The organism is Paenibacillus lacisoli (assembly GCF_030580655.1).
In the GTDB taxonomy this organism is placed as follows: domain Bacteria; phylum Bacillota; class Bacilli; order Paenibacillales; family Paenibacillaceae; genus Paenibacillus; species Paenibacillus lacisoli.
The window spans coordinates 230,686-288,356 of the sequence record NZ_JAUQTB010000002.1; the positions used below are offsets into that span (position 1 = coordinate 230,686).

Below are 57,671 nucleotides of genomic sequence, written 5' to 3' on the forward strand. Positions count from 1 at the left end.
CGCGGTCGGTGTGATCGACGGAGAACGCAGCTTCACTGACGGGACCCTGACAATCACACGCAGCGGAGAAAGCGCACAATATAATGCCGTGCAGCTGTCCGCTGATGAGCTGTACGCCTTTTATAAGCCGGAAATGCCGGGGATTTATGAACTGATCGGTCTGTATCTGTTCTTCCTGGTGATTACGATCTTTACTGAGTTCGGTAAAACGTATTGGCTGCAGTCCTCTGCTAATCGGGTTGTGCAGAAGCTTCGTCTCGATATTTATGCTCATATTCAGAGGCTTCCGGTTTATTTTTTCGACAATCTGCCTGCAGGTAAAGTCGTGTCCCGGATTACCAATGATACCGAAGCGGTCAAAGAGCTATTCGTAGCTGTTCTGGCCAACTTTACTTCAGGCATTATTACAATTACAGGTGTTTATGTCGCCCTGTTCCTCCTGGACGTAAGACTCGGTCTGATCTCCCTCTTTATCGTTCCAATGATCTTTGTATGGATTGTCCTCTACCGCAAAGTAGCGACCAAGTACAATACCATTATCCGTTCACGGCTTAGTGAAATTAATGCAATAATCAATGAATCTATCCAGGGAATGTCTATAATACGTGTATTCCGTCGTCAAAAGCAGACCGAAAAGGAGTTCGAGACTCTTAACGATGACTACATGAAGCATCAGAACAAGATGCTGAATCTGAACGCTTTTACCTCCCACAACCTGGTTAACGTTCTGCGTAACCTCGCATTCGCTGTGGTGCTGTGGTACTTCGGGGCTGGTGCTATCGTTGGGCCGTCCGCCGTATCTCTGGGTGTGCTGTACGCTTTCGTTGACGTGCTTGGACGCCTGTTCCAGCCGATCACCGGCATGGTCAATCAGCTGGCCTCCCTGGACTCTTCACTGGTCTCCGCTGGACGTGTATTCGAACTGATGGATGAGAAGGGGGAAGCTGTAACGGACGGCTCCATGCCGCGCTATAAGGGGAATGTGGAGTTTAAGGATGTTTCTTTTGCTTACAAAAAGGATTACGTTCTGAAAAACATCTCTTTCCAAGCCGAGCAGGGACAGACGGTTGCTCTGGTGGGGCATACCGGCTCAGGAAAAAGCTCAATTATCAACCTCCTCTTCCGGTTCTATGATCCGCAGAAAGGGACGATTACCATTGACGGCCAGGACGTGGCCCAACTGCCGAAGCAGTGGATCCGGGAGCATATGGGGATCGTGCTGCAGGATCCGTATCTTTTTACCGGCACGATAGCTTCAAATGTCAGTCTGGATAATTCGTCGATCACCCGTGCTCAGATTGAGAAAGCATTATGCGATGTCGGCGCCGACAAGCTGCTTGCCCATCTGCCTCAAGGTTTTGATGAGCCTGTGATTGAGAAAGGCAGCACTTTATCTGCTGGTCAACGTCAGCTGATCTCCTTCGCCCGTGCGCTTGCCTTCGATCCGGCGATCCTGATTCTGGATGAAGCTACTGCGAACATTGATACGGAGACCGAAGCACTGATTCAGTCCGCACTTGAGGTGCTGAAGAAAGGCCGGACAACGTTCATTATCGCCCACCGTCTCTCGACCATCCGCAGCGCCGATCTCATTCTTGTACTGCACCGCGGCGAAATTGTGGAACGCGGCAGTCACGATGAGCTAATGGCTGTTGGTGGACGCTACTTCCAGATGTATCAGCTGCAGCAGGGCTCAGCTGCAACGGCTAATGACGCGTCCACGGCGTCGAGGCAGGAATCAGCTCAGGAATTAACACCGGTTACGGCTTCACGGCTGGCCGGAGGGACAGCTTAACGGTTCCTGGCACATTAAAAAGAGCGCTCTGCCTTGAGGCAGAGCGCTCTTTTTTGCCAATTATAGAACATTAGCTTGAACGGATTTTATTTGGCAGATGACTTATCTGTTACTGGCGGTGTTCCGTCCACCGGTTTCAGGCTAACTTCATATTTGCTGTCAAGGTAAACGCTGGTCTGGGTATCCGTAATGACCTGCATGTTGATCTCGCCCGGGGCAGGCTTGAGCAATCGGTAATAGAGAACCGCCTGCTTGTCTCCCGTAAACTCGATACGGTCAACGGCGATGCCATAGCCCGGATTTGGTGCCTGCTTGCGAGTGATTGTAATTTTGTTGACCTGGTCTGTTACCTTCTCCGTGCTCAGCTCAATCCCAGGCTGTTCCGCAGGAGCGTCAGCCTGGTGTTGCTGACGGATAAACTCACGTGCATTAAACGCCATCTCCGCAGCCTCCATCCGGGTAATCTGCCGGTTCGGGTTAAACTTCTGCTCCTGGTCCAGGCTCGTAATTTTCGTCAGCAGCAAAAACTGAATACCTGCTCCTGCATCGGACGGGATTTGTGCCTGGTCCGCAATATTGATATACATTTTTACTGTCGGATAACTTCCTGTTGCATTAATGCCATGATAGAGCAGATTAGCAAACTGGACTCTTGTCAACCCACTGCCAGCCTGATCAGTCCCCTTGACTGGCAGTCCGTTCGCTTCGGCAATCTCATAAGCCTCGTCATACCATGCATCCTGCTTCGACAGCGAAGTTTTGTTATCCGGCAGCTTCAAACCCAGCGCCTTCACAATCAGCTGAATGCCCTGTGCCTGTGTAAGGGCCTGATTAGGTGCAAATTTGTCCTTCGTCACACCTTGAATAATACCTGCCGTCTGCAGCGAATCGATCACTTTTGCATCATGATCCCGAGTCACGTCCGAGAAGGCGGATGCAGATGCAGCGGCGACCAGTGATCCAGCCAATACGACGGCCAGAGCAGCCCCCTGTTTGTTTGTCCATTTTCTCATTAATAACACCTCCACCCTCTCAGACGCCGCTTCTTAACAAATTGTTTCAGTCAGGAATCTGCAGAGCGCTGTTTTTGGCTTCCTGGACCTGCACTGACAGTATCTTCTTCCTGGCCCAGTGCAATGTACATGTCCCTAGCATACCTCTGCAGTTTCTGCTCCAGTTCTTGAGCACGGTCTTTGAAATTGGAGAGTTCACGGATCATTCTGGATCTGCCCGCAGGGCTGAAGGTCTCCTGGATCCGTTTTTTGAAATAATCGTGCACGATGTAATTACGCTGCTTCCAAATTTCATTCAACTGAATAACTTCTTCATCGGTAAACTCAAAATTGTGCCTTATTTCATGAACAAGCTGACCAAGCGAGCTGCCCAGCTTGCGATGATATAGATCTTCGATTTCTGCTTCCGAGAGGTCCTTGCCATCCGCAAGCTTGGTGAGTACCAGCAGATTGACCAACTGCTGTTCGAGCGCCTGCGAATAGTAGACAGCAAGCCCAAAATAAGCGAATAGTTCTTTCGAATGCTCACTGTCCAATAGTCGGTGCTGAATCATGGCTGCTTCCCTCCGATCAGACATTTTACCGTCATTTTCCTACTCATCTTATAGGAAGAGAGCCTTTGTTTCAACCCGTGTGCTGACATCCTTTTGCAACAGGGTATAATTACCAGCTTCGTTACATTCGTTCCGGCGCTTGGACTCCTAGCAGGTGAAGGGTGACTGCCAGTCGCTCTCCGGTCAGACGGGCCAGCTCAAGGCGGACATCCCGCTGAACCTGCTGCTCAGTAAGAATTCTTTCCTTATTATAGAAGCGGTTGAATTTCTGAGCTGTCTCGATGGCATAACGGGCCATGACAGACGGCTCCAATGCAGAAGCTGCCCGCCCTAGATAAACCGGATAATCGGCAAGCTGCTTCAGAAGCTCCCAGCCGGCATCGCCTAACGGTTCCATGGCGGCGTATTCTTCCTGATCCGCGTTCTCCGAAGTTACCGGCCTGGATCCTTTCTCATAAGAGCGGCCTTTATCCAGGACACTTTGAATACGAGCATAGGTGTACTGGACATAAGGTCCGGTCTCGCCCTCAAATTGCAGGGCCTCCTCTAGAGAAAAATCCACTTCATTGATACGCGAGTTCTTGAGATCACCGAAAATAATAGCACCGATACCCACCTGCTCTGCCACCTGCTCCTTGTGCTCCAAATGAGGGCTTTTCTCTTCGATCACCGCGAGCGCTCTCGCTACCGCTTCGTTTAGCACTTCATCCAGCTGGATGACTTTGCCGCGGCGGGTTGACATCTTTTTTCCTTCAAACCGCATCAGACCAAAGGGTACATGGGTACAGGCCTCTGACCAGCTCTTGCCCATCCGCTTGAGCACTGAGAATACCTGTTGAAAATGCAGCTTCTGCTCGCCGCCCACCACATACAGCAGCCGGTCGGCTCCCATAACCTCTCTGCGGTAGATAGCCGTAGCCAGATCGCGGGTCGGATAGATACTGGTACCATCTTTTTTCAGAATGAGACATGGAGGCAGCTGCTCTTCTTCCAGACGGACCACGTAAGCTCCATCACTCTCTTCCAGCAGATTCAGCTGGCGAAGCTCCTCGATAACAGGCTGCATCTTATCGTTATAAAAGCTTTCCCCCAAAGTATAATCAAATTTGACGTTCAGCCGGGCATACATCCGGTCAAATTCACTTAGGCTAATCTTCACAAAATAAGCCCACAAGCGATTAGCCTCTTCATCGCCGTTCTCCAGCTTGCGGAACCACTCCCTTGCCTCGTCCTCCAGCTCAGGATGCTCTACAGCTTCTTCATGAAACCGGACATATAATTTTAGCGACTCACCGATCGGATCCTGTGCCAGAACTTCATCACTGCCCCAGTGCTTGTAAGCTGTGATCTGCTTGCCGAACTGGGTGCCCCAGTCTCCCAGGTGGTTCACACGGACCGGTGTGTATCCCGAAGCTCCCAATATATTGTAGATCGCCTGCCCAATGACCGTGGAACGAAGATGGCCGATGCCAAAGGGTTTGGCAATATTCGGTGATGACATATCAATGACAACCCGCTTCCCTTCACCTTCCTGCAGGGTTCCAAAATCGGGCGCAGCCAGACCAGCGAGGAGCTCGGGAGCATACTGTTCGCGATTAAACGTCAGATTTACATAAGGACCTGCGGCCACGGCACGAATGCCCTGATTTCTATCGTTAACTGCCTGGGCAAGCTCTATCGCAATCTGGGGCGGCGCCTTGCGCAGCATCCTGGCCAATGTAAAACATGGCAGCGCGAGGTCTCCCCAATCACTCTGTGGGGGAGTCTCCAAGAGCCGGATCCATTCCGTCTCCCCTCCCAGATTTTCAGACCCTTCCATACAGCCTGCCAGTACCTGTGCAGCCCATTGATTCAGCATATTTCTTCTCCCCTGTCTCCATGATCTGTAATTTAGCTTGAGAATGTCATTGTCCGCTGGCTACTCCCTAGGACTTGCCCTTAAACGTCAAAAGGCCCCCGTCTCTATAACAAGAGACGAGAGCCTGAAGTTCCCGCGGTACCACTCTTGGTTGAACTCCGGACGAATATCATCCTGCCAAGTTCCACCTCCACGACGCATAACGGACGCCAAGCCGGATCTGCCTACTGGTCAGGTGCCTGGCACCAGCCGCTCAACAGACCGTCTCCAAGGTGCGGTTCACTCTCCATCTCTGTCCCGGCTTCCACCTGACCCGGTTCGCTGTACAGCTGCTTGGAAAGCTACTCTCCTTATCACAGACGTTTAATTCCCATCATTATACATATTCCTCTGCGGTAATACAATGGGCATTTGTTATAAATGTTTCAATATCTGCTCAAACGGTTCGCATACCTACACAGAGCAAATGTAAATATTTCACAAATACAGGAGGAGGACATAGGTGAGAAGAATGAAGACTACCTTTCTTATGACTGCACTGTTGGTCATGATTTTGGCAATTACGGCCTGCACGCCTCAATCCAGAGGAGCGGGTAAGACTGCCGACGGCAAAACCGTCTTTGAATTCTGGACATTCTGGGGATCGGAAACCCGCCGTCCGGTGATTGAGAAGATTGTCAGTGACTTTAATGCATCCCAGGATAAAATTGAAGTCAAGCATGTCTACCTGCCTTGGGGAGACATCTGGACCAAAAACCTCGCACAAATTGCCGCCAAAAATCCGGGCGATGTCATCATCAATGATATTGCCAGCGTGAATCAGCGTGCCTCCAAGAAACAGAATACCGACCTCAGCGCGTATCTGGCCAAGGATAACATTGAGGACCGCTTCTTCCCGCAGCTGTGGAATAACGTCATGTATGATGGTAAAGCTTACGCCATCCCGTTCAATACCGACACCCGGATGCTGTATTACAACAAGCAGGCGTTTCGGGATGCTGGCCTTGACCCCGAGAAGCCGCCCCAAACATGGGATCAACTGGAGGAATATGCCAAGAAGCTGGACATTAAGAAAGGAAACACCTATGAACGTATCGGATTCCACCCGCTGTTTGGTGATTTCGGAACCGATAACTGGCTGTTTAATGCCGACGGCGGCGAAGGATACTTCGCTGAAGACGGCAGTCTGAAAATAAACACACCAGGTAAGGTAGAAGCTCTGAAATGGATCAAATCGTGGAATGACCGACTCGGTCAAAAAAACGTAGACGCCATGAAAGCAGAGTTTGGCAGCAAGCAGAGCGACCCTTTCATTTCAGGCAAGGTTGCTATGATTATGCAGCAGGGTACATTCGCAACCCAAATCCGTGACTACGGCAAGGATCTGGACGTGGGGGTTGCTCCCGTACCGGAGCGAACCACAGGGTCAGGACACTGGAGCGGCGGTGGCGGCTTCGTAGCTGAAATCCCGTATGGCTCCAAACATCCCGACGAAGCCTGGGAATTCATCAAATATCTGACGGATTACGACGCACAGAAGTACTGGGCGGTCAAAAACTTTGACAACGTGGCCAATGTTAAAGCATCCGATGATCCGGAGCTAAGCAAGAACGAAATCTACAAGGCTTCTGTAGACAATCTGAAGGTAACCCGGCAGTTCCAGGTGCCCCTGTCCGCACCGGATTACAAAAATCTGATCAATCCCCAACTGGATGCCGTTCTTCTGAATAACGCTGATCCGGCGCAGGCACTGCAAAAGGCTGAAAGTGATGTGTCCGCGCTGATGAAGCAAAATGGCGGCTGATATCCTGGCTGGGACAAGGAGGAGGGCTTCCCTCCTTTTTTCATTTTTATTTTTAATACCCTCTTTTGAAAGGAGCAACCTCCCATGGCTGCAACATTATCGAGCAGACCAAAGCGCGGACGGCTGGCACGAAGGGAATCATGGCAGGGATACCTGTTTATTTCCCCATGGCTGATCGGCTTGTTCGGCATTACGCTGCTTCCCATGCTGTTCTCCCTCTACGGGAGTTTTACAAACTATGATATTACTTCACGTATGGATTTTATCGGCGCTTCCAACTACAACCGCATGTTCACCCAGGATCCGCTGTTCTGGAAATCGCTCAGCAACACGCTGTTCTATGTACTCTGGATGGTGCCGCTGACGACGATCGGCTCCATTCTGCTTGCCCTGCTGCTGAACGAAAAACTGGCAGGTATGCGCTTCTTCCGTACGGTATTTTATCTGCCCTCGGTGCTCTCCGGTGTAGGTGTATACTTCCTCTGGATGCAGCTGCTGAATCCTTCAAGCGGTCTTGTTAATACGATGCTGCAGTGGGTGGGCATCAGCGGGCCAGCCTGGCTGACGGATCCGATGTGGACGAAACCAGCGGTCATTCTGATGAAAATGTGGAGTGTCGGCGGCGGAATGCTGCTGTATTTGGCAAGTCTCCAGTCCGTACCTTCCCAGCTGTATGAGGCCGCCAAGCTGGACGGGGCTTCTCCGCTGCGGCGGTTCTGGCATTTTACGCTGCCCATGATCTCACCGGTTATTTTCTTCGACGTGGTTACAAGCCTCATCGGCGGATTTCAGGTGTTCCAGGAAGGGTATGTCATGACGGAGAATGGGGACGGTGGACCGATGAGCTCACTGCTCTTCTATAACCTTCATATGTGGCATAAAGCGTTTACTGTGTTCGATATGGGTTACGCGATGGCTATGGCATGGGTGCTTTTCGCGATTGTATTAGTATTAACGATTCTTAATATGACCTTGTCCAAACGCTGGGTTCACTACGAAGGAGGTGAGTGATGATGCGCAGTTCTGTAACAGCCCGTGCTTCCGCAGCGCCTTCTTCTACGAGTGCCCGCCGCGGCCAGCTGGTGCGCCGTCCGTCTGTGCGGACTCTTTTCATTTACGCACTGCTGCTTGCAGGAACCGTCCTGTTCCTGCTGCCGCTCTGGTGGATGATCTCCACCTCACTGAAATCCATGCCGGAGATCGCCCAGTATCCGCCTACCTTTGTTCCGCAGCAGGTTCATTGGGATAACTACATCCGGACATGGCAGGCAGCCCCATTTACTCGTTACACGCTGAACACTTTGATGCTGACCTTCTTTGCTGTCACTGGTAATGTACTGGTTAACTCCTTCGTAGCTTACGGCTTTGCCAAAATCCGCTTCAGCGGCAAAAAAATATGGTTTGCCGTCCTGCTTGCAACGATGATGATTCCGGGATTTGTTACATTGATCCCCCAATACGTGCTGTTCTCGAAGCTGAATCTGGTCGGTACCTATTATCCTATTATTATTCCGCAGTTTCTTGGAAGTGCCTTTTATATTTTCATGCTGCGCCAGTTCTATCTGTCGATCCCGAACGAGCTGAGTGAAGCGGCTAAGATTGACGGTGCCAGCCACCTGAGAATTTGGCTGAGAGTCGTGCTTCCATTATCCAAACCGGCTCTGGCGGCTATAGCCATCTTCGCTTTTAACGGGGCTTGGAACGATTTTCTCGGGCCGCTGCTGTATGTCAGCGATGAATCACTCTACACCCTTCAGATCGGCCTGCAGACGTTCCGCGGGACGATGCAGACCCAGTGGAATTACCTGATGGAAGGATCTGTACTGGTGCTGGTGCCGGTCATCGTACTTTTCTTTATTTTTCAGAAATACTTTATTCAGGGAATGAATCTGACAGCAGGGACTAAAGGCTAATACTCGATCCTATTTAATAACATTTGATGAAGAGATTCTAAGGTTTGTACGCCGCAGCATGTACCCGTTCGACCTCTCGGTCACGGGTATTTTTTTTATATTCAGACACGAAAAAACCGGCTCATAGTGAGTTCACTATGAAACCGGTTGGATCATTCTGTACCTGTCAGCTGTTAAGCTGCCATGTGACGGCAAATGTCTGCACAGCGTCTGCATGCTTCCGCACATTGCTTGCAATGTTCATGCTCATGTTTGCCGCATTCTTCAGCACACGCCTCACAGGCCTTAGCGCACAGCTCACAGATTTCAGCTGCAAATTGAGTACCCCGGCTGAGTGCTTCAGCAGCAAATGAACAAATCTCTGCGCATTCACGATCAAGCCGGATACAATCGCGCAGCATGGCAAGGTCATATTCCTTCAGACTCGCTACATAACATCTGTTGCATGCGTTCATACACTCCAGACAAGCATCAATACACTCCTGCATGGAATTACTGGTCATATTCATTGTAATTACCTCCCGTAGGTTAAGCTGATCTGGTATTGTATTACCCATACGGAAGGGAAGTTGAAACATTTTAATATCCAATATATTACATATTAATGAACAGCGGTGTTAGTTATCCCTGGCCTCTTGCTCCAGCTCTAATAATTGTGCCCGGATCTGCTGCTGGTCAAAATGTTCACCGATAAATACAGCTACATCCGGAACCGGCTTCTGCGGATTGATCTTCATAAAGTCCGAAGCTCTGTAAGCGTATTGAAACAGATATCTTCCCGATGTGTCGCTGAACGTCAGCACCCCTTTGGCACGATATACATCACGGGGAAGACCGGCAATAAGGGCTTCAAACGCTTCGCTGTTGACAGGGACTTCAAAGTAGTGAGTATAAACCATCACATGACTGTGGGAGGCATTCAGCACCTTGAATGGGCTCGATGGAGGCTCCGCCTGCTCCTCTTCCTGATGTTTTTCAGAAGTTTCCCGAACCGGCCGCGCCCACGGTGTGCCGTTATCTCCGGAGCCATTTAGACTGTCCTCAAACCAAGCCATCACTTCCCTGGACTTACAGCGGACTGCCGGATACACGGCTGCATGCGGATTCCACCGATTCAGCAGCGCCCCCAGCTCCGTGAGCTCCTCCGAAGTCACCCGATCCTGTTTATTCAAAATCAGTATGGAGGCACAGCGGATCTGGTCCTGCATCAGGCGATATGTTTTGCCCTTCTGATCCCGGTATAACCCAAGCAGATGAGCAGCGTCCACGACCGTAACCAGCGGCTTCAGATCCATTCTCATAAATAACGAAGTTTCCGTTATTCCATCCAGAATCTCCATAGGATTGGCAGCGCCGGTAGCCTCAATAATAATGACATCAGGATGTTCGCTGTCAATCAGCTCAGCCAGCTGCATACCCAGATCCTCTCGTCCCGAGCAGCAGATACAGCCGCCCAGCACTTCTGTCATCGGAACATCTGCATCAACGGCCAGACCATCAAGGTTGACCTCCCCCAGTTCATTCATGATGATGGCAGGCTTAAGCCCTGCCTGCTTCAATGTGGTGATCCACTGCTCCAGCAGTGTCGTCTTTCCGCTCCCCAGAAAACCGGAGAGCACGTATACGGGTGTTGCTTTTTCCACGCTGTCGTTCCTCCTGTTTATTAAAACTCGAGATTTTAATACAATGAATAATATATATAGTGAACAAACAAACAGACAGCATCCTAAGTACAAGTACAAGCCACCAGGAGGTCATACATGATGAATAGTGTTGAGCAGCACCGGCAGGAGGCACCACAGCAGGTCAACTGTATGGTCGTTACGGTGTCCGATACCCGCACAGCCGAGAATGATAAAGGCGGACAGCTCATTCTGGAGCTGCTGCAGGAAGCCGGATACACCGTTGCGGATTACGTCATCGTCCGGGACGAGCCGGAGAGTATCAGTAATCTTATCCAGCATGCCGCTGAGCGGCCTGAAGTTGAAGCTGTCCTCCTGACTGGAGGCACAGGTATCGCTCCCAGAGATACGACTTATGAAGCGGTCGCCGGGCTGCTGGAGAAGGAAATGCCCGGATTCGGTGAGATCTTCCGTATGCTCAGCTTCACCGAAGATATCGGATCTGCAGCCATTCTAAGCCGGGCTATCGCGGGTACAATCGGCCGTACAGCTGTCTTCTCCATGCCTGGCTCAACTGGAGCCGTCCGTCTGGCTATGACCCGTTTGATCCTCCCTGAATTACGCCATGTCATGCGAGAGCTTTACAAAGACTAAAGTGAATCGTTCTGATCAATCGTTAATACGTACGACCGTTCTGCCTGCAGCCTGGCCTTGCAGAATAGCCGCCAGCACATCAGGCAGTTCGGAGAGTGTAACTTCCTGAATTCCGAGCTCCAATAATTTAACGGGCTTCCACGCCTCCGCCAGCTTGTTCCAGATTTCAGAACGAAGCGGCATCGGACAGTAGACAGAGTCAATCCCCTGCAAGCGGACACCGCGCAGAATGAACGGAAAGACCGTTGCATCAAAGCTTCCGCCGCCAGTCAAGCCGGACAGCGCAAGGATACCGCCATACTGCAGGCGTTTCAAATGCTCGGCGGTGGCAGGTCCTCCTACAGGATCTACAATACCGGCCCATTGTGTTTTAGCTAAGGCTCCCTTACTGACTGCCTGTGCTTCTTCGCGGGAAATAACATGGGCTGCCCCCAGCGATTTCAGCAGCGCTGTCTGAGTTTCGGCCTTTCCGGTGGAAGCTGTTACCTCAAATCCAAGCCGGCTCAGAATGGCGACGGCTGTGCTGCCGACACCGCCGGTCGCTCCCGTTACTAGAATAGGGCCGCTCTCCGGTGCAAGCCCCTGATCCAGCAGGCTGTGAACAGACAAGGCGGCTGTGAATCCCGCTGTGCCCACGGCCATTGCTACCTTGGCACTAAGTCCTTCAGGCAGGCGAACCAGCCAGTCCCCCTGAACCCGCGCGTACTGGCTGTAGCCTCCAAAGTGGGAGACACCCAGCTCATAACCGGTACAGAGAACCTGGTCACCAGGTGCATATCGGGCATCCCGGGATTCCACTACTTCACCCGCCAGATCAATCCCTGGAATAAATGGATATGAGCGAACTATTTTCCCGTCGGCTGTGCCGGCTAGTCCATCCTTATAATTTACACTGGAATACGTAACACGGACCAAGACATTACCTTCAGGAAGGAAGTCTGGCGTTACCTGCTCCAAGCCTGTCCGGAATCCCTGTTCATCATTTCGTACTATAAATGCTTCAAATGCTGCTGCAAATGCTTCAAATGCTGCTGCCATTTCGGTCATCCTCCTTTTAAGTGCCGCCTGTCAGCCTGCAATCCGTCCCGATCTGTCGAACGAATACGATTCCGATCAGCTCATGACGTTTTCTGCGCTTTCCCGAGAAATAATTACCCGTTTTCTTCCTTCATCATAACGGCAGCCGGGTTCATGAACTATGCAAAAAGGCACGGAAACGCCGGCTGCCCGTCTTTTCCGTGCCTTCCTTCTATTCCTCTGCAGGCATATATTCATCCAGCATCTTCTGCTTCAGTTCCCATGCCTTCTGACTGATGTTTACCCTGTAGATCTCCGGATTCAGCTTACGCTGGTACTCCGGCCAGAACTGGCCCAGCTGCTCAAGGTGATACGCCCGGATCTCATCCAGCGTCGGCAGCTGATAAACCTGCTTGCCCTCAACAAAGATAGGTTCAAGCATTGAGATCGCCTCGTAATTCTCTACATATCGCTTCAGGTAAGGATGGAGCGGGTTAAACAGCTTCAGCCGTTCTCCATTGCGTGGACGCTCCTCCTCAGGGAAGCATATATAGTCGGCGATGGACTTGTTCGTCTTCTTGTCGATAATCCGGTAGACATCCTTCTTGCCTGGTGTTGTTACCTTCTCAGGATTTCCCGAGATTTTGATCGTCGGCTTCATCTGTCCGTTGACCTCACGCTCGACGAGCTTGTAAACCCCGCCCAGCGAAGGCTGATCGGATGCGGTAATGAGCTGGGTGCCGACGCCCCAGACGTCGATGCGGGCTCCCTGAGCTTTGAGGTTGAAAATCGTATTCTCATCCAGATCATTCGATGCGACAATCTGCACATAATCCAGTCCGGCTTCATCCAGCATTTTGCGTGCCTGGATGGAGAGGTATGCAAGGTCACCGGAATCCAGACGGATGGCATTCATTCGCTTCCCTTGCTCTTCGAGCATTTTACCTGTACGGATTGCATGTGGAACACCGCTTCCCAACGTATCAAAGGTGTCAACAAGCAGGGTAACCTGATCAGGCAGAACTTTGGCATAGGCATCGAACGCTTCCTGTTCAGTCATAAAGCTCTGCACCCAGGAATGGGCATGTGTCCCTTTCGTAGGGATGCCAAAGCGTTCGCCTGCCAGCATATTGGACGTCGCATCAAAGCCGGCGACATATGCCGCTCTCGCCCCCCAGATGGCAGCATCCGCCTCCTGGGCGCGACGGGTACCAAACTCCAGCAGCGTGTCACCATCCGCCACCTGTTTGATGCGGGAAGCCTTCGTCGCAATGAGCGTCTGATAGTTCATGAAGTTAAGCAATGCCGTCTCAACCAGCTGGGTCTCAAAAATCGTTCCTTCCACGCGAACCAGCGGCTCGTTCGGGAACACGACAGCCCCTTCCTTCATGGAATGAATGGTCCCCCGGAATGTGAATTGGCGCAGCAGCTCCAGAAACTGAGGATCATACTGTTCTTCCTGTTCGGACAAATAGCGGATATCCTCTTCCGTGAAGCGGAGATTGGCGACATAGTCGACGATCCGCTCCAGACCTGCGAATACGGCGTAGCCGTTTCCGAAAGGCAGCTTGCGGAAATAAGCCTCGAATACTGCCTGATGGTCATGCGAGCCGTTAGCCCAGTGGGCGTACATCATGTTAATTTGGTATTTATCCGTATGTAAAGCCAGACTGGTTGTCTGCATCGTTATCAACCTCTCCTTCATTCATTGGCCATTGGCCGGGATGTCCCGCAGGCTGGCTGGATCTTAGGTGATCCTTTCAGCTCGTTTCTTGGGATGCCTTAAGAACATTAGCCCCCAGACTGCTCTTAAAATGACCCAGGGCCCATTCATGTCCTGCCTGATTGAAGCTGGCTACAGCATCTTCATAGACGGTAATGCCATAGCCTTTGTTATAAGCATCCACTGCGGTATGAAGCACACAGATATCCGTGCATACACCAACCAGCACCAGTTCCTGAATTCCGCGCTCACGAAGTTTCAGTTCGAGGTCCGTCCCGCAAAAAGCACTGTACCGCGTCTTATCCATCCAATAAATCCGGCTCTTGTTCTGCTCATATACCGTATCCAGCTTGCCGAAGAGACGTCGTCCTTCCGTACCCCGGATATTATGCGAAGGAAAAAGCTTCGTCTCCGGATGATAAGGATCATTCGCTTCATGCAGATCAACGGCCATGACGACCAGGTCACCGTTTTCAATAAAATTCTGGGTAAGCTCAGCGATGGTGTCCTGCAGCAAAACTGCAGGCTCTCCCACCGGAAGACTTCCATCCATGAAATCGTTGGTATAGTCAATAACTATCAATGCCTTCATGACAATCTCTCCCCTGCGATAGGATTCAGTCTCAGACAAATCAGGTATAGATGGATAATCTCGGCACCAGATCGGTAAACCGGTACAGCTGGGCAGGCCGCTGTGAATATTGATTGGAGCTGAGCGGCTTGCCGTTCTCATCGCGGACCTCTTCGATGATCCCCTGTCTGCTGCGGGTGGATGTGATCTTGCGGATAAAGTTAGGCTCCTCAAAGTCCGGCACCACGCTCTGAATAACCTGATACAGCTCACTTAACGTAAAATGGCGCGGAAGGAACTGTTTTGCAATCGTGGTCTCCAGCATCTGGTACTGAATGCGCTGGTAAGCATCTGCAATAATATCATGGTGGTCAAAAGCCAAATCCAGCTCTTCTAAGGCTTCCTTTACCGTGAATAAACCAACCTCGGAGGCATCATCGGCTGCCTGCCTATGCTCAAGCATCCACTCCTCCACCAGGGCGAAGAAGGCATGGGAGATAATCCAGCCCCGCGGATCGCGCCCCGGCTTGCTGTATACGCCCAGATATTCCAGATGTCCTCCGTCCACACCGGTCTCCTCCATCAGTTCACGCTTGGCTGCTCCGTACATGGATTCATTCACATTACAGAAACCGCCGGGAAGAGCCCATTTGCCTGCAAACGGCCAGCGTCTGCGCTTGATCAGCATCACCTTCAGTTCACGGATTGGAAGCGTCTTCGTGACGGTCTTGCGCTCTCGCTTCGTTAAGGTGAACATGACGATATCGGCAGGCGCGCCATCTGGTGTCCGGTATTTCTTGATATCATAAGCCGCTTTCTGCTTCTCTTCCTCATTCTCATTCTCTAAATAGCTCATCAGCATCACCATATTTAATATCGTATTGATAATCTCATTATGACGTATTAAATGAGTTTGTCAAGTTTTTCACGTAGTAGACGGCATAAATCTCTGTTTAGGATTGAGCCGGTGGTTTGATCACACGGAAAGATCCTGTCGCCATACAGCCAAGTGTACCCGCAGCATCATGAACAAAAGCTTCAGCTGTAAGGCTCCGTCCCGCCATATGCACGACCTTGGCGGTAACTGTCAATTCTCCTTTTCGCATAGGGGACAGGTAGTGAACATTGAGATTGGTGGTAACACAGGCGTCCACCTTCTTCGCTGCCGTCGCTACCATCCCCATCGCCTGATCCATCAGGGAAGACAGAACCCCGCCATGTACAATCCCCATAGAGTTCGTATGATGCTCATCCGCCGTCAATCCGATCTTGACCTCCTGTTCGGTTGCGCTAATCAGCCGGCAGCCCAAATATCCCCAGAAACGCTCTTGTCCTTCTTCGACCATGGTGTGCAAAATATCCATCCTTATGTTTCCCTCCGTCTATTCGTATAATGTACCCGAATCCCTAGTATTCGGAATCATGATGCTGAATTTGATGCAGCAAAAAGGTGCGGAAGATCTCTCCGCACCTGTTTCGGCTTAATCGCTGCAGCTGCTCGATGCAGAGCCGCTGCCGCTTTCTACATGAATCTTTTCCGAAACCGAATCCCGAATCGTGGACATCACGAGCTGAAGCAGATCATTGATTTCCTTCTGGCTCTGCTGATACGCCGTCACGAGCGGAATCCCGTCAATCTCGGCCTGCAGCGCTGCAATTTCAGCCTCAATTCTGTCGACCATACTTTTGTTCTTCAGGCTCTCGAATGCAACAATTTCTTTTTGCTTTTTCTTAATCGTTGCAATCAGCTGCTGAATACGCTGATGGTTGTTGATTTTTTCCTCCGCCTGCTGAAACTGCTGCACTTCCTCGCTTGAACCGAGAACCTGCGCCAGCTCCCTGGCTTTGTTTAATATATCATCACGAATGATAAGCTCCTGACTGCCTCCGGCATTCAAGCCTGCAGTATGCTCCTCTGCCATGGTCATCGCTCCATTCTATTCCTAGTTTATTGGTTAACCGCCAACGGTTCAGGAACGAGGTCCCCTTTAATGTACCACGTCAGCGCATCCGTAATCCTTACATGTACGAAACTTCCAATCAGATCCGTTGTCCCTTCAAAATGCACCAGCTTGTTCGTGCGCGTGCGTCCAGACAGCATCTGGGCATTATTCTTGCTCTCGCCCTCAACCAGAACCTCTACAATCTGCCCGCGCATATCTTCATTGCTCTGACGGCTCGATTCCTTGATGGCATTATTCAAACGAGCCAGTCGCTCCTTCTTCTTCTCCATCGGAACGTTGTCTTCCATCGTTGCCGCTGGCGTTCCTTCACGAGGTGAATAGATAAAGGTGAATGCGGAATCAAACCCGACTTCCCGAACCAGGGACAGCGTATCCTCGAATTGCTCATCGGTCTCTCCTGGGAAGCCTACAATGATATCTGTCGTCAGCACAGCGCCGGGTATGGCTGCCTTGATTTTGCCTACCAGCTCCAAGTAACGCTCCCGGCTGTACTTCCGGCTCATCCGCTTCAAGATCTCCGTACTGCCTGACTGCACCGGCAGATGAATATGCTCGACCAGATTACCGCCCCGGGCCAGTACTTCAATCAAGTGATCATCAAAATCACGCGGGTGGGACGTCGTAAAGCGGACTCGCGGAATATCAATCTGGCGGATATCGTCCATCAGATCACCGAACCGGTATTCCATATCGGTAAAATCCTTGCCATAGGCATTCACATTCTGCCCCAGCAGTGTGATTTCCTTAAAGCCTTGTCTTGCCAGATCGCGGACCTCTGCAATCACATCCTCGGGCCGGCGGCTGCGTTCCTTCCCGCGGGTAAATGGAACAATGCAGTAGGTGCAAAATTTATCGCAGCCGTACATAATGTTGACCCATGCCCGCATCCCTTCACGCTTCTTCGGTAGATGCTCGATAATGTCGCCTTCTTTGGACCAGACTTCAACGACCATTTCCTTACTGAACAAGGCTTCTTGGACCAGATGCGGCAGCCTGTGAATGTTGTGTGTACCAAAGATCATATCGACGAATCCATGCTTCTGCATAATCCGGTTTACGACCGCTTCCTCCTGGGACATACAGCCGCATACACCCAGCAGCAGATTCGGCTTCTCCGTCTTCAAGTGCTTCAGATGACCCAGTTCTCCAAAAACTTTGTCCTCCGCATTCTCACGGATCGCGCATGTATTCAGCAAAATGATATCAGCTTGTTTGCGGTCCTCGGTACTCCGGTAGCCCATCTGTTCGAGCAGCCCTTTCATCGTTTCCGTGTCATGCTCGTTCATCTGGCATCCATACGTATAAATCGTGTAATAGTGCTGCTTGTGACGGTTCATCTCACGGAAGGTCTCCAGCATTTCCTCATTGCGGGGATCCGTATAGCTCAGGACCTGGATCTCTTCTTTACCCCGGCGCTTGCCTTCCTTGAAGTCGGGCTGAGAGTTAATCTGGATATTACGTCCCTTGATCCTGTAAGTCGTCTTGCCGTCTTCCTCGGAAATCAGCTTCGCATCGCTGAAATCAAAATACTTGGAGTAATCCTTGTTCTTCGCAGATGTCAAGTCTGCCGCATTCTGATTCTCCTTGTTCATCGTGCTCACGTCCTTTATATCAAGCTATCTCTAGAGTAACTGTGTGCATAGGGTCATGCGATATTAAATTATATCATAAGACCCAGGCTATAACCATTGTCACTGCTGTTCGAGATACAAAGAAACAACCAGCCTGCCGCGGCAGACTGGTCGTATCGTGAGCCTTATGATAGTTATTGAATCGTCATGGCACCGTCAATGGATATAGCCGTGCCGTTCACGTAAGCTGACTCATCCGATGCCAGAAAGGCAACCAGATTTGCTACTTCCTCCGGCTCACCCAGACGGCCTGCCGGAATGCCTGCGGTAATCTGATCGTAGTACTGCTGCGGGTTTTCCGGGAACCATTTCACCGATGCATGCTTGATCATATCCGTATTAATAGGTCCCGGGCAGATCGCATTAATATGAATACCGTACTTGCTGTACTCAACCGCCGCATTTCGCGTCAGACCGACCACACCATGTTTACTTGCGACATAGGCTCCAAAATTCTCGGCCGCAATGACACCGCCGCTGGAAGCAGTATTGATGATCGCACCGCTCTTTTGTTCCTTCATCACGTTAATGACATGCTTAAGACCGAGGAATATACCTTTAAGATTAATATCTATGACCTTACTGAAAGCAGCGCTGTCATAATCACCCAATGGCGTGACTGGACCTTCAATTCCGGCATTATTGAACAAAGCATCAATGCGTCCGAATTTGTCCAGCGCAAGCTGCACATACTTCTGCACATCTGCTTCATCGGTCACATCGGCAGTAATTGTGTAGACTTCCGCATCCGGCTTGAATTTCTTGACTGCTTGAACCGTCTGTTCCAGGGCTTCACCGTTCAGATCCACCAGAATCAGCTTGGCACCTTCTTGAACAAATTTGATCGCTGCTGCTCGTCCCAGACCGCCGCCTGCTCCTGTAATAATACTCGCTTTATTCTGCAATCTCATGATCATCCCTCCAGACATGGTATAGTATTTTACTTAACCATGGCATCTCCCCCTATAACAAAGGACTTATAAAATTGCAGAAATTGTCATATATTCAGGCTTACTGTCGAACCCGAATTTCATTTCTTTATAAACAAAAAAAGCGGACCCGGCAGTACTGCCGGGTCCGCTCCTGATAATTCAGCTTAATCAATAATTTCCGCCTGGTCGCCGTTCTTCACACCAGCTGCATTTGCTTCATCGGTATCGATATGCATGTCCAGCGCAAAGTTGTCTGATACACGGGCAATCACATGCTCGAATACGACACCACGCTCGCCGCCTACACGTACCTTCAGCTCCTGCTTGTCTTGAATGCCCCACTTCTCGGCATCAGACGTATGGAAATGAATATGGCGGGCAGCCACGATTACGCCTTGCTCCAGCGTCACTTCTCCGGCAGGACCTTTAACGAGGATGCCAGGTGTGCCTTCAATGTTACCGGACTCACGGACCGGGGCCTTAACGCCCAGAGCGAAAGAGTCGGTACGGGAGATTTCCAGCTGGGAAGCAGGACGGGCAGGTCCTAGAATACGAACAGTGCCGAATTCTCCTTTAGAGCCGACTACAGCAACAGTTTCGTTTGCAGCGAACTGACCCGGCTGGGACAGCGGTTTAAATTCGGTCAGCTGGTAACCAGCACCGAACAGGGCTTCAATATGTTCTTGTGTCAAATGAATATGACGTCCGGAGACGCCTACAGGTACGGTTTTACTCATGATGAGTCACTCCTTGTTCAAATCTTTCTCGGTTCACCTATGCAATTATACCCTTTTTTCATGAAAAAGAAAAAGATCGCTCAAAATGTTTTCAATTTCGCCATTTCCAGGATCTCATCATGTTCTGATATCAGCAAAACCGTTCTATACTGACGGGCGCTCCGGCAGATGACTGGCCAGATAACTAAAGGCATTTCCAGAAGTCCAGCCTCGCACAATCGGTTCGGGGTAATGCTTGAGCAGGAGGTCAATCAGGGATGGATACTTCCCGGCATGCTCCAGTCCCTGAATATGCGTCTCAATCCCGTCGAAATCTGAACCAAACATAATATGCGAAGCCCCGCCCCTTGAGCAGATATGCTCCAAATGTTTCAGCAAATCGGTATTCGTCACCGGCACTGCGGCCTTCGTAAACTGGGGCACAAAGGTGATCCCGATCCTGCCTTCGCGGGCGACCAGCGCTGTGATCTGTTCATCCGTCAGGTTACGTGGATGGCTGCAGCAAGCTCGCGTATTAGAATGGGAGGCAATCGGCGGCTTGTCACTCAGTTCCATGAGCTCCCAGAAACCATGCTCTGACAGGTGAGAGACATCCAGCAGGAGGCCCAGTTCCCCGCACCTCTTGATAAAAGCTCTGCCCTTCGTACTGAATCCGCCGTTGCGCTGCTCCAGAATGCCGTCTGCGGCCCAATTGGCATAGTTCCACGTGATTCCCATAACCCGGACGCCGAGCAGGTAGCACAGGTCCACATACATCAACCTTCCCTCCAGACCGTCAACACCCTCGAGAGCCAGCAGAGCCCAGCTTTTGTCATGACCGGTGTATGAAGCCAGCCTTTCTGCCTGGTCCCTCCACTGTAAAGGCTGCAGAGTTCCTGAGCCGGATAATCCGGCAGCTACTTTGGAATAAAAAATAGAGATCTGCTCGGCAATATGCTCGAAGGTGGGCCGGCCAAGCTTCTCCGACAGATAGATGGCGAAGGTCTGCAGTAAGACCCTGCCTTCCTTCAGACGGGCTGCATGAACATCAAGGCGTTCATCCTCCTGGAAATTTAGCGTTGAATTCATTTGAAGCTTGCTTAATACGTCACAATGAAAATCGGCGACCCGGTATTCGTTCGACATCAGCACCGCTCCTTGAACGAAAATGATAAGGAATAGACAGACACTATGCTTCTACACAGATGATCTGTAATGATCATTACAATTTATGCAAGTTTTCCACGCAAAAAAACCTGCTTACACGATCGTAAACAGGTTCATCGTCTTGCATATATTATCGAGGTTCCACAATCAGCTTAATGGCCGTCCGGTCTTCTCCGTCAATGACAATATCGGTAAATGCAGGAATACAAATCAGGTCCACTCCACTTGGCGCTACAAATCCCCGGGCAATCGCAACAGCTTTAATCGCTTGGTTCAGTGCACCGGCTCCAATCGCCTGCAGCTCAGCTGCTCCACGCTCACGCAGTACCCCTGCAAGTGCGCCGGCAACGGAATTGGGATTGGATTTTGCTGATACTTTTAATACTTCCATGGTAAGTACCTCCCCTGGGAACGATTATAGTTTGAATTCCACTATAGATGTTATTCGCGGGTGGGCAAATAATTCCTTCTTCCTCAGGGGATTTCCTTGAAAATTAGACTTTCAGCTAATGAACAACGATTAATCCATCAACCATTCATCTTCCTGAATGCGAATCTTCTGTATTTTACGGGCTTTTCCCGTCTGATCATCCAGTTCTGCATATACGGCATGGAAATGCCATTTGCCGTTATCCACCTGGAACCGCACCGGCAGCTGGGTCAGAAACTTGCGTAGAACCGCATCTCGTTCCATACCAAGAATTCCGTCCCTTGGACCAACCATGCCCGTATCCGTTAGAAAAGCGGTTCCTTCCGGCAGAATTCGTTCATCATTACTCTGGACATGCGTATGGGTACCGACAACCATCGAGGCTCTGCCATCGAGATACCAGCCCATTGCAATTTTCTCTGATGTCGCTTCTGCATGGAAATCCACCAGAATATGCTTGTGCTTCTTGCGCAGAGAATCTACAATCTCATCGGCGGTACGGAATGGGCAGTCGATAGACGGCAGGAAAGTCCGGCCCTGCAGATTCACGATAGCAAGTTCCTTATTGTTAGCTTTGATCACGGTATATCCTTCGCCTGGTGTTCCTGGCGGGAAGTTGGCCGGACGAATCATACGCGGCTCATCGTCAATGACATCAAAAATGTCCTTGTTGTCCCAAGTATGGTTGCCCAGTGTAATGCCATGCACGCCCCAGTCGAAAAATTCGCGTGCAATGGCTCCGGTAATTCCGCGTCCGGAAGCGGCATTTTCTCCGTTGACGATAATAAAATGCGGGTTATATTTGTTCTTCAGATAAGGCAAAGTCGCTTTGAGCGCTTTGCGTCCAACACTGCCTACGATGTCTCCAATGAATAATACGTTGATGGTATTCCCTCCTGAACTTGTGCTGCTATTAGGATGTCCAAATGAAAAGTGGCCCCAGTAGGCGGCCACTTTATCATCATCCTATTTAGCGTATTCAACCGCCCGGGTCTCCCGAATAACGGTAACTTTGATATGTCCCGGATAATCCAGTTCATTCTCGATCGTCTTCGTAATATCACGAGCCAGTCGGAACGCTTCGGCGTCATCGATTTTCTCAGGCTGTACCATGACACGAACTTCACGGCCTGCCTGGATGGCGTATGATTTCTCAACCCCTTCGAAGGATTCAGAAATCGCCTCCAGCTTCTCAAGGCGGCGGATATACGTTTCCAGCGTCTCACGTCTAGCGCCTGGTCTTGCAGCGGACAATGCGTCAGCCGCGCCAACCAGCATGGCAATAACGGAGGTTGCTTCGCAATCACCATGGTGAGAAGCGATACTGTTGATAACAACCGGATGTTCTTTGTATTTCTTCGCAAGCTCCACACCAATCTCAACGTGAGAGCCTTCCACTTCATGATCCAGCGCCTTGCCGATATCATGCAGTAAGCCGGCACGTCTTGCCAAGATAACGTCCTCACCCAGCTCGCCGGCCATCAGACCCGCCAGATAAGCGACTTCCATGGAGTGCTTGAGAACGTTCTGTCCGTAACTTGTACGGAACTTGAGACGTCCCAGAATTTTGATCAGGTCAGGATGCAATCCATGCACACCAACCTCGAATGTGGCCTGCTCTCCGTATTCACGGATACGCTCGTCCACTTCTTTACGGGATTTTTCCACCATTTCTTCGATGCGTGCCGGGTGAATACGTCCGTCCGCAACCAGTTTTTCCAAGGCTGTACGTGCAATCTCACGGCGGATCGGATCAAAGCCTGACAGAATAACAGCTTCCGGCGTATCATCGATAATGAGGTCAATTCCCGTAAGCGTCTCGAGTGCACGGATATTACGGCCTTCTCGGCCGATGATCCGGCCTTTCATTTCTTCGTTAGGCAGTGTGACGACGGATACGGTTGTCTCCGCAACGTGATCGGCTGCACAACGCTGAATAGCAAGGGTAATAATCTCGCGTGACTTCTTGTCCGCTTCTTCTTTCGCCTGCTGTTCCAGTTCCTTGATCATTTGTGCCGTCTCGTGGCGTACCTCCTGCTCTACGTTGGACAAAATGATGCTTCTTGCATCTTCCATCGTGAGGTTGGAGATCCGTTCCAGCTCGGTCACCTGGTCCTTGTACATCTGTTCAATTTGCTGCTGGGTTTCATCGATTCGTTTCTCTTTGTTAGCCACTTGCTCTTCTTTACGTTCCAGCGATTCTAATTTTTTATCCAGCGACTCTTCTTTTTGCAAAAGTCTGCGTTCCTGCCGTTGAATTTCATTACGACGTTCACGAGTTTCTTTGTCAGCTTCAGCCCGGATGCGATGAACTTCATCTTTCGCTTCCAGAACTGTTTCTTTCTTCAGTGCTTCTGCCTCTTTTTTCGCGTTCTCCACGATTTGCGCGGCAGCTTGTTCCGCACTGGAGATTTTAGCCTCTGCAAGAGATTTGCGAATAAAATACCCAATCACGAACCCAAAGAATAATGCGGCAACAACGAGAACGATCCAGATCAATGCTGGCATACTGATCACCTCCTCGTTGGCTCCTCCAAGGTATTCCTTGGGACATTGCATTTTGTCACATTATTACAATTGATACTCGTGCAAAGCGGCGGTCTCTTGTCTCACCGTCACCTATTAACCATATGCTGACGCATATGCTACCCCGCTTGTCCAGCGGTACCCTCTTCATTTGTAACAATTCGGATCCTATCCATGAAGACGCTTTTTTGGAAGGAAAAAGATCTTCTATGTCTTTTATAGACCCAATTACATTTTATTATTTGGTAAAAGATATTGTCAAGGGACGCGGGCGCTTAACTTCCCTCAGTCCATGTCCGGCCACTCCGTATCATCCTCGTCCATTTCCGCTTCCTGACTCTCCGCTGCCAGACGCTGAATGACCCGGCGGGACAGTTCGCCTGTGAAACCTCGCCGCATCAGATAAGCCATCGTCTTGCGCTTCTGATCCAGCATTTCTCCTCGAACCTGTCTCCATTTCTTGCGTCCACATTGCAGAGCACTGTCCCATTCCTCTTCGTCGCTAACTTCCCCAAGAGCTTCCGCAATATTATCTTTGGATATTCCTTTTTGGCGCAGTTCCTGCCGGACCCACAGTTTTCCCTTACGCTGACTGCTAATGCGCTGCTGAGCCCACTGGCGGGCAAATACGGTATCATCAATCAGCTTCTCCCGCTCCAGACGATCCAGCGTCTCTTCTACAATCGCTGGCTGGATTTCCTTATCCGTGAGGCGTCTGGCCAGCTCTGTGCGGCTGCGCTGTTTTCGGCCCAGTATATACAGTGAATGGACATAAGCCTGCTGTCGTTCATCGGCAACGACGATTTCGGCCAGCTCTTCCTTTGTAAATACAGTTCCGGATGTCATCCTGTATTTGATCATGACATCTTCCAGCACGGACAGGCTGTATTCTCCAAAATGGATAAGGTACCGTCCCCGCTGCCGCCCCTGCTTACGTTCAACACGGGTAACCACCAGTTCCCTATGATCGGGAAAATGAGCGATGCCGCCTGGAACCTCCTGTTCCAGTTCCATATCAATCTCATCAAGATCTTTCACAGTTTTGCCTCCCCTCCACAAGTTCTCCTGTTAAAAAATAAAGGCGCCCATCGGGCGCCCTATTGCGGCGAACTCTGTATAGTTCAGCTGCATTGCTTTAAAAGAAGTTCAGCTGTTAATTAGCTTATTCAAGCTCAAGCAGTTCCTGTTCTTCCTTCGCTTCCTGCTCAAGCTCTTCCGCTGTTGGAGCAGCCACAGAAGTGATCAGATTGCTTGCAAGACGGATCTTATGTTCGATCGTTCCTGCCACCTGAGGGTTTTCCTTCAGGAACTGCTTCGCGTTCTCCCGTCCTTGACCCAGACGTTCGCCTTCATAGGAGTACCAAGCGCCACTCTTGTCCACGATATCATGTTCTGTACCGATATCAATGAGACTGCCTTCTTTGGAGATGCCTTCTCCGTACATAATATCCACTTCCGCTTGTTTGAACGGAGGTGCCACTTTGTTCTTTACGACCTTAATACGTGTGCGGTTACCCACGATGTCGTTACCGGACTTCAGGCTCTCAATACGGCGTACATCAAGACGAACCGTTGAATAGAACTTCAGAGCACGTCCACCTGGAGTAGTCTCAGGGTTACCGAACATCACGCCAACCTTTTCACGAAGCTGGTTGATAAAAATCGCAATCGTCTTGGATTTATTGATCGCACCTGACAGCTTACGAAGGGCCTGGGACATGAGTCGCGCCTGCAGACCAACGTGCGAGTCACCCATTTCACCTTCGATTTCCGCTTTCGGTACGAGAGCCGCTACGGAGTCAATAACGATGATGTCTACCGCACCGCTTCGAACCAGCGCCTCAGCGATTTCAAGTGCCTGCTCGCCTGTATCCGGCTGGGACAGCAGCAGCTCATCAATGTTGACACCCAGTTTGCTTGCATAAAGTGGATCCAAGGCATGCTCTGCATCGATGAAAGCAGCTTGTCCACCTGTCTTCTGTACCTCTGCGATTGCATGCAGGGCTACAGTTGTTTTACCGGAAGATTCCGGTCCATATATTTCAATAATCCGGCCTCTTGGAAAACCGCCGGTTCCTAGAGCAATGTCCAGAGCGATCGATCCGCTGGGAATTGTTTCCACTTGCATGTGAGTTGACTCACCAAGTTTCATTACGGAGCCTTTACCAAATTGCTTCTCTATTTGACGGAGCGCCATTTCAAGCGCAGCCTTACGATCTGACAATAAACTCACATCCTTCATCATTTATAATATAATAATACCTTGTTTTTACACGCTTGCCAAGCTTTTTTTCGAACATACATTCGTTTTTTTTGCGAGGAAGGGCGCCTCTTCCTCCGCCATCCATCCTCCAAAAATAAAAGAAGAACCGATTGCTCAGATCACTTCGCAGGCGGTTCTTCCGTCTCTATTATTATATCTTTTTCCAGTTCAAAAAGCAATCCTCGTCAAGCTTGTATCCCGCGGATCCTTATTCCGCCGAAGGGGTCTCCTGATCGACCAATCTGCGCCACAGCCGGTACATAATACTCTTGGCAGCACGCAAACGGACGGTTTCACGATTACCATTCAGCCGCAGCTCATGCACCTCCGTTTTACGGTCGCGTTCCGCAATTCCGATATACACGAGACCTGGCGGCTTGCCCTCTGCAAATCCAGGACCAGCCACACCGGTCACAGACAATCCGAAGTCCGAATCTGTAATCAGCCGGACATTCTCGGCAAGCGCCCGGGCTACTTCTTCGCTGACAGCTCCCGGACTGTTGTCCCCTTCCAGCAGGCTGGCAGGCACATGCAGCAGCTTCTTCTTGATCTCATTGGTATAGCATACCACACCGCCCAGAAGGACCGTGGCGCTGCCTGGAACGGAAGTCAGGCTCTCCATGAGGAGGCCTCCTGTGCAGCTCTCAGCCGCGCTGACAGTCAGCTGGCGGGCAACCATCATGTCCACGAGCTTTTTCTCCAGCGGAATATCCTCACTGGCATAAAGATGCTGCGGAAGACGCTGCTGGATCTGCAGCTCCATCGCATTCAGCTTGGTCATTGCTTCCGTCTGGCTGGATGCTTTGGTGGAAATACGGATTGTCACTTCGCCTTCCTTAGCATAAGGCGCGATTGTAGGATCAGACTGGCTCTCGATCAGATCCAGCAGCCGTGTCTCCAGAGCTGATTCACCAATGCCGGCAAATTTCAGCATTTTGGAGTAAATCGGCTGTTCATCCGTCAGGGCCTGCTGCAGCAGCCAAGGCTTGGCCTGATTGTGGAACATCGGTTTGAGCTCCTTGGGAGGGCCAGGAAGGACGACATAGAATTTGCCGTCCTGGGCGATTGCGTCCCCGACAGCAAGACCTGTCTCATTCTCAAGTGGAGTGGATCCCTTCAGGGACAATGCCTGCCGGCGGTTGTTCTCAGTCATCTCTGCACCGCGGCTGAGAAAGAACTGTTCGATTTTGTCCATCGCCATGCGGTCAATATGCAGTTCGGTACCAAGAACAGAGGCAAGCACCTCTTTCGTCAGGTCGTCCTGCGTCGGTCCCAGACCGCCAGAGAACAGGATGACATCAGCACGGCCCTGCGCAATCCGGATGGCTTCCTCAAGACGCGTTATATTGTCGCCAACCACGGTTTGAAAGTATACATCGATACCCAATGCAGCCAGTTCCTGTGACAGGAATTGAGCGTTCGTATTCACAATTTGTCCAAGCAGCAGTTCTGTTCCGACTGCAATAATTTCTGCTTTCATACCAAATGATCCTCCTATGTGTTAAGCATACAGCAAAATAATCAAAGATAGATGCACAGTACATAAAAATATGCTGTACATACTCTTTGGACCGTTACTCCTCAAATCAAACAAAAAGCCATAGGAAGATCCTATCGCTTTTCATTGTGTCCTTTTAGGCCTTAGAGGAATGCAGGAGGCCGCGGTTTTTGACAAAATAATCGATGCCCGAGTAGAGCGTGATCAGGGCAGCCAGCCACATTGCGACATCATCAAACTCAAACCCAATGAACGCAAACGGGAAATTGTTCAAAAGCATGGCTACAATCGCAATGATCTGGACAACCGTCTTGATCTTGCCCCATTTACCAGCGGCTACGACCGTTCCATCCAGCAAAGCAATCTGACGCAGACCAGTCACAGCAAACTCCCGGCTGATAATGACAACAGCAACCCATGCATCCACCTTGTCCATCTGCACGAGGGAAATCAGCACAGCTGCCACCAGCAGCTTGTCCGCGAGCGGATCGAGCAGCTTGCCCAGATTGGTCACCATATTATTCTTCCGGGCCAGATAACCATCGATTCCATCGGTAGAGGCTGCAATAATAAACACCAACGCTGCCATCAGCTGATTGAACGCAAGGCTGAAATTGCCAATATGTATAGGTGACGGAAAGAAATCAAAATCAACCAGCAAAAATATCATCATTAAAGGAATGAGACAAATACGTGCCAGCGTTATTTTGTTGGGTAAATTCACAGTACAGTACACTCTCCCCTGACAAGTTCTCCTTAAATGATTGCACAGGCAGGAATCGCGGTCTTTATCTCTTCGCAGCTAAGCTGCAACGGCCGGCGTTCCTGCAAAACCTGATTGCTCCTATAACGTTTCAAGTATAATATACGGCAATTGCAGTGTCAAAACAGAATAAAAAGCCTCCGGCAGTCCGCACAGGCGGACAGCGGAAGGCTGACTTATTTCATGTTGGTGAACTGCAGTTCAAGCGGAAGATCCGCCTTGCGCAAAAGCTGGATTACAGCCTGCAGGTCGTCCCTGCTTTTTGCTGTTACACGGATCTGGTCGCCTTGGATCTGGCTTTTGACCTTGAGTTTGGAGTCCTTAATCAGAACATTAATTTTTTTGGCATTCGCCTGATCAATTCCCTGCTTGAACGACAGCCGCTGACGCACCGAACCCATGGAAGCCGGTTCAATTTTGCCGTAATCCACGTTTTTTAGAGAAATGCCGCGCTTGGCCATCTTGCCCTTAAGAATATCAATAACTGCATTCAGCTTAAATTCATCGTCTGATGCAATGACCAGGGCCTCCTTCTCCAAAGTGAGGCTGCTCTTGCTCCCCTTAAAGTCAAAACGGGTCTCCAGCTCGCGCTCGGTCTGGTGAACCGCATTCGTCAGCTCCTGCATATCCAGCTTGGATACGATATCAAATGAACTTTCTGAAGCCATATGTAACCCTCACTTTCCTTCAATGCTGTATTCACGAACTTTATTATAGTGAACAATTCCCTGCAAGTCCAACCCGGCGGCAGAAAAAAGACGTTTCCGCCAGCCTCCTGTGCGAAAACGCCCTGTTCACGATCATTAATACTTGCTGCGCGCTGGCTGTCTGAACATATCCAGAATACCCAGAACGATGTGCGCAAGGCCAAACCCCAAAATACCGTAGCCCCATGCATTTGGCGTCAAGTAATATCCGAGGAGACTGACGATAACTCCCAAACCGGTAACGATCCAGCTGACTGTCACGATGGACACCCCACTTTCCGGAAATGAAATAGGTACTGTTTTGCTAAAGCTGCAAATGAACTCAATCCTATTATTTCCGGTATGCTCATTACCTATTCATGTTCATTATTATGTCCATCCTCTGCCAGCAAAAAAATCAATTATTACTGTCCGTACTATCTGATGTATCGGCTGATGTATCGGCTGATGTGCCGGAATCACCTGATGCATTATCTGTTCCAGAAGCACTGTCGTCCAGGCTCAGCAGGATCCGTGAAGTAGATTTGCCGTCCGTAACCGGCTGACCGCCAACCGAAATGGCTGTAGCCGGAGAATATCCGGACTTGATGTACAGTCCTTCACTGCCGAGGTCAAAGGAGAAAGTGTCTCCATCTTCCGTCGTTTTACGCTCGAGCTTTTCTCCTCGGGAGTTCTGGCCTTTGTAGACCTCAAGCCAACTCCTTCCGGATGCCTTGATTTCAACCTTGACAGGTGCTCCGCCAGCCGAAGCTACCTTGAACTTCGTCATGCTGCCTGATTTGCCGTCCGGGCTGACCGTCACGCCGCCGGCAGCTGTATCCGTCTGATCGGCAGGTGTGCCATCTTCAGGCGCTGTGCCTGCTTCTCCGGGCGTAGTTGTCGTTCCGTCCTGACCGGTCGCTGTACCATCGGTTCCGTCCGTTGTACCTCCGGCGCCGCCGCCCTGTTGGTTGGTGCTGTCGCCTTGATCGGCAGGCTTGGAGCTGTCATCTGCCGGCGTGCTGGTATCCGTCTGCGGCTTGGAATCATCAGCTGCGGGAGCTGTCTGTTCGGTAGCAGGCTGTGCTGCCTGCTGCGGAGCAGGATCACCGCTGTCTTTGGAAACGATAATGTAGATCACTACCACAATAATGAGCAGCGGGAACAGCCACATCAGCATGGTCGGCATCCAGCGGAAATTACGTTCGCCCCCGCTTGAAGGACGACTTGAACGTTTCTGGGTGACTGGCTCCATTACCGCTTCCGGTTCCGGCGCAGGCACATCCTTTTTGTGTCCTTCCAGCAGTTCATCCGGATTGAGTCCTACCGTTTCAGCATACGTCTTGATAAATGCCCGCACATAAAAAGTCCCCGGCAGCACCTTGTAGTCTCCGGCTTCAATAGCCTCCAGATAACGTTTGCGAATTTTGGTCATTTCCTGTACGTCGTCAAGACTCATCCCTTTTTCCAGCCGGGCCTCTCTTAACTGTTGACCCAGTTCAGACATGCCATTACCCCCTAATGTTGTTGTTTGAAGTGTTTGTAGTTGCTGTATGTCAATTAGATCAGCATCTTGGCGCAAATTCAGATATCATCGGTATAACTTGAAGTGAATGTGTCATAGATGATCTCTTCACTCGGATTGTTACGCAGTTCAACAATAATATCGAAATCCTCATAAGTGTATCCGGATTCCCTCATAAATACATCCGGGTGCTCAATAACCTTCGTGCTCGGCATGCTCATGATTTCCTGCAGCAGCTGATAGTGGCGGTCGTTGGAACGAATGGTGCTAACGATCCCGTCAATGATAAAAATATTGTTCGGGTTCATTTCCTCCTCGGACAGCTGACTCCGGATGGTCTGACGCAGCAGCGTCGAAGAGACAAACGTCCAGCGCTTCATCGAGCACACGCTGCCAGCAATAATGGACTCTGTCTTGCCTACCCGCGGCATCCCGCGCAATCCGATGACCTGATTCCCTTCCCTTTTAAATAATTCACCCAAAAAATCAACGAGTAACCCAAGTTCATCCCGGGTAAAGCGAAAGGTTTTACGGTCATCCGAGTCTCTGTCAATATATCGGCCGTGACGAACAGCCAGTATATCCACCAGCTTGGGCGCACGGAGAGCAGAAACCGTAATGTTGCTCATCTTCTTCAGCATCTCGCCCAGCAGGCGGATTTTGTCATCATCATCGCTTTCAAGCAGCATTCCGCGAGTCTTGCCTTCGACCCCGTTAATAGTCAAAATGTTGACTTCCAGCATACCGAGCATGGAGGCGATGTCGCCAAGCAGGCCGGGCCGGTTTTTATGTATTTTATATTCCATGTACCATTGCTTCAATCCCATCACATCACCACATCCAAGCCCATATTATACATAAATCCGACATGACTATAAAGAATCGTGTCGAAATTTTGTTGTAAGTTCAAAACACATAGAACACGTTAATGATATAAAAAATAAAAATGAAATACAAGAACAGGAATGTCATAACTTCATGTTTTTGCAAATGGAATGGGAGAAAAGCCCCCAAAATTGGGGGCTTCTTCTTTCGGAAGGCTTATGCGTTGTGTTTCGCCAGTTTGACCATCAGCTTGGCAATAGTGTGGCGTTCTTCTTCATTACCCACTTCCCACAGCTCTTTCAGAGCGCGGTTGGAATGGTTGCCCGGATCCACTTTCTCATCCAGAAAATCGCCGATTTCATAAGCGAGCTTAGCAATGGTATCCTGGCTCATGCCTGCTTTCTCAGCCTGTACGACACGCTCACCCAGAAACTTTTTCCAGCCGTCAAAATCCTTAACTACTGAAGACATTGTTCTTCCTCCTTTTGTGCATGCGCATGATTAGAATGAACAGTTGTAATATGCGCTGGAGAAGAAGCTTTTATGCTGGAGTTCGCCGGATTTCGTGAACGAATGATGAACACTGAGTTCATGATCAAATGATGCTTAAGTCACCCATCCGCCGTTGGGACTAATAACCTGACCCGTAATATAACCGGAGTCCGGCAGCGCCAGAAAATAGACCAGGGACGAGATTTCATCCGGTTTGGCAAGGCGGCCAGCCGGTATCTCGTCAGACAGCATCTGCAGCTCATCTTCAGCCAGATGATCCAGCATCGAAGTCTCGACTGCCCCTGGCGCCACCGCATTCACGGATACGCCTGAAGGAGCGAGCTCTTTGGCCAGCGCTTTGGTAAAGGCATTGATGCCGCCCTTGGTTGCCGAGTAGAGCACCTCGCAGGAAGCACCTGATATCCCCCAGACTGAGGATATATTGATAATCCTGCCATAACGTTGGGAGATCATATGGGGCATAAAAGCCTGGGTACACAAAAAGGTTCCTTTGAGATTAACGGACATAACGTTATCCCATTCTTCCTCAGTCACGTCAGCCAGCAGACCATAGTGCGAAATACCCGCATTATTCACGAGAATGTCCGGCAGCATATCGAAAGTCTCCAGTTTTTCCTTCATACGCTCGATCTGTTCCTTGCTCCGCAGATCTGCACAGACGGTCATAACCTTAGCGCCGTATTCCAGGCAATCCCGTGCCACCTCATTCGCTGCCTCATGGGACTGCTGATAGTGAATGACTACCTTCATACCCACCGAGGCAAAGCGCTCTGCAATCGCAGCACCAATGCCCCGGCTTCCCCCTGTAACCAATACGGTCGTGTCGGCGATCGGCTTGCCGATCTGTCCGATTTCTCCACCCACTATGGACTCACCACCAGTGACACGGCCAACTGATCCCAGTTGATATGCTCGCGCAAACGGCGGTTCACATCGTCTAGAGTAATGCTCTCATAAATAGGCAGCACCTTAAACAGATCACCGCCGCGGAATTTGTGACGTGTAAATTCATGAGCAATATTTTCAGGTGAATTCAGCATGCGCAGGTAGCCTCCGACTTTCTTTTTGCGCGCCCGCTCGAAATGCTCGGCCTTAAAACCGTTCTGTACAATTACATCTACCTCTTCGCGGATTCGTTTGAGCAGCAGATCCGGATCACGGGTATCTCCGCCCACAGCCGAGAATGCATACTGCGTTGAACTGCTGTACTCGGAACCAAAGCTGTCGGAGATGAGATCTTCGTCATACAGCTTCTGATAAAGTTCGGTGCTTGAACCAAACAGCAGATCCATCATCAGCTTAGTCGTCAGATCATGGCGGGTCAGCTCTTCCCCGCTCAGACCCACCTGGCGCTCCTTGAAGCCGAACAGGCATTTCGGCAGGGATACCGGGAGTTTAACTTCACGGCGCTTCTCCGCTACGGTGGCTGGCTCTTCGTCGAAGATGCGGTCAATGCTTCCCTGTGGCTTGTAGTCCTTCTTGGCCTGGTTCTCCCGCACCAGCTGGATCACCTCTTCAGCATCCACGCCGCCCACGACAAACAGCAGCATGTTGCTAGGATGATAAAACGCATCATAACAGGTGTACAGCGTATCTTTTGTAATGCCGCTAATTGATTCCACCGTACCCGCGATGTCGATATGAACCGGGTGAACCTTGTACATGGCCTCAATCAGGCCGAAATATACACGCCAGTCGGGATTGTCCGCATACATATTAATTTCCTGGCCGATAATGCCTTTTTCTTTCTCCACATTCTGCTCTGTAAAATATGGATTCTGCACAAAATTAACCAGCGTCTCCAGATTATCATGAATGTGCTCCGTGGCTGAGAACAGGTATACGGTCTGATCGAAGCTGGTAAATGCGTTCGCGGATGCACCATGGCTGGAAAATGTTGAAAAAACATCACCTTCCGGCTCTTCGAACATTTTATGCTCCAGAAAATGCGCCACTCCGTCCGGAACCTTATGCTCATCCTGGCCTGCTACACGAAAATGGTTATCAACTGATCCGAATTTGGTAGCGAAAGTGGCAAACGTCTTCTGAAAACCCGGCTTTGGCAGTACATACACATGAAGGCCGTTCTCCAGCTCTTCAAAATAAAGGGTTTCCTGCAGGTGATCATAATGTATGCTTTGCACGGGCTACTCCTCCTTCTTGTCTCTCAGGAAATAGATGGTGTCCAGCTTGAATGTATCTGCTGCAGACTGCACATCTTTCACCGAGACGTTCTCAATCTGTTCCAGCAGCTCCTGAACGGAACGTTCCTTGCCGGAGAGCTGACGGTTGAAATCATAGGCGATCATTTCAAAAGCGGAGTCCTGCATTTCCTTCAGCAGATTACGGATCATGGCCTTGGTCTGTCCCATTTCGAGCTCACTGATTGTACCTGCCTCCAGATCGCTCAGCTGCTGCTTGATAATCTGGACCGCTTTTTCATAGTTTGGAATTTCAATACCTGATTGAATTGTAGCGATCCCTTTATGACCGTCATAGCGGGAAGAGGCATAGTAAGCCAGACTTTCTTTCTCCCGCACATTAATGAACAGCTTGGAATGCGGGTAACCCCCAAGAATGCCGTTATACATAAGCGCCGCCGCATATTGATCATCGCCATATGTAATCGGGGTGCGCAATCCCATATTCAGCTTACCTTGGCCGACGTCCAGACGCTCAACCACTGTATGAACATCACGATGAGCCGCTACCGTCTTTTGCGGAGCATAGCCGCTGGACGAGGTACGATCGAGTGCAAAGTGGCGGTCCACCAGCTGCTCCACCTCTTCCAGTGTTGTATCTCCAACGACATACAGGTCCAGACTGGCCTCATCAAGCCAATTCTGATATGCCTGATACAGACTCTCTGCCTCAATCGTATCCAGATCACTGCGCTGGCCCAGCGGATGAAGCCGATAAGGTTCATTTGCACACATTTCCTCAATACAGCGCTCAGCAGCATAACGGATTTTGTCGTTGACGATCGAATCAATTTTTTTGCGAACATTCTCACGTTCAGCCTGTACATAAAAGCTTCGGAAATGGCCGCTCTCCGTGGCAGGACGTGTCAGCACCTCTCCAAGAAAAGCGAATGAACGGTCCAGCAGACTGTCCGCGCTCTGTACGAACGAATCATTAATCGTATCCATCCGGAACTGAACAATCTGATAGTCCCCGCGCTTGTATACATCAAAACCAAAACCCGCACCGTACAGGTGCTCCAGCTGCTCTCTGAACTGTGTTGTTTCGGGATAGGACTCGGTCCCCCGTCTCAGAACGAATGGCGTTAGAGCCACATTGGTTACCGTATCCTCACGCAAAGGAATACCGGCATATAAAGATATCGCAAACGTCTTAAAGCGTTTGGTCGGCAGCACATGAATCCGCAGCTCTCTGCGGCTGCCGCGTTCAAATCCTGATTTTATCAATTCCAAAACCCCTTTGCGGCGTCATTTGGTAAATACTGCTTCTTATGCTGTACTTGATGTAAAATCCATTCTAACCCATGGAAAAGCTAAGAAGCAACCGGAAGAGGACCCTTCCGGCTGCCCGGGGATAATACACATATGCAGCGTCATCAGGCAGCTACATACAGAAAATGTGCTGACCGATCGTTTTAACCTGAGGCCGTGACCAGATCCACTTGGATGTGGCGGTCTTCGGATTAAAGTAGTAGATACAGCCGCCGGATGGGTCCCAGCCGTTCAGCGCCTGCTGTACCGCCTGGCGAGCTGTATCGTTTGGCGTCAGCCAAATCTGGCCGTCAGCCACAGCTGTGAATGCACCTGGCTGAAAAATGACACCGGTCGGTGTATTTGGGAAGCTCGGTGATTTCACACGGTTGAGGATCACGGCTGCGACGGCAACCATCCCTTCAAACGGTTCCCCCCTCGCTTCTCCATAGACGGCATTTGCCATCATTTTCAACTCATTTTCCGACAAACCCATAGAATTCGCCGAGGCCATGGAGCCATCGTCCTCATTCCCTGCCTGTCCGGCTTGTCCGGTTTCCGTCGTGCCGCCTTGGCCTTGTTTGTGAAGAGGAGTTTCGGTCGGCTTCCAATCCTTCGTGGCATTGTACAGCTTCAGCTTGGTTTTCGCCCCAACGACACCATCCGGAGTGATACCGAATTCAGACTGGAACCATTTGACGGAATCCACGGTTTTGGAACCGAATGTACTGTCAACCTGACCATAATAAAAGCCCAGATACTTCAAACGGCTTTGCAGTTCATAAACATCCTGCCCGTAGGAACCATAGGTGATTTTCTCACTGCTGAAGGTGGGCACAGCCTCTGGCCTGCTCTCTTGCTGCTGCGGAAGCTGAATGGGCCGTGCACTCTCCGCATAAAGGTAATTCGTATACAGGGCTGCTGACAGCAGCAGAACGCCCGCCAGAATCCATAAGCTCATTTTTCTCATGTTCTGCTCTACCTCTCTCTTGTGGGATTAACAGGATGGCTACGTTTATTATGACAAGGACCCCTGTTTCCTATGCACTTCTCCTTTTATTAGGGTCCACAAAAAAAGAACCCCGGCATCAGCATGCCAGAGTTCCACAAGTTCTCATTCATCATGAGCTTAATTTATTCTGTTGATATTGCTCCAGGGATATCAGTACTTCGCGCGGCTTGCTGCCTTCATAGGGACCGATAATTCCACGCGCCTCCATGGAATCAATCAGACGGGCAGCACGTGTATAACCGATACGCATACGCCGCTGCAGCAGGGACACCGAAGCCTGCTTCGCTTCAAGAAGGATTTGAACAGCCTGCTCGAACAGTTCGTCTACCATTTCATCCATCTCCATACTGCTCTCATCCACTTCAGGGACAAGGGATTCGTCGTATTGGGCATCCCCCTGACCACGTACATACTCCACAATATTCTCTACTTCCTGGTCACTCATAAAGGCCCCCTGTACACGAACAGGCTTGGAAGCACCCATCGGCATGAACAGCATATCCCCCCGTCCAAGAAGCTTCTCGGCACCGCCCATATCCAGGATCGTCCTTGAGTCTACCTGTGACGACACCCCGAATGCAATTCTGGAAGGGATATTAGCCTTGATCACCCCGGTAATTACATCAACAGATGGTCGCTGGGTTGCAATAATCAAGTGAATGCCGGCTGCACGAGCCATCTGGGCCAGACGGGCAATCGCATCCTCTACGTCCCCGGCAGCCACCATCATCAGGTCAGCAAGCTCGTCCACAATGACAACGATATACGGCAGAACAGCATCCGGGTTATCTGCCATAAGCTTATTATAGCCTTCGACATTACGAGTACCCGATTTGGAGAACAGCTCATAGCGTTTTTCCATCTCTACCACGATTTTTTTGAGGGCGAGAGAAGCTCTCTTCGGATCTGTAACCACCGGCGCCATGAGATGAGGAATTCCGTTATAGACGTTCAATTCAACCATTTTGGGATCGACCATCAGAAACTTGACTTCATCCGGCTTCGCCTTGTAAAGAATACTTGTGATAATACCGTTAATGCAGACGGACTTACCGGAACCGGTTGCACCTGCCACCAGCAGATGGGGCATACGTGCAAGGTTGCCGATAATAGTCTGGCCGGAAATATCACGGCCAAACGCGATGGACAGCTTCGATTCGGCTTCCTGGAATGTCGCCGTCTCCATAACTTCACGCATGGTGACTAGAGACACTTCGCCATTCGGTACTTCAATGCCGATCGCCGACTTTCCTGGAATCGGTGCTTCCATCCGGATATCCTTCGCCGCCAGTGCCAAAGCAATATCGTCCGTCAGACTGACAATCCGGCTCACTTTAACACCGATGTCAGGCTGGATCTCATAGCGGGTGACCGCAGGTCCGCGCACGACTTCAAGTACTTTAGCTCTCACACCAAAGCTCTCCAGCGTCGCTTCCAGCTTCCTCGCTGTCTGCATGTAGTCGTTCTGATCTCCTCCCTTGCCGCTGTTATTCGGCTTGGAGAGCAAACGGAACGGAGGCAGACGATACGGCTTCGGAGGGGGTGGCGGAGCTGCCGGAACCGTCTCTGTCCCCTCACCCTTGTCAGGATTAACGGCAGAGAGGCTCTGCCCGGCAATTAATCCGGTCTCCTCATCTGCTGAGTCCAGTTGTCCTATCTTCTCCGGATCAGCCTCTGCCTCACGCCATCCAACTGAAGATGTTTCATTCAAATCGGAGTCCGATGGAATGGCCGGAACATCCGGATGGTCCAGCTCCTCATCCTCATAGGAGGATACGTCTTCCGATTTGATGCTGTCAAAGAAATCGCGGATGATCGGCGAAGGGGCTGCTGTCTGCAGGACCGCTTCTGGCTGCAAAACTGCAGGCAAAGCATTAGAGGATAGCTCCTCTTCCATGGCATCATCCCAGCTGCGGACAGGCTGCGTCCTCTCCTCATATGCCGGTTCAACAGCATTTCCCTCCGGCCCGGCTGCTGCAGACAAAGCGTCTTTTTTCCCTTTCGTTCCGAACAACTGGAAAAAAACCGGCTGCTTGCGTGCTGGCGCAGGCTCTTCCAGATCGTCTTCATCCTCATCCTCGTAGACCGGAATTTCTTTGACTGCACGGGATTTAGTTCGGCTCCCTGTCTTTTTGCCAGAGGACGTTTTGCCGGACTGCTGTAATCTTCGGAAAGCATTTGTACCGGCTGTCATCACTTTGGTCCGGAATATTCGGATCAGATCCACATAGGATAGATTCGTAATAAGCATAAAGCTGATCACGAACATGACTACCATAACCAGCTTGGCTCCCGGTAAACCGAACAGCCACAGCAGGGACGCAAATTCCACAGCTCCTGCATAGCCCCCGCTGATGCTCTTATGCAGCATGGATTTATCCTGCCCTTCAGGAACAAGCAGCTGCTCTTGCATATCTATATGTATCTGGCTCATTACATTGGCCGGGTGCAGAGCACCGACCGGACTCAGCCGCTGCTCCATGGCGGATATACTGCTCATTAATGTCAGTGCCAGCACTGCAAGCACAAGTCCGCTTTTACGTGTAGTCCAATTGTGAGGCCAGCGGCGATGGATCATGACCATCAGGCCGTAATATATACCAATTAACGGGATGACAAAATAAAACTTGCCCAGTACTAATCCAAACATTTTGGACAAAGAGCGGCCCACCGCTGCTTCACCGGACAGCGCAATCACGGATAAGGTGATCAGAATAATCCCGTAGATTTCATATTTCAGTACATTGCCAAGCGCTGCCTTTTTCTTCTTCCTTCTTCTGGCCACAAAAGGTCACCCCCAGAAGAATATTATACCATAACTCGCAACCCCGTACATATGTTCTTTTTCAACAGCGTTCATCTGAAATCGCCAGCATTTGCACGACATTTCACTTTACATTAAATCCCAATTCAATCCACTGCCCTGGTGCCCATGCCGGATTCAGATAAGCTTCCAGCGGGCAATCCAGCAGACGGACAATTTCCAGCTTACGATGATCAGATTCAACCGGTCGAACCTCCATAAGCATACCCGCATACCGAATTTCCTGGGCAGGCCTCGGCTCCTTCCACATTCCCTGCCAAATGTACTCGTCCGGCATCGTGGTATATAGCGTCATTGTTGTAATCCCCCAGGCTGATCGGGGTGAGCCGTTGGAATCGACGGTGACATCATCCCTCCCGGAATTGCCCCGGCCGAATCAGCAGTTCGTATCTGCTGTCTGCGTTCTGTAATCATGGCATTCAAGCGTGTAATGGCTTCGCCTATGCCGCCGACCGCATCCATTAAGCCGTAACGAACCGCATCGTGACCTCCGACCGCGGTACCGATATCACGGTTCAATTCGCCCGTTTTAAACATCAGTTCCTTGAACAGAGACTCACTCATCCGGGAATGGGAGGTTACGAAGCGAGTGACTCGCTCCTGCATTTTCTCCATATATTCAAACGTTTGCGGCACACCAATGACAAGCCCGCTCATCCGGATCGGATGAATCGTCATTGTCGCGCTTTCCGCGATCAGGGAATAGTCGGATGACACAGCAATCGGCACACCGATACTGTGTCCGCCTCCGATGACGACGGTGACGCTTGGCTTCGTTAACGATGCCACCATTTCAGCAATAGCCAATCCCGCTTCCACATCGCCCCCCACCGTATTCAGGATTAACAGCAGTCCTTCAATTCGCGGGTTCTGCTCTGCCGCCACCAGCTGGGGGATAATATGCTCATATTTAGTTGTTTTGTTCTGAGGCGGAAGAATGATATGGCCTTCAATCTGGCCTATGATGCTCATGCAAAAAATATTCGACTCTGCTGCGGGTAAGGCGGTCTGTCCGAGCTGTTGAATATTTTCCATAACCGGTGATTTTTTCTCTTCAGGCTGCTGTGTTGGTGCCGCTGTTTCATTACGGATCGAAGCTGAATTTTTAAAGTCAGACATAGTACACCTATCCCTCTCCGAAGAAGTCTATTGGGCCAATCGTTGGATTGGCATCTTTTTCTTAGTATGGGACTTCATGTCGGAATTATACCCGCGGACAGAAAAAGCCTCTTGTTCTGCAGGGAACCGTCCAATATTACCTGCGAACAAGAGGCGACTGTGTGCCTGTCTATTCAGTTTACTTGTATTACACTTCCATGATGATAGGCAAAATCATAGGTCTGCGGCGAGTCTGTTCATACAGGAAACGTCCCAGAGCGTCTTTTACGTTAGTCTTCAGAGAAGCCCACTCGTTCACATTCTCGCTCATCAGCTTCTGCAGCGTACTGGATACGATGCGATTCGCCTCGTCCAGCAGCCCTTCCGACTCGCGGACATAAACAAAACCGCGGGAAATAATATCTGGCCCCGACATAATGCTTCCATCCTGCTTGCTGAGAGTCACTACAACAACCAGAATACCGTCCTGGGACAGAAGTTTGCGGTCACGCAGGACAATATTGCCTACATCACCGACACCCAAGCCGTCGATGAGCACGTTACCGGCAGTGACTTTTCCGGCTTTACGTGCTGAACCACCCTGAATTTCAACAATTTCACCAATATCCGTAATGAAAATGTTATCAGAATCCACACCTACGGATTCAGCCAGCAGTGCGTGACGACGCTGCATACGGAACTCACCGTGGATAGGAAGGAAGAATTTCGGTTTCATCAAGTTAAGCATCAGCTTCAGTTCTTCCTGACTGCCGTGACCGGATACGTGAATACCCGGGTTGGCAGCGCTGTAGTACACATTCGCTCCCAAACGGAACAATTCATCGATGGTGCGTCCTACATACTTCTCGTTACCAGGAACAGGTGTTGCGGCAATAATGACAGTATCACCTGGCAGAATATCCACTTTACGGTGTGTAGAACGTGCCATGCGGGTCAGTGCAGACATCGGCTCGCCCTGGCTGCCTGTGCAGAGAATGACAACACGGTCTGCGGCCATTTTGCCGACTTCTTCCGGTTCAATGATCATACCGTCCGGGATATCAAGATACCCGAGATCCGAAGCGATGCCGACCACATTAACCATACTGCGGCCAATAACCGCCACTTTACGGCCCGTGCTCTCCGCTGCATTAATGACCTGCTGAATCCGGTGTACGTTGGAAGCAAAAGTTGCTACGACCACACGCTGCTTGGATTTATAGAAAATGTCTTCCAGTACAACGCCTACGTTCTTCTCGGAAGGTGTGAAGCCTGGCTTCTCAGCATTGGTACTATCCGATAAAAGCGCTAACACGCCTCTTGTGCCAATCTCAGCCATGCGCTGAAGATCCGCGTATTGACCGTTAACCGGTGTATGATCGAACTTGAAGTCACCCGTGTGAACTACGGCACCTTCAGGGGTGTCGATAACAACACCAACGGAATCTGGAATACTATGATTTGTTCTGAAGAAGGACACACCCAGAGAGCCCAGCTTAATCTCCGAATCAGCATCGATCAGAATGCGTTTAGTCTCTCCCAGCAAGTTCGCTTCCTTCAGCTTGTTCTCTACCAGGCCGAGTGTAAGCTTCGTTCCATATACAGGAACATTAAGATGTTTCAGTACATATGGCAGACCACCGATGTGATCTTCGTGTCCGTGTGTCAGGACAATGCCTTTTACTTTATCACGGTTCTCAGTCAGGTAAGAAATGTCAGGAATGACAATGTCGATACCGAGCATGTCTTCTTCCGGGAATTTAAGACCAGCGTCCACGACGACGATGTCGTTTCCGTATTGGACCACATACATATTCTTACCAATTTCACCGACGCCGCCCAAAGCAAAAATCAGCAGTTTATCGTTGTTATTTTTCTTAGACAAAAGAATCTAAACCTCCTATGGTAGTTGGACGTCGTACCTTATTTTATTTTCATGTATCGATTACTTTACTAAAAAATACCGCACCCAGTCACTTGACCCCATTATACATGATTAATTTGCGAAATTACAAGTCAAGTGCTCCATATGTTGTAGGTTCCCCCAAAAACAAGCCTTTCATCAGGTTTACTGGCTGCAGCGCCCTTGTGCTTTCCCTCACACCAAGTTGTTAAGCATTCACCCCTCTTTGATCTATTCCCAGCCTACTCCGGAGAAACAGAAAGACCGGTACTCCTGTGGAGGTACCGGTCTGACAAACCTATAAATATCCATTATGCCTGGTCTATTAATTTCCGAATAAATTGCTCTTCTTCCCCGCTTGGCGGCACAAGCGGCAGTCTGACGCTGCCGACATTCAAACCGCGCAATGTCAAAGCATATTTAACCGCAACGGGATTCGGAAGCGGGTCGGGACACTCAAACAGCCCCTTGAAGATCGGATGGAGCTTCTGATGAATCTTCACGGCGTCAAGGCTGTCCCCGCCAAAGAAGGCCTGAATCATCTTCTTCATGTCCTTGCCTACAATATGACTGGCAACACTGATCACGCCATAGGCGCCGACAGACATCGCCGGAAGTGCTGAGGCATCATCACCTGAGTAAACGCGGAAGCCTTCAGGCGCTTCTGCAGCAATACGCGTTACTTGATCGGTTGCTGCGCATTCCTTAGTTGCGGCAATGTTGCTGATTTGGGCAAGACGCAGCGTGGTTGCAGCGCTCAAGCTGGCTCCGGTCCGGCCGGGCACATTGTAAAGGATGCAGGGCAGTGAGGTGGCATTAGCGATGCTCTCAAAATGCCGGTACATGCCTTCCTGATTGGGCTTGTTATAATAAGGAACGACCAGCAGCACGCCATCGGCGCCTGCCAGTTCCGCTTCCTTCGTCAAGTGAACCGAATGCTTGGTATTGTTGCTGCCGGTACCTGCAATAATTTTGCATCGTCCTGCTGCATGCTTAACACTGAATTTGAACAATTCCATTTTCTCTTCGTCGCTTAGTGTTGGTGATTCTCCAGTGGTGCCGGATACAACGATCGAATCCGTCTGCTGTTCCTCTATCAGATAATCGATCAACTTGGACGTTTGTTCCCAGTCAATCTCACCTTGGTCGTTAAAGGGGGTTACCATCGCTGTGATCAGTCTTCCGAAATCCAACCTAATTCCTCCGTTCATGCAAAACCCTCTGCCTTCCTATTCAACTAGAATGTCTAATTAACGATGCAGTTCAAATTTAGCATGCAGCGCGCGCAGTGCCTGTACCATGTCTTCCTTTCGTACCAATACCCAGATTGTCGTGTTCGAGTCGGCAGACTGCAGAATCTGTACTCCCGCATTGGTGAGGGATTCCACAATCTGCGCCATAATTCCCGGCACACCGTTAATTCCGCCGCCAATTACAGATACCTTCGCACATCCGGACAACGCTTTGGGAACAAGCCCCTGCTGCTCCAGGACGGTTACCGCCTTGTCAGCATCACTGTCGAACACCGTATACACCGCTCCGGACGGGGTTACATTAATAAAATCTACGCTGATTCCGTGCTCAGCCATCGTTTTGAATACCTTCAGCTGAAGGTTATCCGTGCCGCTCTCGGATTCCACCGTGATTTGGGTAACTCCGCCTACATGAGCAATACCGGTTACAAAACGATCGAGAATACCTGTCTGGACATCCCTAAAGCCTTCAGGATGCGTAACGAGCGTGCCTTCCCCTTCACTAAAGGTTGAGCGTACGCGAACAGGAACCCGAGCCTGCATGGCAATCTCAACCGCACGAGGATGAATGACCTTCGCCCCATGATAAGCCATATTGCAAATTTCAGCGTAGCTGACAACCCGCAGCGGCTTTGCATCTTCCACAATACGCGGATCGGCCGTTAGTATACCGTCTACATCCGTATAGATATCAACGACATCGGCTTTGAGAGCTGCGCCGAGCGCTGTTGCCGATGTGTCGCTGCCCCCTCTGCCAAGGGTTGTAAAATCACCCGACTCACTCTGTCCCTGAAAACCGGTGACAATCACCACCTGATGGGACTTCAATTCTTCCAATACACGATCCGGTCGAACGTCTACAATACGTGCATTACCGAATTGATCATCTGTAATGAATCCGGCTTGAGCCCCTGTCAGCACGGTCGATGAAATGCCTTCACTACCGAGCAGGCTGCACAGCGTAGATGCCGATATGATTTCACCACAGCACAGCAGTAAATCCCTTTCGCGTGCAGGGAGGCTGTTCCCGTTGTCCGCCGCCCATTGCAGCAGCGTATCCGTGGCATAAGGCTCCCCTTTCCTTCCCATCGCTGAAACAACCACCACCAATTGCTGCTGGTGATCCAATTCGCGCTGAATATGACGAATGACATGTTCCCTTGCCTCTGGTGTCGAAAGGGATGTGCCGCCGAATTTCTGTACTAAAATACCCATTGTTTTTCCTCCAACATTCTCTCTTCAGCCCAACTCTTCCGGTAACTCTCTCCTTCTGAGAACCAATACTATTCTGAAAGCACCCGCGCCAATCAGGCAGTCGGATGCTTCGCAGGTTTGATCATTATGAAAATCGAGAGACCAGCATCGGCTGAATTTGCCTGCCCTCAAGCGCTGCATAAGCCGTCTCGGGGATCAACTCCATCTGAGCCACCAGCGAGTTGGGCTTCTTTTGCGGATTATCCTGTCCGTAAGGAACAAAATAAATATGTTTGGCTACCAGCAGCTTAGCTATATTAGCCGCGTTTAATCCTAGCCCGTCATTTGTTGAAATAGCGAGAACAAGCGGACGCTGGTTGCGCATATGAGCCTTCGCCGCCATCAGCACAGGACTGTCAGTCATGGCGTTGGCCAGCTTGCTTGTTGTATTGCCTGTGCAAGGCGCAATCACAAGCACATCCATCACGTTGGACGGACCCAGCGGTTCAGCCTCGACAATTGTTGAAATAATATCATTCCCTGTTATATCTTTCAACTGTTTTTGCCAGTCTTGAGCCGCGCCGAAGCGGGTATTGGTTGTTAATACCGAATTGGAAATAATCGGTATGACCTTAGCCCCTTCATCTACAAAACGTTTAATTACAGGCATAACCTCTTCAAATGTGCAGTGGGAGCCCGTAATCGCATAGCCTACCGTTTTACCCTGCCAATTCATTCCCCATCCCTCCGAATCTTCTCATCTTCCAGCAGCAGCTGTACCAGCGTATTCGCAATGATGACACCAGCCGTCTTGGGAGCCACGATTCCGGGAAGTCCGGGAGCCAGTATGGCCTTGATGCCGCGCTTGTCGGCATAGCGGAAATCGCACCCTCCTGGAGCGGAGGCAAGGTCGATAATGACTGCCCTTTGGGGCATCTTGGATAGGATTTGTGCTGTGATTATCATAGTCGGAATTGTGTTAAAAAGCAAGTCAACCTCACTCGCCTGAACAGCCAAATCCCTTGTCATAAAAGGGTTCCAGCCCATCTCGAGCGCTCTCGCTGCATCCGCTTCCCGCCTTACGCCAACCCTGACATCAGCTCCCAGTCCCTGCAGGGTCCTCGCCATGGTAAATCCCGTCCGTCCCATACCGAGCACAATGCATTTGGATCCATGGATTGTAAAGTCCGTGTTCTGGATCGCCATCATGACCGCGCCTTCTGCCGTCGGAATCGAGTTATAAATGGCTACATCATCACGCTCCAGCAGCTCGACAAGCTTAACCTTGTATTTACCGGCAAGTTCCCGCAGAAATCCCCGTGCCATTCCCGTATAAACGACGCTTCCTTCCGGAAGTGCTGCGATATGCTCATCCAGCAGCTGCAGCGGAAATTCAGAAAAAACAGCATTAATGTTACCTTGATCGTCACACCCGACGACCGGCAGCACCAATGCATCTGTCTCCCGCATGAGCTGGACCGTCAGTTCCTCCCGCACGGCACCAGGCAGATGATTCTGAAGCCGGTCGAAACCGGTGATCGTTACTGCGGCATCCATTTCCAGACATTTGCGTATGACTTCAATCTGCCTCGCATCTCCGCCCAGAACCGTGATGCGGATCCCTGTTAGCATCAGGATGTCACCCCTTCCCGAGTCACTGTATGCCACATCTTATGCAGGCGGGCGCCGGGGGTGATTGACAGCCACAAAAAAACCATCTCTCGTGGAGAGATGGTTCTCGGGTATCTATTTTCCTAAGGAATCTTATATTGGGTTTGATTTTGGTTCTGCTATTTGCCGGTATGGCCGAAGCCGCCTGCGCCGCGGACGCTGTCGCTGAGAACCTCAACCGGTACAAACTCTATGGCAGGCACGGTCTGGAACACCATTTGGGCAATGCGCTCGCCTCTGGAGATCACGAAAGTCTCCTGCCCCAGATTGATCAACAGCACCTTCACTTCGCCCCGGTAATCGGCATCAATCGTCCCCGGGCTGTTCAGACAGGTGATTCCGTGCTTGTATGCCAGACCGCTGCGCGGACGGATCTGGGCTTCCAGTCCGGCCGGCATAGCCATCGCAAAACCCGTCGGAATGAGCCTACGCTGACCTGGCTCGAGCGCAAGATCTTCTGTTACAGCTGCATGCAGATCAAAGCCTGCAGCAAGCTCAGACATCTGACGGGGCAGCTCGATGTCCTCATTGCCTTCCAGACGCTTAATTTCCACGGAGTACGACAAGCTCATCCCTCCTTACATCCGAGATGGCTTTGTCCGAGGAGCCCACCATGGACAAGGCAAAAGGAGCCGCAAACATCTGATTAAGCACAGCATCCACATCAGCCATGGTCACTTTTTCAATGTTCTCGATCATTTGATCCAGTGTATAGTGTCGGCCCAGCATAAGTTCATTTTTGCCCAGACGGTTCATACGGCTGCCCGTGCTTTCGAGACTAAGGATAAGACTGCCCTTCAGCTGCTCTTTGCCCTTGCGGATCTCGCTCTCTGTCAGACCGTTCACTGCCACATCATGCAGCAGCTCTTTCGTCAAATCGAGCACATCCCGGGTCTGCTTGGGCGCAGTTCCTGCATAGATGGTGAACAGACCGCTGTCCGCATGAGAGCTGTGGTAGGAATAAACGGAGTATGCTAAGCCGCGCTTCTCGCGAATTTCCTGGAACAGTCTGGAGCTCATACCGCCCCCGATTGCGTTATTCAGCAGAACCATGGCGTACTGCTTGTCATGTCCGATGGCAAGGCCAGGGAACGACATACATATATGATTCTGCTCGGTTTTTTTCTTATGGAACAGTAAATCACCATGAAAATCAGGAACTTCCAGCATTCCCGTGCTGCCATGGACGTCAAAATGACCAAAGTATTTTTCCAGCAGTTCAATTAATTCATCGTTGATGTTGCCTGCAACACTGATGACCGTATTCTCGATCGTATAATGGTGGTTCATATATTCTCTAAGATGCGTGGCATTCATCGGCGCGAGCCGCTCTTCTGTCCCGAGAATAGAATATGCCAGCGGATGGTCTCCATAGGCGGCACGTGAAACCAGGTCGTGAACCAGATCATCCGGAGTATCCTCGTACATGGAGATCTCTTCGAGAATTACGTTTTTCTCCTTTGCCAGCTCGGTCTCATCAAGCTGAGAATGGAAAAACATGTCAGACAGCACATCTACAGCTATCGGCAGATGCTCATCCAGCACCTTGGCATAGTAACAGGTGTATTCCTTTGATGTAAATGCATTAACATTACCGCCGATCGCATCGAATTGCTCTGCGATGGCTTTAGCGTCATAACGTTCGGTTCCTTTAAACATCATGTGCTCGATAAAATGAGAGATTCCGTTGACGACCGGCTCTTCGTTACGTGAGCCTGTCTTGACCCAAATACCGAAGGATACGGAACGGCAGGTCGGAATTTTCTCCATGACCACTCTCAGGCCATTTTTTAACTGAATTTTTTCCACGAATTGGCCCTCCTAGAACTATTGCAGTATCAGCACTCTGCATCAATCAAACAGGTCGAAAGAGGCAAGAGGCCAGCTTATGATCATTTACCCTGAAATTTCATCCTATCAGAAAATGCCTGCTCACTCAACCGCAGATGCTTCCACTCTCGCTGAAGACAAAGTCTCGCTCACAGTCCCCAGCTTGAGACCCTTTTTCTTGATGGCATCAATCATGCCTCGAAGTGCTGCTGAAGAAGAATCTGTCGGGTGCATCAGGATGAGTGAACCTGGCTCAACTCCCTTAGCAATCTTTGCAACAACAGATGACGGATCAGGATGCTTCCAGTCCACCGTATCCAGGGTCCACAGCACTGTTCGGAGTCCTAACTCGGCGGCAATATCAACCGTAGCCTGATTAAAGTCACCGGAAGGCGGCGCGAACCATTTGTTATCCACGCCCAGAGTATCTTTTAACAGCTGCTGGGTCTTCTGGATCTCCTGAACAGCTCGGGAGCGGCTGACACGGCTCATGTTCGGGTGACTGTACGCATGGTTCTCCATCTCATGGCCGCGGCTCTGGATCTGTTTTGCTATCTCCGGATATTTGCGGAGCCAGCTTCCATCCAGGAAGAACGTCGCTTTTACCTGCTCCCGGTCAAGCACATTCAGCATAGGTTCGATGTACTCATTGCCCCAGGCCACATTAATCATCAAAGAGACCATCGGCTTCTTCGGGTTTCCCCGGTAAGTCGGCTCTGCCCCCAGATCCTTCAGGCTGGTCTTTGGCTCAATCTCCCGGTAAATGTACGATATCGGCTCGCCCGCCTTGACTGCCTTCTCTACAGCCTGACGGTAGGTCGCCTCTACATCGACTTCCCTGCCATTATAGCCAGGGATGGCCTTCCAAACCCTGTCCACGACCGCATCTACCGGTTCAATCCGCCGCTTGGCTGCTTCATTCTGAATGGAAGCCAAAAGCGCTTCATTCTTGGATTGTTCCTGTACACCGCTCTCCGCTTGCAGCAGTACGGTCGGCACAACATCTCCCTGCGCGGTGCGTACCGAATTTGCGTACTCTCGTACTCCGCCGAAGTAGCCGATCACCAGTGCAGCTGACACCCCGGCGACAATCGTTCCCCACTTTCTTCCCCTCATGCAGGCTTTCATCCTTCCACATCCGTTTGTCCACATTTTATGAAGGAAGGATACAGCCTATGATCGATGTCTGGCAAAGTTCGTCCAAAAATAAAAAAAGAGCCAGAATGTAATTTCTGCCTCTTTGCTCTCTTGCTCTATGCTGTTGTGTGGATTAGGAATTGGATGGAGCTTCTGCAGTCAAAACCGCTTTGCGTGACAGGTTAACGCGGCCCTGCTGATCGATTTCCGTAACTTTAACCGTAATGGTATCTCCGATCGCAACCACATCTTCCACTTTTCCTACACGTTCTGTAGACAGTTGGGAAATGTGCACAAGACCATCTTTGCCCGGCAAAATCTCAACAAACGCACCAAATTTCTCAATCCGTTTAACTGTACCTACGTAAATTTCGCCAATGACAACTTCCTTGACAATGCCTTCGATAATGGAACGGGCTTTCTCGTTCATCTCCTGGTTGGAGGAAGCGATAAAGACACGGCCGTCCTGCTCGATATCAATTTTCACGCCGGTTTCTTCAATAATTTTATTGATGATTTTACCGCCGGCACCAATGACATCGCGGATTTTGTCCGGATTGATATGCATGGTGAGAATTTTAGGAGCATATTGGGACAATTGCTCTCTCGGCTTCTGAATAACTTCATTCATTTTGCCAAGGATAAACATCCGTCCTTCTCTTGCCTGACGCAGTGCTTCATTCAGGATCTGGCGGTCGATTCCGTCGATCTTGATATCCATCTGGATTGCTGTTACGCCTTCAGCAGTACCTGCAACCTTGAAGTCCATGTCGCCGAGATGGTCTTCCATCCCTTGAATATCAGTCAGAATGGATACATGATCGGCATCCTTAATGAGACCCATTGCGATACCGGCAACCGGAGCTTTGATAGGTACACCTGCATCCATCATGGCCAGCGTGCTTGCGCAAATACTTGCCTGGGATGTAGAGCCGTTCGATTCAATAACTTCGGATACAAGACGGATCGTGTAAGGGAAATCCGTTTCTGAAGGAATCACCTTGGACAATGCACGTTCGCCCAATGCGCCATGGCCGATTTCACGGCGTCCCGGCGGACGGAGCGGTCTAGCTTCACCTACACTGAACGGAGGGAAGTTATAGTGGTGCATAAAACGTTTGGTTTCTTCCGGATCAATGCCGTCCAGAATCTGGACGTCACCCAGCGCACCCAGTGTACATACGCTAAGCGCCTGCGTTTGACCGCGTGTGAACAGACCTGAGCCGTGTGTGCGAGGCAGCAGACTGGTATCGCAGTCGATAGGACGGATCTCGTCCAATTTACGTCCGTCAGGGCGCACTTTGTCATGAGTGATTAGACGGCGTACTTCTTCCTTGACGATATCGTAAAGAACTTCCTTGACGTCCTTCATCCATTCCGGTGTTTCGACATACAGATCAGCGAAATGAGCGATCGTGTCTTCATTAACTGCATCGATCGCTTCCTGGCGAGCATGTTTTTCCGCGATTTTAACAGCTTCAACCAGACGGCTGGCTGCATAAGCACGGACTTCACTGTTCACCTGATCATCAACAGCATGCAGTTTAACCTGCATTTTCTCTTTACCGGCAATCTCTACCAGCTGTTCAATCACTTCAACAATATTTTTAATCTCGTCATGACCAAACATGATCGCTTCGAGCATCACTTCTTCAGGAACTTCATTCGCTTCCGCTTCCACCATCATGATGGCATCCTTTGTACCGGCAACCACGACATAGATGTCACTGGCTTCCTGCTGGGCAATATTCGGATTGATCACGAACTCACCATTCACGCGGCCAACAGCTACGCCGCCAATCGGTCCGTTAAAAGGTACATCGGAAATGCTCAGAGCAGCCGAAGTCCCGATCATCGCAGCAATCTCAGGCTCACAGTCCTGATCTACGCTCATCACCAGGTTGAGTACTTGTACATCATTACGGAATCCTTCCGGGAACAGCGGACGAATCGGACGGTCTGTCAGACGGCTTGCGAGAATGGCCTTCTCACTTGGTCTACCTTCACGCTTAATGAAACCTCCCGGAATTTTACCTACTGCATACAGACGTTCTTCATAGTTCACGGTAAGCGGGAAAAAATCCAAATCCTTCGGCTCGCTGGAAGCTGTTACGGTACACAAAATGACGGTTTCGCCGTAACGAACGGTGACTGCAGCGTTCGCCTGCTTCGCCAAACGGCCTGTCTCCAGAATCAGAGGTCTGCCGCCCAGCTGCATTTCTACACGGTGTTCCATGAAATCCCTCCTTCAATTCAATTTGTTATGTTTCTCCATCTAACCAGTATTTCCTGCTTGACAATGATTCATAAAACTTTGCAAAAGAAAAGCTCCTTCCGGAGCTGAACCCTTTATACCCTTGTCTGAAAAAAGAACCCGGCTGCAGACCGACGTCCCTGACGGGACAGCGGGTGAACAACCAGGTTGCTTTTGGTACGAATCTGCGAAGATTAACGACGCAGTCCGAGTTTTTCGATCAAAGCACTGTAACGTTTAACGTCAGTCTTCTTCAGGTAAGCCAAAAGCTTACGACGTTGACCAACCATTTTCAGCAATCCGCGACGGGAATGATGATCTTTCTTGTGCATACGGAAATGACTTTGCAGGTTAACAATGTTTTCCGTAAGGATAGCAATTTGCACTTCAGCAGAACCTGTATCAGATTCGTGCGAACGGTGCTCAGCGATCAGTTGTTGCTTGCGCTCTTGAGTCAATGCCATCCTGTTCACCTCCTTCATTATAATCGCCATTAGCCTCGTAGCCGCCGGTGAGAGCGGACAACCAAGCTAAGGTTCACGTTGTGGAATCACAACGTTAGTTAGTATAGCACACTGGGCAGGACAAAGTAAACCTCTATCCCCTGCCGGATGTCAGCAGAGTTTTGGCTTCCTTCGCATCTTCACGAATCTGTACAATCAGCTCGTCTACCGAACCGAATTTACGCTCGGAACGAATGAACCGGATCAGCTCTACAGTAAGCATCTCCCCATAAATCTGCTCGGAAAAATCAAACAAATGAACCTCAAAGGAAGGCTTCATTTCCCCATCGTGGAAGGTCGGCTTCACGCCGGCATTCATAACCCCCAGCAGCTTCCGGTCTCCTGCCTGAACTTTCACAGCATAGACGCCCTTGGCGGGAACGACAAAACGATCCTCGAGAGTTATATTGGCCGTTGGAAAACCGATCGTACGCCCCCGCTTCTCGCCGTCCACTACAGTTCCCCGCAGTGTATACGGACGACCGAACCAGCGGTTGGCCTGTTCAAGCTCGCCTCTCAGCAGAGAGGCTCGAATTCGGGAGCTGCTGACCTTCTCGCCATCCATCTCTAGTGGCGGAACGGTTATAACATGCATTCTCCCGCTGCCCAGCTCCCGAAGTCTGGCTTCATCCCCCTCGCCCAGGTGTCCGAAGCGGAAGTCAAAGCCGACTACGGCCGTTCTGACCTGAAGCTGAAGGAGAAACATCTCAACAAATTCGGCCGGGGTCATATGCGAGAAAGCATCACTGAATTCAACGAGATACAGCACATCCACGCCCATATCTGCCAGAATCCTCTCCTTCATGGCAAGCGGCGTCAAATAACCTTCATACTCTCCTCTCCCCATCACTTCCTTGGGATGAGGGTGAAAAGTCATGACAGAGGACTGCAAGCCCTGTTCCTGCGCAAGCTCAATGGCGGTTCGGATGACACTCGCATGCCCCAAATGAATTCCATCGAACTGGCCGATCGCCATGACCTGCGGTTTGGCAGCCGCTTCCAGCATATCCTGACTGAGCGGACTGCGCAGTGATATCGTTATCATCCTTGATCACCTGCAATTCTTCACTATAGATTGTGCTTAGATTCGCCTCGGATTACTCCGGTAGAAAAACCTTGACCGGAACGACAGCACCACTGTCTTCCTCCCTGGAATACAGTCCAAGAAAAATACCATCTTCACGGTACAGACGGATCAATCCGCTGTCCTCTACTCTAGGCTCCACGACGGCTCCGGACAGCCGCTGCCCCTGCAGCGCCGCGGCCGCCTTACTGCTGTGCACCGTATGGGCCGGCAGATGGGAAACCGCCTGATCGGCAGAAATCAGATAGGAGTTCAGGGTACCTTCATCCACGCATCTTTGAATTTCTTCGAATGTCAGGCACCTTCCCAGTGGAATACCGGCAGACATCGTACGCTCCAGCTTGAGCATCACGGACGGATACCCGAGCGAGCGGCCGATATCGACGCACAAGGTGCGGATATATGTACCTTTGGAGCATAGCACACGAAAAGAAATTTCGGGATACGCCCCGCTGTCGTCAAAACCCGTCATTTCCAGCTCGTAGATCGTCACTTCACGGCTCTTCCGCTCCACGGTCTTGCCTTCACGGGCAAGCTCGTACAATCGTTTGCCGTCGATCTTAAGGGCCGAGTACATGGGAGGAACCTGTGAAATCGTACCTACAAACGTCGCCATTACATCCAGCACCTGCTGTTTGGACACCGATGCCTTGTCTACCTGCTCGGTAATGGTTCCCGTGGCATCCTCCGTATCCGTCGCATAACCCAATCGAACAGTTGCGTGATATTCTTTGGGCAGTTCCTGCATGTATTCCACGACACGGGTAGCCCGGCCAAGACAAAGCGGCAGCACACCCGTCACCTGGGGATCCAGGGTTCCGGTGTGTCCAATCCGCTTCATTCCCAGAATACGGCGCGCTTTGGCCACAACATCATGGGAGGTAAAGCCGGCAGGCTTCATGACTGGCAGTACACCTTCATAGTTGCTCATAACTCGGCTCTCACCTGCTCTACCATTCTCGGAATGATCTCATCCAGTCTGCCGTCCAGCCTGCAGCCAGCGGCACGCACATGCCCGCCGCCGCCAAAAGCATGGGCCAAAGCAGCTACATCTACCTTACCTGCAGAGCGCATGCTGACTTTGACGGCATTGTCATTAATCTGCTTGAACAGGATCCCAACCTCTACCCCATGAATGTTCCGCGGATAATTTACAATGCCCTCAAGATCTTCATTGGCTGCTCCAGTTGCAATCATGTCTTCCGGGGTGACATAAACCCAGGCGACTTTACCGTCTTCACTCAATGCGAGCGTATCCAGAGCACGCTTCAACACTTTGACTTGTGAAAGCGTCATTCCTTCGAGCAGTGTTTCTGCCAAATGAGGTCCATCCACACCATAACCCAGCAGACGAGAAGCAGCTGCCATCACTTTCGGCGACGTGCTCGAATAACGGAAGCCCCCCGTATCGGTAAGCAGTCCGGTATAGATGGCTGTAGCGACAGCCTGATCCACCGGAACATCCATCATCTCCAGCAGATCAAACAGAATTTCAGCCGTAGCGGCAGCATCAGGTTTAATCACATTCACTGACCCGTACCCGTTGTTCGTCGGATGATGATCGATATTTAGGATAGCAGCATTCTCGGCAAAATAGTTTTCCGTGAGACCTACACGCTGAAAATCTGCGCAATCCACACAGATAACCGCATTAAACTTGCGGTCCAGCGGCTGCTCACTCATATTGACAATTTGGTCTGCATGCCACAAAAAATGCATCCGCTGCGGGATCGGCCCCTCATTCAGCATGGTGAATTTTTTGCCCAGACATGAGAGAAGCCAGCCCACCGTTAAGGTGGAGCTGACTGCATCTCCGTCCGGCTGTACATGCGATACGATCAGGTAATCATCATGCTCCAAAAGAAAATCTTTCCCTTGTTGAAGCGCCTGTTCATAAGTCTGCATGGCCGTCTCCTTTACATTCAGTTCACTTGCTCTCGTCCGTTCCGATATCACTAAGCAGCTTCTCAATCCGGCTGCCGTAAGCGATGGATTCGTCAATCTTAAAGATAAGCTCCGGCACATGACGCAGACGGATCCGCTTGCCGAGCTCCGATCTCAAAAAGCCGTTCGCCTTCGCCAGAGCTTTCAGGGAATTGTCCTTCTGTTCTTCATCACCCAGCACACTCAGATAAATCTTGGCTTGGGACAAGTCATTGGTGACATCAACGCCCGTGACGGTAATAAACCCGACACGAGGGTCTTTGAGTTCAGTTTGGATGAGCAGGCTGAGCTCTTTCTTAATCTGCTCGCCTACACGTCCTGTGCGTATTTTAGCCATGGATGTTCACCTCTCTACTTAGCGTTCTACCGTTTCCATGACGAACGCTTCGATCACGTCGCCTTCCTTCACGTCGTTAAAGCCATCCAAAGTAATACCGCACTCGTAACCTTGCGCTACTTCCTTCGCATCATCTTTATAACGTTTCAGGGAGTCGATCTTGCCTTCGAAGATGACAATGCCGTCACGGATCAGGCGCGCTTCAGCCGAACGTGCAATTTTGCCCTGCGTAACCATACAGCCGGAGATTGTACCCACTTTGCTGACTTTGAAGATGTTACGCACTTCGGCATGGCCGATAATATTTTCTTTGAAGACCGGATCCAGCATGCCCTTCATGGCCTGCTCAATCTCTTCAATTACATTATAGATTACCCGGTGCAGACGGATATCAACCTGCTCGGAATCGGCTGTTGCTTTCGCCTGGTTGTCAGGACGAACGTTAAAGCCGATGACAATCGCATTGGATGCAGCTGCCAGAATAATATCGGATTCGGTGATAGCACCGGCACCACTGTGAATGATTTTGACGCGGACGCCTTCGATGTCGATTTTGGCCAGTGAACCTTTAAGGGCTTCAACAGAGCCTTGGACGTCACCTTTAATGATGACATTCAGATCTTTGATCTCGCCATCCTTGATGTGCTTGAACAGATCATCCAGTGTGACACGGGTGTTGCTGCCCAGCTCGCTCTGACGATGAGTAATCGCACGGCGGTCGGCAATGGCACGGGCTTTGCGCTCGTCCTCGAATACCATGAATGGATCGCCAGCCTGCGGCACTTCAGTCAGACCGGTAATCTCAACCGGTGTGGATGGGCCGGCTTCCTTAAGACGACGTCCCTTGTCGCTGACCATCGCCCGTACACGTCCGAAGCAGTTACCTGCTACAAATGCATCGCCGACTTTGAGCGTACCATTCTGAACCAGAATCCGTGCTACAGAACCGCGGCCTTTGTCCAGCTCGGCTTCGATCACCGTACCACGAGCACGCTTGTCAGGGTTAGCTTTGTACTCATTCACTTCTGCAACGAGCAGAATCATTTCAAGCAGATCTTCCAGACCCATTCTCTGCTTCGCAGAAACGTTGACGAAAATCGTGTCGCCGCCCCACTCTTCCGGTACCAGCTCATACTCGGTGAGTTCCTGTTTTACTTTATCCGGGTTGGCATCCGGTTTATCGATTTTGTTCACGGCTACGATAATTGGCAGTCCTGCTGCCTTAGCATGGTTGATGGCTTCTACCGTCTGCGGCATAACACCATCATCAGCTGCGACCACAATAATCGTCATATCCGTTACCTGCGCACCACGGGCACGCATCGCTGTAAAAGCTTCGTGACCCGGTGTATCCAGGAAAGTAATTTTCTTGTTATTGATTTCAACCTGATAAGCACCGATATGCTGAGTGATACCGCCTGCTTCACCGCCGGTTACGTTCGTCGAACGGATGGCGTCAAGCAGTGTTGTTTTACCATGGTCAACGTGACCCATAATAGTAACAACTGGCGGGCGAGTCGTCAGATCTGCAGGATCATCGTTCTCTTCCACTGTTTCGAAGTTATCTTCCTCTACAGGGATTTTCACTTCAACCTCAACACCGAACTCCCCTGCAAGCAGCAGAATCGTGTCCATGTCAAGTTCCTGGTTAATCGTAGCCATAACGCCCATCATGATGAGCTTCTTAATGACCTCGGAAGCATCCTTGTGAAGCAGCTTCGCCATGTCACCTACTGTCATCTCACCACGAACGATAATTTTCTTCGGCGTATTGTCAATCTTCTCCCGAGGCGGCTGCTGGGAGTTGTTGCGGCCGTTACGGTTATTACCGCGTCCGCCGCGATTGTTGCCGCCGCGTCCGCCGCCATAACGGTTGTCGTTGTCACGTCTCGGTCCGCCGCCGCGGTTGTTGTTACCACCGCCTTGACCACCTTGGCCGCCACGTCCGCCGCGGTTGTTGTTACTGCCTGTACTGCTGCTTCCGCCGGAACGGTTATCGCTTCTTACCGGGCTGCCGCCCTGATTGCTGCTGCGCTGTCCGCCTTGCGGGCGGGAAGCTGTGCTTTGACCGCCGCCCTGTGGACGGGATGCTGCACCTTGGCCGCTGCCTTGCGGACGTGAAGAAGTGTTCGAACCGCTGCCCTGCTGAGGGCTGCGGGTACGATTACCCTGAGCTCCGCCCTGACCGGACTGGGAGTTATTGTTTCTGCGC

The 57,671-nt window shown here is 50.6% G+C and carries 54 protein-coding genes and 1 other annotated feature (2 of these 55 only partly in view); of the genes, 5 read left to right on the forward strand and 49 right to left on the reverse strand.

What is annotated here, in order from left to right:
- Positions 1-1,795: the 3' portion of an ABC transporter ATP-binding protein gene (locus Q5741_RS04845; protein WP_305022938.1), read on the forward strand. It extends 308 nt beyond the left edge of the window; only the last 1,795 of its 2,103 coding nucleotides appear in the window; its start codon lies off the left edge, out of view; the stop codon is at positions 1,793-1,795.
- Positions 1,796-1,881: 86 nt separating this feature from the next.
- On the opposite strand, the gene Q5741_RS04850 is transcribed toward Q5741_RS04845, so the two are convergent.
- From Q5741_RS04850 to argS, 3 genes are all read right to left on the reverse strand, one after another.
- Positions 1,882-2,808: an S-layer homology domain-containing protein gene (locus tag Q5741_RS04850; protein WP_305022939.1), complete on the reverse strand. Its 927-nt coding sequence runs from the start codon at positions 2,806-2,808 to the stop codon at positions 1,882-1,884.
- A 50-nt stretch (positions 2,809-2,858) separates the two neighbouring features.
- Positions 2,859-3,362 (reverse strand): hypothetical protein, encoded by a 504-nt coding sequence (locus tag Q5741_RS04855; protein ID WP_305022940.1) that lies wholly within the window; start codon positions 3,360-3,362, stop codon positions 2,859-2,861.
- Between the two features lie 121 nt (positions 3,363-3,483).
- Complete coding sequence (gene argS / locus Q5741_RS04860; RefSeq protein WP_407074322.1) at positions 3,484-5,181, reverse strand: arginine--tRNA ligase; 1,698 nt, start codon at positions 5,179-5,181, stop codon at positions 3,484-3,486.
- 148 nt (positions 5,182-5,329) lie between these two features.
- Positions 5,330-5,586, reverse strand: a binding site (T-box leader).
- A gap of 145 nt (positions 5,587-5,731) precedes the next feature.
- Here argS and Q5741_RS04865 point away from each other — a divergent pair.
- The 3 genes from Q5741_RS04865 (at position 5,732) to Q5741_RS04875 (ending at position 8,937) form a co-directional block, all read left to right on the forward strand.
- On the forward strand, positions 5,732-7,024 hold the full coding sequence (locus tag Q5741_RS04865; protein WP_305023329.1) for an ABC transporter substrate-binding protein: 1,293 nt from the start codon (positions 5,732-5,734) through the stop codon (positions 7,022-7,024).
- 84 nt (positions 7,025-7,108) lie between these two features.
- Positions 7,109-8,035 (forward strand): carbohydrate ABC transporter permease, encoded by a 927-nt coding sequence (locus Q5741_RS04870; protein ID WP_305022942.1) that lies wholly within the window; start codon positions 7,109-7,111, stop codon positions 8,033-8,035.
- Positions 8,035-8,937 carry a carbohydrate ABC transporter permease gene (locus Q5741_RS04875; protein ID WP_305022943.1) on the forward strand — a complete coding sequence of 301 codons (903 nt, stop codon included), beginning with the start codon at positions 8,035-8,037 and terminating at the stop codon, positions 8,935-8,937. The genes Q5741_RS04870 and Q5741_RS04875 overlap by 1 nt, the downstream gene beginning before the upstream one ends.
- Positions 8,938-9,110: 173 nt before the next feature.
- Here the strand turns inward: Q5741_RS04875 and Q5741_RS04880 are convergent, their stop codons facing one another.
- Positions 9,111-9,440 (reverse strand): four-helix bundle copper-binding protein, encoded by a 330-nt coding sequence (locus Q5741_RS04880; protein WP_305023330.1) that lies wholly within the window; start codon positions 9,438-9,440, stop codon positions 9,111-9,113.
- 114 nt (positions 9,441-9,554) lie between these two features.
- The gene (locus tag Q5741_RS04885) at positions 9,555-10,580 is read right to left on the reverse strand and encodes a CobW family GTP-binding protein (protein ID WP_305022944.1); all 1,026 of its coding nucleotides are present in this window, start codon (positions 10,578-10,580) and stop codon (positions 9,555-9,557) included.
- 120 nt (positions 10,581-10,700) lie between these two features.
- Here Q5741_RS04885 and Q5741_RS04890 point away from each other — a divergent pair, with 120 nt between their 5' ends.
- Positions 10,701-11,213, forward strand: a complete 513-nt coding sequence (locus tag Q5741_RS04890) for a MogA/MoaB family molybdenum cofactor biosynthesis protein (protein ID WP_305023331.1) — start codon at positions 10,701-10,703, stop codon at positions 11,211-11,213.
- A 15-nt stretch (positions 11,214-11,228) separates the two neighbouring features.
- On the opposite strand, the gene Q5741_RS04895 is transcribed toward Q5741_RS04890, so the two are convergent.
- The 44 genes from Q5741_RS04895 to infB form a co-directional block, all read right to left on the reverse strand.
- Positions 11,229-12,251 carry an acrylyl-CoA reductase family protein gene (locus Q5741_RS04895; RefSeq protein ID WP_305022945.1) on the reverse strand — a complete coding sequence of 341 codons (1,023 nt, stop codon included), beginning with the start codon at positions 12,249-12,251 and terminating at the stop codon, positions 11,229-11,231.
- Positions 12,252-12,462: 211 nt separating this feature from the next.
- Positions 12,463-13,914 carry a nicotinate phosphoribosyltransferase gene (locus Q5741_RS04900; RefSeq protein ID WP_305023332.1) on the reverse strand — a complete coding sequence of 484 codons (1,452 nt, stop codon included), beginning with the start codon at positions 13,912-13,914 and terminating at the stop codon, positions 12,463-12,465.
- A 76-nt stretch (positions 13,915-13,990) separates the two neighbouring features.
- Positions 13,991-14,545, reverse strand: coding sequence for a cysteine hydrolase family protein (locus Q5741_RS04905; protein ID WP_305022946.1), 555 nt, complete (start codon positions 14,543-14,545; stop codon positions 13,991-13,993).
- A 40-nt stretch (positions 14,546-14,585) separates the two neighbouring features.
- The gene (locus Q5741_RS04910; RefSeq protein ID WP_305022947.1) at positions 14,586-15,380 is read right to left on the reverse strand and encodes an NUDIX domain-containing protein; all 795 of its coding nucleotides are present in this window, start codon (positions 15,378-15,380) and stop codon (positions 14,586-14,588) included.
- A gap of 97 nt (positions 15,381-15,477) precedes the next feature.
- Positions 15,478-15,888: a PaaI family thioesterase gene (locus Q5741_RS04915; RefSeq protein WP_305022948.1), complete on the reverse strand. Its 411-nt coding sequence runs from the start codon at positions 15,886-15,888 to the stop codon at positions 15,478-15,480.
- A gap of 117 nt (positions 15,889-16,005) precedes the next feature.
- Positions 16,006-16,446 carry a RicAFT regulatory complex protein RicA family protein gene (locus Q5741_RS04920; protein ID WP_305022949.1) on the reverse strand — a complete coding sequence of 147 codons (441 nt, stop codon included), beginning with the start codon at positions 16,444-16,446 and terminating at the stop codon, positions 16,006-16,008.
- A 26-nt stretch (positions 16,447-16,472) separates the two neighbouring features.
- On the reverse strand, positions 16,473-18,080 hold the full coding sequence (miaB, locus tag Q5741_RS04925; protein WP_305022950.1) for a tRNA (N6-isopentenyl adenosine(37)-C2)-methylthiotransferase MiaB: 1,608 nt from the start codon (positions 18,078-18,080) through the stop codon (positions 16,473-16,475).
- A 173-nt stretch (positions 18,081-18,253) separates the two neighbouring features.
- Entirely contained in the window at positions 18,254-19,030 is a 777-nt protein-coding gene (locus Q5741_RS04930; protein ID WP_305022951.1) for a glucose 1-dehydrogenase, read from the reverse strand.
- Between the two features lie 185 nt (positions 19,031-19,215).
- Positions 19,216-19,788 carry a phosphate propanoyltransferase gene (gene pduL / locus Q5741_RS04935; protein WP_305022952.1) on the reverse strand — a complete coding sequence of 191 codons (573 nt, stop codon included), beginning with the start codon at positions 19,786-19,788 and terminating at the stop codon, positions 19,216-19,218.
- 144 nt (positions 19,789-19,932) lie between these two features.
- Complete coding sequence (locus tag Q5741_RS04940) at positions 19,933-20,913, reverse strand: dipeptidase (protein WP_305022953.1); 981 nt, start codon at positions 20,911-20,913, stop codon at positions 19,933-19,935.
- 151 nt (positions 20,914-21,064) lie between these two features.
- On the reverse strand, positions 21,065-21,325 hold the full coding sequence (locus Q5741_RS04945; protein ID WP_006286829.1) for a stage V sporulation protein S: 261 nt from the start codon (positions 21,323-21,325) through the stop codon (positions 21,065-21,067).
- Between the two features lie 129 nt (positions 21,326-21,454).
- Positions 21,455-22,249: a TIGR00282 family metallophosphoesterase gene (locus Q5741_RS04950; protein ID WP_305023333.1), complete on the reverse strand. Its 795-nt coding sequence runs from the start codon at positions 22,247-22,249 to the stop codon at positions 21,455-21,457.
- An 81-nt stretch (positions 22,250-22,330) separates the two neighbouring features.
- A complete protein-coding gene (gene rny / locus Q5741_RS04955; RefSeq protein WP_305022956.1) occupies positions 22,331-23,872 on the reverse strand; it encodes a ribonuclease Y in 1,542 nt (513 codons plus the stop codon).
- Positions 23,873-24,175: 303 nt separating this feature from the next.
- Positions 24,176-24,904 carry a regulatory protein RecX gene (locus tag Q5741_RS04960; RefSeq protein WP_305023334.1) on the reverse strand — a complete coding sequence of 243 codons (729 nt, stop codon included), beginning with the start codon at positions 24,902-24,904 and terminating at the stop codon, positions 24,176-24,178.
- A gap of 148 nt (positions 24,905-25,052) precedes the next feature.
- Positions 25,053-26,114, reverse strand: coding sequence for a recombinase RecA (gene recA, locus Q5741_RS04965; RefSeq protein WP_305022957.1), 1,062 nt, complete (start codon positions 26,112-26,114; stop codon positions 25,053-25,055).
- Between the two features lie 247 nt (positions 26,115-26,361).
- Positions 26,362-27,633: a competence/damage-inducible protein A gene (locus Q5741_RS04970; RefSeq protein WP_305022958.1), complete on the reverse strand. Its 1,272-nt coding sequence runs from the start codon at positions 27,631-27,633 to the stop codon at positions 26,362-26,364.
- Between the two features lie 154 nt (positions 27,634-27,787).
- Positions 27,788-28,375: a CDP-diacylglycerol--glycerol-3-phosphate 3-phosphatidyltransferase gene (gene pgsA / locus Q5741_RS04975; protein ID WP_305022959.1), complete on the reverse strand. Its 588-nt coding sequence runs from the start codon at positions 28,373-28,375 to the stop codon at positions 27,788-27,790.
- 215 nt (positions 28,376-28,590) lie between these two features.
- A complete protein-coding gene (locus tag Q5741_RS04980) occupies positions 28,591-29,082 on the reverse strand; it encodes a YajQ family cyclic di-GMP-binding protein (protein WP_305022960.1) in 492 nt (163 codons plus the stop codon).
- A 135-nt stretch (positions 29,083-29,217) separates the two neighbouring features.
- Positions 29,218-29,382 (reverse strand): hypothetical protein, encoded by a 165-nt coding sequence (locus tag Q5741_RS04985; protein ID WP_305022961.1) that lies wholly within the window; start codon positions 29,380-29,382, stop codon positions 29,218-29,220.
- Between the two features lie 136 nt (positions 29,383-29,518).
- Positions 29,519-30,607 carry a helix-turn-helix domain-containing protein gene (locus tag Q5741_RS04990; protein WP_305022962.1) on the reverse strand — a complete coding sequence of 363 codons (1,089 nt, stop codon included), beginning with the start codon at positions 30,605-30,607 and terminating at the stop codon, positions 29,519-29,521.
- 77 nt (positions 30,608-30,684) lie between these two features.
- Positions 30,685-31,452, reverse strand: coding sequence for a DUF3388 domain-containing protein (locus Q5741_RS04995; protein WP_305022963.1), 768 nt, complete (start codon positions 31,450-31,452; stop codon positions 30,685-30,687).
- Positions 31,453-31,666: 214 nt separating this feature from the next.
- Positions 31,667-31,921: a DUF3243 domain-containing protein gene (locus Q5741_RS05000; RefSeq protein WP_305022964.1), complete on the reverse strand. Its 255-nt coding sequence runs from the start codon at positions 31,919-31,921 to the stop codon at positions 31,667-31,669.
- A 135-nt stretch (positions 31,922-32,056) separates the two neighbouring features.
- Positions 32,057-32,827, reverse strand: a complete 771-nt coding sequence (gene ymfI / locus Q5741_RS05005) for an elongation factor P 5-aminopentanone reductase (RefSeq protein WP_305022965.1) — start codon at positions 32,825-32,827, stop codon at positions 32,057-32,059.
- On the reverse strand, positions 32,827-34,107 hold the full coding sequence (gene yfmH / locus Q5741_RS05010) for an EF-P 5-aminopentanol modification-associated protein YfmH (RefSeq protein ID WP_305022966.1): 1,281 nt from the start codon (positions 34,105-34,107) through the stop codon (positions 32,827-32,829). The genes ymfI and yfmH overlap by 1 nt, the downstream gene beginning before the upstream one ends.
- A gap of 3 nt (positions 34,108-34,110) precedes the next feature.
- Complete coding sequence (gene yfmF / locus Q5741_RS05015; protein ID WP_305022967.1) at positions 34,111-35,391, reverse strand: EF-P 5-aminopentanol modification-associated protein YfmF; 1,281 nt, start codon at positions 35,389-35,391, stop codon at positions 34,111-34,113.
- Positions 35,392-35,548: 157 nt separating this feature from the next.
- Entirely contained in the window at positions 35,549-36,385 is an 837-nt protein-coding gene (gene sleB, locus Q5741_RS05020) for a spore cortex-lytic enzyme (RefSeq protein WP_305022968.1), read from the reverse strand.
- Between the two features lie 151 nt (positions 36,386-36,536).
- Positions 36,537-39,212, reverse strand: coding sequence for an FtsK/SpoIIIE family DNA translocase (locus Q5741_RS05025; RefSeq protein WP_305022969.1), 2,676 nt, complete (start codon positions 39,210-39,212; stop codon positions 36,537-36,539).
- Positions 39,213-39,315: 103 nt separating this feature from the next.
- Positions 39,316-39,546 (reverse strand): YlzJ-like family protein, encoded by a 231-nt coding sequence (locus tag Q5741_RS05030; protein ID WP_305022970.1) that lies wholly within the window; start codon positions 39,544-39,546, stop codon positions 39,316-39,318.
- A complete protein-coding gene (locus Q5741_RS05035; RefSeq protein ID WP_305022971.1) occupies positions 39,543-40,370 on the reverse strand; it encodes a ClpP family protease in 828 nt (275 codons plus the stop codon). The genes Q5741_RS05030 and Q5741_RS05035 overlap by 4 nt, the downstream gene beginning before the upstream one ends.
- Before the next feature lie 187 nt (positions 40,371-40,557).
- The gene (locus tag Q5741_RS05040) at positions 40,558-42,234 is read right to left on the reverse strand and encodes a ribonuclease J (RefSeq protein ID WP_305022972.1); all 1,677 of its coding nucleotides are present in this window, start codon (positions 42,232-42,234) and stop codon (positions 40,558-40,560) included.
- 329 nt (positions 42,235-42,563) lie between these two features.
- Entirely contained in the window at positions 42,564-43,445 is an 882-nt protein-coding gene (gene dapA, locus Q5741_RS05045) for a 4-hydroxy-tetrahydrodipicolinate synthase (RefSeq protein ID WP_305022973.1), read from the reverse strand.
- Between the two features lie 57 nt (positions 43,446-43,502).
- Entirely contained in the window at positions 43,503-44,720 is a 1,218-nt protein-coding gene (gene dapG, locus Q5741_RS05050) for an aspartate kinase (RefSeq protein ID WP_305022974.1), read from the reverse strand.
- Between the two features lie 124 nt (positions 44,721-44,844).
- Entirely contained in the window at positions 44,845-45,435 is a 591-nt protein-coding gene (locus Q5741_RS05055) for a dipicolinate synthase subunit B (protein ID WP_305022975.1), read from the reverse strand.
- The gene (dpsA, locus tag Q5741_RS05060) at positions 45,432-46,331 is read right to left on the reverse strand and encodes a dipicolinate synthase subunit DpsA (RefSeq protein WP_305022976.1); all 900 of its coding nucleotides are present in this window, start codon (positions 46,329-46,331) and stop codon (positions 45,432-45,434) included. The genes Q5741_RS05055 and dpsA overlap by 4 nt, the downstream gene beginning before the upstream one ends.
- A 158-nt stretch (positions 46,332-46,489) precedes the next feature.
- A complete protein-coding gene (gene dut / locus Q5741_RS05065) occupies positions 46,490-46,942 on the reverse strand; it encodes a dUTP diphosphatase (protein ID WP_305022977.1) in 453 nt (150 codons plus the stop codon).
- Positions 46,914-48,179, reverse strand: a complete 1,266-nt coding sequence (locus Q5741_RS05070) for a M16 family metallopeptidase (RefSeq protein ID WP_305022978.1) — start codon at positions 48,177-48,179, stop codon at positions 46,914-46,916. The genes dut and Q5741_RS05070 overlap by 29 nt, the downstream gene beginning before the upstream one ends.
- 123 nt (positions 48,180-48,302) lie before the next feature.
- On the reverse strand, positions 48,303-49,316 hold the full coding sequence (locus tag Q5741_RS05075; RefSeq protein ID WP_407074316.1) for a polysaccharide deacetylase family protein: 1,014 nt from the start codon (positions 49,314-49,316) through the stop codon (positions 48,303-48,305).
- A gap of 154 nt (positions 49,317-49,470) precedes the next feature.
- Positions 49,471-51,573 (reverse strand): polyribonucleotide nucleotidyltransferase, encoded by a 2,103-nt coding sequence (gene pnp / locus Q5741_RS05080; RefSeq protein WP_305022980.1) that lies wholly within the window; start codon positions 51,571-51,573, stop codon positions 49,471-49,473.
- Positions 51,574-51,785: 212 nt separating this feature from the next.
- Entirely contained in the window at positions 51,786-52,055 is a 270-nt protein-coding gene (gene rpsO, locus Q5741_RS05085) for a 30S ribosomal protein S15 (protein ID WP_305022981.1), read from the reverse strand.
- Between the two features lie 133 nt (positions 52,056-52,188).
- Positions 52,189-53,139 (reverse strand): bifunctional riboflavin kinase/FAD synthetase, encoded by a 951-nt coding sequence (locus Q5741_RS05090; protein WP_305022982.1) that lies wholly within the window; start codon positions 53,137-53,139, stop codon positions 52,189-52,191.
- Positions 53,140-53,191: 52 nt separating this feature from the next.
- Positions 53,192-54,109: a tRNA pseudouridine(55) synthase TruB gene (gene truB / locus Q5741_RS05095; RefSeq protein ID WP_305022983.1), complete on the reverse strand. Its 918-nt coding sequence runs from the start codon at positions 54,107-54,109 to the stop codon at positions 53,192-53,194.
- The gene (locus Q5741_RS05100) at positions 54,106-55,083 is read right to left on the reverse strand and encodes a DHH family phosphoesterase (protein WP_305023335.1); all 978 of its coding nucleotides are present in this window, start codon (positions 55,081-55,083) and stop codon (positions 54,106-54,108) included. Before Q5741_RS05100 ends, truB begins: the two co-directional genes overlap by 4 nt.
- Before the next feature lie 22 nt (positions 55,084-55,105).
- Positions 55,106-55,459, reverse strand: a complete 354-nt coding sequence (rbfA, locus tag Q5741_RS05105; RefSeq protein WP_305022984.1) for a 30S ribosome-binding factor RbfA — start codon at positions 55,457-55,459, stop codon at positions 55,106-55,108.
- Between the two features lie 18 nt (positions 55,460-55,477).
- Positions 55,478-57,671, reverse strand: partial view of a translation initiation factor IF-2 gene (gene infB / locus Q5741_RS05110; RefSeq protein ID WP_305022985.1) — the 3' portion only. The gene runs 473 nt beyond the window's last position; the window shows 2,194 of its 2,667 coding nt (coding positions 474-2,667); the start codon falls outside the window, past its right edge; the stop codon is at positions 55,478-55,480.

Excerpts from the sequence above, each read along its gene's own strand:
- rbfA (WP_305022984.1), bottom strand. The coding sequence starts at position 55,459 with ATGGCTAAAATACGCACAGGACGTGTAGGCGAGCAGATTAAGAAAGAG.
- dut (WP_305022977.1), bottom strand. The coding sequence starts at position 46,942 with ATGAGCTTGTCGTACTCCGTGGAAATTAAGCGTCTGGAAGGCAATGAG.
- Q5741_RS04880 (WP_305023330.1), bottom strand. The coding sequence starts at position 9,440 with ATGACCAGTAATTCCATGCAGGAGTGTATTGATGCTTGTCTGGAGTGT.
- Q5741_RS04900 (WP_305023332.1), bottom strand. The coding sequence starts at position 13,914 with ATGCAGACAACCAGTCTGGCTTTACATACGGATAAATACCAAATTAAC.
- Q5741_RS04995 (WP_305022963.1), bottom strand. The coding sequence starts at position 31,452 with ATGGGATTGAAGCAATGGTACATGGAATATAAAATACATAAAAACCGG.
- argS (WP_407074322.1), bottom strand. The coding sequence starts at position 5,181 with ATGGAAGGGTCTGAAAATCTGGGAGGGGAGACGGAATGGATCCGGCTC.
- miaB (WP_305022950.1), bottom strand. The coding sequence starts at position 18,080 with ATGAACAAGGAGAATCAGAATGCGGCAGACTTGACATCTGCGAAGAAC.
- truB (WP_305022983.1), bottom strand. The coding sequence starts at position 54,109 with ATGAGCAACTATGAAGGTGTACTGCCAGTCATGAAGCCTGCCGGCTTT.
- Q5741_RS05030 (WP_305022970.1), bottom strand. The coding sequence starts at position 39,546 with ATGACGCTATATACCACGATGCCGGACGAGTACATTTGGCAGGGAATG.
- Q5741_RS05090 (WP_305022982.1), bottom strand. The coding sequence starts at position 53,139 with ATGATAACGATATCACTGCGCAGTCCGCTCAGTCAGGATATGCTGGAA.
- Q5741_RS04990 (WP_305022962.1), bottom strand. The coding sequence starts at position 30,607 with ATGTCTGAACTGGGTCAACAGTTAAGAGAGGCCCGGCTGGAAAAAGGG.
- Q5741_RS05100 (WP_305023335.1), bottom strand. The coding sequence starts at position 55,083 with ATGCAGACTTATGAACAGGCGCTTCAACAAGGGAAAGATTTTCTTTTG.
- Q5741_RS04980 (WP_305022960.1), bottom strand. The coding sequence starts at position 29,082 with ATGGCTTCAGAAAGTTCATTTGATATCGTATCCAAGCTGGATATGCAG.
- Q5741_RS04945 (WP_006286829.1), bottom strand. The coding sequence starts at position 21,325 with ATGGAAGTATTAAAAGTATCAGCAAAATCCAATCCCAATTCCGTTGCC.
- Q5741_RS05055 (WP_305022975.1), bottom strand. The coding sequence starts at position 45,435 with ATGAATTGGCAGGGTAAAACGGTAGGCTATGCGATTACGGGCTCCCAC.
- rpsO (WP_305022981.1), bottom strand. The coding sequence starts at position 52,055 with ATGGCATTGACTCAAGAGCGCAAGCAACAACTGATCGCTGAGCACCGT.
- Q5741_RS04915 (WP_305022948.1), bottom strand. The coding sequence starts at position 15,888 with ATGGATATTTTGCACACCATGGTCGAAGAAGGACAAGAGCGTTTCTGG.
- Q5741_RS04895 (WP_305022945.1), bottom strand. The coding sequence starts at position 12,251 with ATGGCAGCAGCATTTGAAGCATTTGCAGCAGCATTTGAAGCATTTATA.
- Q5741_RS04855 (WP_305022940.1), bottom strand. The coding sequence starts at position 3,362 with ATGATTCAGCACCGACTATTGGACAGTGAGCATTCGAAAGAACTATTC.
- Q5741_RS04940 (WP_305022953.1), bottom strand. The coding sequence starts at position 20,913 with ATGTCGAACGAATACCGGGTCGCCGATTTTCATTGTGACGTATTAAGC.
- Q5741_RS05035 (WP_305022971.1), bottom strand. The coding sequence starts at position 40,370 with ATGTCTGACTTTAAAAATTCAGCTTCGATCCGTAATGAAACAGCGGCA.
- dapG (WP_305022974.1), bottom strand. The coding sequence starts at position 44,720 with ATGGGTATTTTAGTACAGAAATTCGGCGGCACATCCCTTTCGACACCA.
- Q5741_RS04930 (WP_305022951.1), bottom strand. The coding sequence starts at position 19,030 with ATGAGATTGCAGAATAAAGCGAGTATTATTACAGGAGCAGGCGGCGGT.
- dpsA (WP_305022976.1), bottom strand. The coding sequence starts at position 46,331 with ATGCTAACAGGGATCCGCATCACGGTTCTGGGCGGAGATGCGAGGCAG.
- pduL (WP_305022952.1), bottom strand. The coding sequence starts at position 19,788 with ATGAGTAAAACCGTACCTGTAGGCGTCTCCGGACGTCATATTCATTTG.
- Q5741_RS05075 (WP_407074316.1), bottom strand. The coding sequence starts at position 49,316 with ATGAGGGGAAGAAAGTGGGGAACGATTGTCGCCGGGGTGTCAGCTGCA.
- Q5741_RS04850 (WP_305022939.1), bottom strand. The coding sequence starts at position 2,808 with ATGAGAAAATGGACAAACAAACAGGGGGCTGCTCTGGCCGTCGTATTG.
- sleB (WP_305022968.1), bottom strand. The coding sequence starts at position 36,385 with ATGAGAAAAATGAGCTTATGGATTCTGGCGGGCGTTCTGCTGCTGTCA.
- Q5741_RS04910 (WP_305022947.1), bottom strand. The coding sequence starts at position 15,380 with ATGAGCTATTTAGAGAATGAGAATGAGGAAGAGAAGCAGAAAGCGGCT.
- Q5741_RS04970 (WP_305022958.1), bottom strand. The coding sequence starts at position 27,633 with ATGAAAGCAGAAATTATTGCAGTCGGAACAGAACTGCTGCTTGGACAA.
- Q5741_RS04890 (WP_305023331.1), top strand. The coding sequence starts at position 10,701 with ATGAATAGTGTTGAGCAGCACCGGCAGGAGGCACCACAGCAGGTCAAC.
- Q5741_RS04870 (WP_305022942.1), top strand. The coding sequence starts at position 7,109 with ATGGCTGCAACATTATCGAGCAGACCAAAGCGCGGACGGCTGGCACGA.
- Q5741_RS04960 (WP_305023334.1), bottom strand. The coding sequence starts at position 24,904 with ATGGAACTGGAACAGGAGGTTCCAGGCGGCATCGCTCATTTTCCCGAT.
- Q5741_RS04865 (WP_305023329.1), top strand. The coding sequence starts at position 5,732 with ATGAAGACTACCTTTCTTATGACTGCACTGTTGGTCATGATTTTGGCA.
- Q5741_RS05000 (WP_305022964.1), bottom strand. The coding sequence starts at position 31,921 with ATGTCTTCAGTAGTTAAGGATTTTGACGGCTGGAAAAAGTTTCTGGGT.
- rny (WP_305022956.1), bottom strand. The coding sequence starts at position 23,872 with ATGCCAGCATTGATCTGGATCGTTCTCGTTGTTGCCGCATTATTCTTT.
- Q5741_RS04905 (WP_305022946.1), bottom strand. The coding sequence starts at position 14,545 with ATGAAGGCATTGATAGTTATTGACTATACCAACGATTTCATGGATGGA.
- Q5741_RS04875 (WP_305022943.1), top strand. The coding sequence starts at position 8,035 with ATGATGCGCAGTTCTGTAACAGCCCGTGCTTCCGCAGCGCCTTCTTCT.
- Q5741_RS04920 (WP_305022949.1), bottom strand. The coding sequence starts at position 16,446 with ATGGCAGAGGAGCATACTGCAGGCTTGAATGCCGGAGGCAGTCAGGAG.
- pnp (WP_305022980.1), bottom strand. The coding sequence starts at position 51,573 with ATGGAACACCGTGTAGAAATGCAGCTGGGCGGCAGACCTCTGATTCTG.